At 57.0% G+C, this 57,372-nt stretch carries 52 protein-coding genes (2 of these 52 running past the window's edge); 35 read left to right on the top strand and 17 right to left on the bottom strand.

Annotation, left to right across the window (positions count from 1 at the left end):
• The 5 genes from xni to queF form a co-directional block, all read right to left on the bottom strand.
• Positions 1-418 carry the 5' portion of a flap endonuclease Xni gene (xni, locus tag ACOKCT_RS14050; RefSeq protein WP_180210541.1) on the bottom strand. 341 nt of this gene lie to the left of the window's left edge, so 418 of the gene's 759 nt are visible here — the first part of the coding sequence; the start codon lies at positions 416-418; its stop codon lies beyond the left edge, outside the window.
• A gap of 112 nt (positions 419-530) precedes the next feature.
• Positions 531-1,898, bottom strand: coding sequence for an L-serine ammonia-lyase (locus ACOKCT_RS14045; protein WP_159339803.1), 1,368 nt, complete (start codon positions 1,896-1,898; stop codon positions 531-533).
• A 63-nt stretch (positions 1,899-1,961) separates the two neighbouring features.
• Complete coding sequence (locus tag ACOKCT_RS14040; protein ID WP_103180946.1) at positions 1,962-3,251, bottom strand: HAAAP family serine/threonine permease; 1,290 nt, start codon at positions 3,249-3,251, stop codon at positions 1,962-1,964.
• A 550-nt stretch (positions 3,252-3,801) separates the two neighbouring features.
• Entirely contained in the window at positions 3,802-5,166 is a 1,365-nt protein-coding gene (ppnN, locus tag ACOKCT_RS14035) for a nucleotide 5'-monophosphate nucleosidase PpnN (RefSeq protein ID WP_103180945.1), read from the bottom strand.
• Between the two features lie 116 nt (positions 5,167-5,282).
• Positions 5,283-6,125, bottom strand: coding sequence for an NADPH-dependent 7-cyano-7-deazaguanine reductase QueF (gene queF / locus ACOKCT_RS14030; RefSeq protein ID WP_103180944.1), 843 nt, complete (start codon positions 6,123-6,125; stop codon positions 5,283-5,285).
• Positions 6,126-6,193: 68 nt separating this feature from the next.
• Here queF and syd point away from each other — a divergent pair, with 68 nt between their 5' ends.
• The 8 genes from syd (at position 6,194) to ACOKCT_RS13990 (ending at position 14,702) form a co-directional block, all read left to right on the top strand.
• Positions 6,194-6,739 (top strand): SecY-interacting protein, encoded by a 546-nt coding sequence (syd, locus tag ACOKCT_RS14025; RefSeq protein ID WP_420193583.1) that lies wholly within the window; start codon positions 6,194-6,196, stop codon positions 6,737-6,739.
• A gap of 632 nt (positions 6,740-7,371) precedes the next feature.
• Positions 7,372-7,698, top strand: coding sequence for a YqcC family protein (locus tag ACOKCT_RS14020; RefSeq protein WP_103180942.1), 327 nt, complete (start codon positions 7,372-7,374; stop codon positions 7,696-7,698).
• Entirely contained in the window at positions 7,695-8,489 is a 795-nt protein-coding gene (gene truC, locus ACOKCT_RS14015) for a tRNA pseudouridine(65) synthase TruC (protein ID WP_103180941.1), read from the top strand. Before ACOKCT_RS14020 ends, truC begins: the two co-directional genes overlap by 4 nt.
• Positions 8,490-8,492: 3 nt before the next feature.
• Positions 8,493-8,942 carry a flavodoxin gene (locus ACOKCT_RS14010; RefSeq protein WP_103180940.1) on the top strand — a complete coding sequence of 150 codons (450 nt, stop codon included), beginning with the start codon at positions 8,493-8,495 and terminating at the stop codon, positions 8,940-8,942.
• A gap of 484 nt (positions 8,943-9,426) precedes the next feature.
• A complete protein-coding gene (gene gudP, locus ACOKCT_RS14005) occupies positions 9,427-10,779 on the top strand; it encodes a galactarate/glucarate/glycerate transporter GudP (protein WP_103180939.1) in 1,353 nt (450 codons plus the stop codon).
• A gap of 2 nt (positions 10,780-10,781) precedes the next feature.
• Positions 10,782-12,122, top strand: coding sequence for a glucarate dehydratase family protein (locus ACOKCT_RS14000; protein WP_263951645.1), 1,341 nt, complete (start codon positions 10,782-10,784; stop codon positions 12,120-12,122).
• 12 nt (positions 12,123-12,134) lie between these two features.
• Positions 12,135-13,475, top strand: coding sequence for a glucarate dehydratase (gudD, locus tag ACOKCT_RS13995; RefSeq protein WP_168192060.1), 1,341 nt, complete (start codon positions 12,135-12,137; stop codon positions 13,473-13,475).
• An 87-nt stretch (positions 13,476-13,562) separates the two neighbouring features.
• Complete coding sequence (locus ACOKCT_RS13990) at positions 13,563-14,702, top strand: glycerate kinase (protein ID WP_103180937.1); 1,140 nt, start codon at positions 13,563-13,565, stop codon at positions 14,700-14,702.
• A 38-nt stretch (positions 14,703-14,740) separates the two neighbouring features.
• Here ACOKCT_RS13990 and barA read toward each other — a convergent pair whose 3' ends face one another.
• Positions 14,741-17,512, bottom strand: a complete 2,772-nt coding sequence (gene barA / locus ACOKCT_RS13985) for a two-component sensor histidine kinase BarA (protein WP_156655172.1) — start codon at positions 17,510-17,512, stop codon at positions 14,741-14,743.
• Between the two features lie 57 nt (positions 17,513-17,569).
• Between barA and rlmD the strand changes: the two genes are divergently transcribed.
• The 5 genes from rlmD to eno all read left to right on the top strand — a co-directional run bounded on the left by rlmD (position 17,570) and on the right by eno (position 25,259).
• Entirely contained in the window at positions 17,570-18,868 is a 1,299-nt protein-coding gene (gene rlmD / locus ACOKCT_RS13980; RefSeq protein WP_156655171.1) for a 23S rRNA (uracil(1939)-C(5))-methyltransferase RlmD, read from the top strand.
• 52 nt (positions 18,869-18,920) lie between these two features.
• Complete coding sequence (relA, locus tag ACOKCT_RS13975; RefSeq protein ID WP_103822711.1) at positions 18,921-21,158, top strand: GTP diphosphokinase; 2,238 nt, start codon at positions 18,921-18,923, stop codon at positions 21,156-21,158.
• Between the two features lie 69 nt (positions 21,159-21,227).
• Positions 21,228-22,019 (top strand): nucleoside triphosphate pyrophosphohydrolase, encoded by a 792-nt coding sequence (mazG, locus tag ACOKCT_RS13970; protein WP_103180933.1) that lies wholly within the window; start codon positions 21,228-21,230, stop codon positions 22,017-22,019.
• 224 nt (positions 22,020-22,243) lie between these two features.
• Positions 22,244-23,881, top strand: coding sequence for a glutamine hydrolyzing CTP synthase (gene pyrG, locus ACOKCT_RS13965; RefSeq protein WP_103180932.1), 1,638 nt, complete (start codon positions 22,244-22,246; stop codon positions 23,879-23,881).
• An 82-nt stretch (positions 23,882-23,963) separates the two neighbouring features.
• Positions 23,964-25,259, top strand: a complete 1,296-nt coding sequence (gene eno, locus ACOKCT_RS13960) for a phosphopyruvate hydratase (RefSeq protein ID WP_103180931.1) — start codon at positions 23,964-23,966, stop codon at positions 25,257-25,259.
• A gap of 56 nt (positions 25,260-25,315) precedes the next feature.
• On the opposite strand, the gene ACOKCT_RS13955 is transcribed toward eno, so the two are convergent.
• The gene (locus tag ACOKCT_RS13955; RefSeq protein ID WP_420193582.1) at positions 25,316-26,530 is read right to left on the bottom strand and encodes a glycosyltransferase; all 1,215 of its coding nucleotides are present in this window, start codon (positions 26,528-26,530) and stop codon (positions 25,316-25,318) included.
• Positions 26,531-26,782: 252 nt separating this feature from the next.
• Between ACOKCT_RS13955 and queE the strand changes: the two genes are divergently transcribed.
• A complete protein-coding gene (gene queE / locus ACOKCT_RS13950; RefSeq protein WP_103180929.1) occupies positions 26,783-27,454 on the top strand; it encodes a 7-carboxy-7-deazaguanine synthase QueE in 672 nt (223 codons plus the stop codon).
• Positions 27,455-27,474: 20 nt separating this feature from the next.
• On the opposite strand, the gene ACOKCT_RS13945 is transcribed toward queE, so the two are convergent.
• A complete protein-coding gene (locus tag ACOKCT_RS13945) occupies positions 27,475-28,869 on the bottom strand; it encodes an MFS transporter (protein WP_420193581.1) in 1,395 nt (464 codons plus the stop codon).
• Between the two features lie 26 nt (positions 28,870-28,895).
• Complete coding sequence (locus ACOKCT_RS13940; RefSeq protein ID WP_420193580.1) at positions 28,896-30,065, bottom strand: M20 aminoacylase family protein; 1,170 nt, start codon at positions 30,063-30,065, stop codon at positions 28,896-28,898.
• 171 nt (positions 30,066-30,236) lie between these two features.
• Here ACOKCT_RS13940 and ACOKCT_RS13935 point away from each other — a divergent pair, with 171 nt between their 5' ends.
• Positions 30,237-32,561, top strand: coding sequence for a helix-turn-helix domain-containing protein (locus ACOKCT_RS13935; protein WP_159339797.1), 2,325 nt, complete (start codon positions 30,237-30,239; stop codon positions 32,559-32,561).
• Here ACOKCT_RS13935 and queD read toward each other — a convergent pair whose 3' ends face one another.
• The gene (gene queD / locus ACOKCT_RS13930; protein WP_103180925.1) at positions 32,562-32,924 is read right to left on the bottom strand and encodes a 6-carboxytetrahydropterin synthase QueD; all 363 of its coding nucleotides are present in this window, start codon (positions 32,922-32,924) and stop codon (positions 32,562-32,564) included.
• Positions 32,925-33,231: 307 nt separating this feature from the next.
• On the opposite strand from queD, the gene cysJ reads away from it, so the two are divergent.
• The 3 genes from cysJ to cysH all read left to right on the top strand — a co-directional run bounded on the left by cysJ (position 33,232) and on the right by cysH (position 37,583).
• Positions 33,232-35,037: an NADPH-dependent assimilatory sulfite reductase flavoprotein subunit gene (gene cysJ / locus ACOKCT_RS13925; RefSeq protein ID WP_103180924.1), complete on the top strand. Its 1,806-nt coding sequence runs from the start codon at positions 33,232-33,234 to the stop codon at positions 35,035-35,037.
• Positions 35,037-36,749: an assimilatory sulfite reductase (NADPH) hemoprotein subunit gene (cysI, locus tag ACOKCT_RS13920; protein ID WP_103180923.1), complete on the top strand. Its 1,713-nt coding sequence runs from the start codon at positions 35,037-35,039 to the stop codon at positions 36,747-36,749. The genes cysJ and cysI overlap by 1 nt, the downstream gene beginning before the upstream one ends.
• A 99-nt stretch (positions 36,750-36,848) precedes the next feature.
• On the top strand, positions 36,849-37,583 hold the full coding sequence (cysH, locus tag ACOKCT_RS13915) for a phosphoadenosine phosphosulfate reductase (RefSeq protein ID WP_103180922.1): 735 nt from the start codon (positions 36,849-36,851) through the stop codon (positions 37,581-37,583).
• 74 nt (positions 37,584-37,657) lie between these two features.
• Here the strand turns inward: cysH and ACOKCT_RS13910 are convergent, their stop codons facing one another.
• Positions 37,658-38,701: an aminopeptidase gene (locus ACOKCT_RS13910; RefSeq protein WP_420193579.1), complete on the bottom strand. Its 1,044-nt coding sequence runs from the start codon at positions 38,699-38,701 to the stop codon at positions 37,658-37,660.
• 240 nt (positions 38,702-38,941) lie between these two features.
• Here ACOKCT_RS13910 and cysG point away from each other — a divergent pair, with 240 nt between their 5' ends.
• The 11 genes from cysG to ACOKCT_RS13855 all read left to right on the top strand — a co-directional run bounded on the left by cysG (position 38,942) and on the right by ACOKCT_RS13855 (position 47,884).
• Positions 38,942-40,300: a siroheme synthase CysG gene (gene cysG / locus ACOKCT_RS13905; protein ID WP_420193578.1), complete on the top strand. Its 1,359-nt coding sequence runs from the start codon at positions 38,942-38,944 to the stop codon at positions 40,298-40,300.
• Positions 40,301-40,455: 155 nt separating this feature from the next.
• On the top strand, positions 40,456-41,364 hold the full coding sequence (cysD, locus tag ACOKCT_RS13900) for a sulfate adenylyltransferase subunit CysD (RefSeq protein WP_015963247.1): 909 nt from the start codon (positions 40,456-40,458) through the stop codon (positions 41,362-41,364).
• Between the two features lie 9 nt (positions 41,365-41,373).
• A complete protein-coding gene (gene cysN, locus ACOKCT_RS13895; RefSeq protein WP_214422346.1) occupies positions 41,374-42,801 on the top strand; it encodes a sulfate adenylyltransferase subunit CysN in 1,428 nt (475 codons plus the stop codon).
• Positions 42,801-43,406 (top strand): adenylyl-sulfate kinase, encoded by a 606-nt coding sequence (cysC, locus tag ACOKCT_RS13890; RefSeq protein WP_103180918.1) that lies wholly within the window; start codon positions 42,801-42,803, stop codon positions 43,404-43,406. The genes cysN and cysC overlap by 1 nt, the downstream gene beginning before the upstream one ends.
• A 58-nt stretch (positions 43,407-43,464) precedes the next feature.
• Positions 43,465-43,788 carry a DUF3561 family protein gene (locus ACOKCT_RS13885; RefSeq protein ID WP_103180917.1) on the top strand — a complete coding sequence of 108 codons (324 nt, stop codon included), beginning with the start codon at positions 43,465-43,467 and terminating at the stop codon, positions 43,786-43,788.
• A gap of 167 nt (positions 43,789-43,955) precedes the next feature.
• Positions 43,956-44,267, top strand: coding sequence for a cell division protein FtsB (gene ftsB / locus ACOKCT_RS13880; RefSeq protein ID WP_032613637.1), 312 nt, complete (start codon positions 43,956-43,958; stop codon positions 44,265-44,267).
• A gap of 19 nt (positions 44,268-44,286) precedes the next feature.
• Positions 44,287-44,997 carry a 2-C-methyl-D-erythritol 4-phosphate cytidylyltransferase gene (gene ispD / locus ACOKCT_RS13875; RefSeq protein ID WP_103180916.1) on the top strand — a complete coding sequence of 237 codons (711 nt, stop codon included), beginning with the start codon at positions 44,287-44,289 and terminating at the stop codon, positions 44,995-44,997.
• Complete coding sequence (gene ispF / locus ACOKCT_RS13870) at positions 44,997-45,476, top strand: 2-C-methyl-D-erythritol 2,4-cyclodiphosphate synthase (RefSeq protein ID WP_048959481.1); 480 nt, start codon at positions 44,997-44,999, stop codon at positions 45,474-45,476. Before ispD ends, ispF begins: the two co-directional genes overlap by 1 nt.
• A complete protein-coding gene (truD, locus tag ACOKCT_RS13865; RefSeq protein WP_103180915.1) occupies positions 45,473-46,522 on the top strand; it encodes a tRNA pseudouridine(13) synthase TruD in 1,050 nt (349 codons plus the stop codon). The genes ispF and truD overlap by 4 nt, the downstream gene beginning before the upstream one ends.
• Positions 46,503-47,264, top strand: coding sequence for a 5'/3'-nucleotidase SurE (gene surE, locus ACOKCT_RS13860; RefSeq protein ID WP_103180914.1), 762 nt, complete (start codon positions 46,503-46,505; stop codon positions 47,262-47,264). The genes truD and surE overlap by 20 nt, the downstream gene beginning before the upstream one ends.
• The gene (locus ACOKCT_RS13855; protein WP_103180913.1) at positions 47,258-47,884 is read left to right on the top strand and encodes a protein-L-isoaspartate(D-aspartate) O-methyltransferase; all 627 of its coding nucleotides are present in this window, start codon (positions 47,258-47,260) and stop codon (positions 47,882-47,884) included. The genes surE and ACOKCT_RS13855 overlap by 7 nt, the downstream gene beginning before the upstream one ends.
• Positions 47,885-47,950: 66 nt before the next feature.
• On the opposite strand, the gene ACOKCT_RS13850 is transcribed toward ACOKCT_RS13855, so the two are convergent.
• A complete protein-coding gene (locus tag ACOKCT_RS13850; RefSeq protein WP_231736555.1) occupies positions 47,951-48,154 on the bottom strand; it encodes a hypothetical protein in 204 nt (67 codons plus the stop codon).
• On the opposite strand from ACOKCT_RS13850, the gene nlpD reads away from it, so the two are divergent.
• Positions 48,060-49,124 (top strand): murein hydrolase activator NlpD, encoded by a 1,065-nt coding sequence (gene nlpD / locus ACOKCT_RS13845; protein WP_231736666.1) that lies wholly within the window; start codon positions 48,060-48,062, stop codon positions 49,122-49,124. The two genes, ACOKCT_RS13850 and nlpD, sit on opposite strands and share 95 nt — an antisense overlap.
• Before the next feature lie 60 nt (positions 49,125-49,184).
• The gene (gene rpoS, locus ACOKCT_RS13840) at positions 49,185-50,177 is read left to right on the top strand and encodes an RNA polymerase sigma factor RpoS (RefSeq protein ID WP_103180911.1); all 993 of its coding nucleotides are present in this window, start codon (positions 49,185-49,187) and stop codon (positions 50,175-50,177) included.
• A gap of 51 nt (positions 50,178-50,228) precedes the next feature.
• Here the strand turns inward: rpoS and ACOKCT_RS13835 are convergent, their stop codons facing one another.
• Entirely contained in the window at positions 50,229-50,606 is a 378-nt protein-coding gene (locus tag ACOKCT_RS13835; protein WP_420193577.1) for a DUF4440 domain-containing protein, read from the bottom strand.
• Positions 50,603-51,019: a MarR family winged helix-turn-helix transcriptional regulator gene (locus ACOKCT_RS13830; protein ID WP_103180909.1), complete on the bottom strand. Its 417-nt coding sequence runs from the start codon at positions 51,017-51,019 to the stop codon at positions 50,603-50,605. The genes ACOKCT_RS13835 and ACOKCT_RS13830 overlap by 4 nt, the downstream gene beginning before the upstream one ends.
• Before the next feature lie 172 nt (positions 51,020-51,191).
• On the opposite strand from ACOKCT_RS13830, the gene ACOKCT_RS13825 reads away from it, so the two are divergent.
• The 3 genes from ACOKCT_RS13825 to ACOKCT_RS13815 are packed head-to-tail and all read left to right on the top strand — an operon-like array spanning position 51,192 to position 53,461.
• Entirely contained in the window at positions 51,192-51,794 is a 603-nt protein-coding gene (locus tag ACOKCT_RS13825) for a non-oxidative hydroxyarylic acid decarboxylases subunit B (RefSeq protein ID WP_103180908.1), read from the top strand.
• Positions 51,784-53,211, top strand: coding sequence for a non-oxidative hydroxyarylic acid decarboxylases subunit C (locus ACOKCT_RS13820; protein ID WP_103180907.1), 1,428 nt, complete (start codon positions 51,784-51,786; stop codon positions 53,209-53,211). Before ACOKCT_RS13825 ends, ACOKCT_RS13820 begins: the two co-directional genes overlap by 11 nt.
• Before the next feature lie 10 nt (positions 53,212-53,221).
• Positions 53,222-53,461 carry a non-oxidative hydroxyarylic acid decarboxylases subunit D gene (locus ACOKCT_RS13815; protein WP_114316919.1) on the top strand — a complete coding sequence of 80 codons (240 nt, stop codon included), beginning with the start codon at positions 53,222-53,224 and terminating at the stop codon, positions 53,459-53,461.
• 153 nt (positions 53,462-53,614) lie between these two features.
• Here ACOKCT_RS13815 and mutS read toward each other — a convergent pair whose 3' ends face one another.
• Together mutS and ACOKCT_RS13805 are read right to left on the bottom strand one after the other, a co-directional pair.
• Positions 53,615-56,176: a DNA mismatch repair protein MutS gene (gene mutS / locus ACOKCT_RS13810; RefSeq protein ID WP_420193576.1), complete on the bottom strand. Its 2,562-nt coding sequence runs from the start codon at positions 56,174-56,176 to the stop codon at positions 53,615-53,617.
• A gap of 113 nt (positions 56,177-56,289) precedes the next feature.
• Entirely contained in the window at positions 56,290-56,520 is a 231-nt protein-coding gene (locus tag ACOKCT_RS13805) for a SymE family type I addiction module toxin (RefSeq protein ID WP_159339789.1), read from the bottom strand.
• A gap of 189 nt (positions 56,521-56,709) precedes the next feature.
• Here ACOKCT_RS13805 and ACOKCT_RS13800 point away from each other — a divergent pair, with 189 nt between their 5' ends.
• A complete protein-coding gene (locus ACOKCT_RS13800; protein ID WP_103180902.1) occupies positions 56,710-57,054 on the top strand; it encodes a nitrous oxide-stimulated promoter family protein in 345 nt (114 codons plus the stop codon).
• Between the two features lie 4 nt (positions 57,055-57,058).
• Here the strand turns inward: ACOKCT_RS13800 and ACOKCT_RS13795 are convergent, their stop codons facing one another.
• Positions 57,059-57,372, bottom strand: partial view of an MDR family MFS transporter gene (locus ACOKCT_RS13795; RefSeq protein ID WP_420193575.1) — the end only. 919 nt of this gene lie beyond the right edge of the window; only the last 314 of its 1,233 coding nucleotides appear in the window; its start codon lies off the right edge, out of view — the gene reads right to left on this strand; its stop codon occupies positions 57,059-57,061.

Below are 57,372 nucleotides of genomic sequence, written 5' to 3'. Positions count from 1 at the left end.
TGCGAATGGTGGGGGAAAGCAGCTGACAATAGCCTTTGTCTGTCGAAACAATGGTAGCCTGATGGCCTGCACTGGCCACTTTGACCGCCAGAGTCGCCGCGAGATCGTCGGCTTCGTTGCCCTGAGCACCCCAGCAGGGAACCCCTCGCTGCTCAAAGGCGGCGCGTATCACAGGCATTTCGGCGTGCAGATCGTCCGGCATCGGCGCGCGGCCAGCTTTGTAATCCGGCAGACGCTGGTGACGCCAGCCGCTGTTGCGGGCTTCATCGTCAAAAACGGCAACCGCATGGCTGGGCTGGCTGTGACGAATAAGCTGCTCCAGAGCATGCAGGCAGGTATCCTTGCAGGGGGTGCCCTGTACCGCATGAATGCGGCGGATAAGATTCAGCGCGTCGACAATAAGCAAATGAACAGCCACAGATAATCCCTCTTATATCTAGTGGATTAAGGGTAACACCGTCGGCAGAATGAAACTACGAGAGGCGGGAAGAACGGGAAGGAGCCTCGCAAAACAAGGCTCCTTTTGAGGCTTAGTCGCAGGTCACGATCTTCATCGCCAGACCACCGCGAGAGGTTTCACGGTATTTGGCGTTCATATCTTTACCGGTTTCATACATGGTCTCGATCACTTTATCGAGACAGACGCGCGGCTCGCTGGTGCGGCGCAGCGCCATACGTGCGGCGTTCACCGCCTTCACGGAGGCAATGGCATTACGCTCGATACAGGGCACCTGCACCTGGCCGGCAACCGGATCGCAGGTCAGACCGAGGTTATGTTCCATGCCAATTTCTGCCGCAATGCAGACCTGCGCCGGACTGCCGCCCAGCAGCTCTGCCAGACCCGCTGCCGCCATGGAGCAAGCCACGCCCACTTCGCCCTGACAGCCCACTTCGGCGCCAGAGATCGAGGCGTTCATCTTATACAGCGAGCCAATGGCGCTGGTTACCAGCAGATAGCGGGCCAGTGAGTTGGCGTTTACTTCGCGGATAAACTTGTCGTAATAAGCCAGCACCGCAGGAACGATACCGCAGGCACCGTTCGTTGGGGCCGTTACTACGCGGCCACCCGCGGCGTTCTCTTCGTTCACCGCCAGCGCGAACATATTGATCCAGTCCACGACCGCCATCGGATCGCTGGTGGTTTTATCGCTGCTCACCAGCATACGACGCAGGGCCGCAGCACGGCGTGGAACACGCAGTTTACCGGGCAGCACGCCCTCGGTGGTGATACCGCGCTCAATACCGCCGCGCATCACTTCCCAGACGTTAGCAAAGTGCTGCTCCAGTTCCTCTTTGCTGTGTAGCGCCAGCTCGTTTTTCATCATCAGGCCGGAGAGGGAGAGGCCGCTCTCCTGGCAATGACGCTGAAGGTCGGCAGCCGTTTTATACGGGTACGGCACCGCGACAGGCGCGCTCTCTGGCTGCCCAAAATGGTCTTCGTCGACGATAAAACCGCCGCCGATAGAGTAATAGGTTTGGCTGTAAATCGCCTTGTCGCCTGCCAGCGCGGTGATGCGCATACCATTTTCGTGCAGCGACAGGTTGTCGGCGTGGAAATTCATGCAGCGATCAACCGGAAATTCAACTTCATGCTCACCGTTGGCCAGCAGCAGTCGGCCATGGGTGTTAACGTCCTGGATAAAGCCCGGGATGGCGTCAATATCAACACTATCCGGCAGGTTGCCCGCCAGGCCCATAATGATGGCGATATCGGTATGGTGACCTTTGCCGGTCAGCGACAGGGAGCCATAGACATCTACAACCACGCGGGTGGTGTCGTGCAGTATTCCGCGCGCAATAAGATCGTCCGTGAACTGTTTACCTGCTTTCATTGGCCCGACGGTGTGCGAGCTGGAAGGACCAATACCAATTTTAAAAATATCGAAAACGCTAATCATGATGCGTCCGTTGCTTTACGTCAGAGGAGTAGATTGCGCCATCCGAAGATGGCGCGGGAGGCATTACGCGAACAGCGAATAGAAGATAGCGGAGATAGCAATCAGACCCATAACCACAACGAAGACGTTGCTGATCTGGCCGCTGTATTTACGCATCGCTGGCACTTTCTGAATGGCGTACATCGGCATCAGGAACAGGATCATCGCGATGACCGGGCCGCCCAGGGTTTCGATCATGCCGAGGATGCTCGGGTTCAGGGTCGCAACCGCCCAGGTGGTCAGCAGCATGAACAGGGCAGTGATTTTGTTCAGCTTGTTGATTTCAATGCTCTTACCTTTGCCACGCAGAGATTTAATCACCATACCGTTAAAACCTTCACGTGCGCCCAGATAGTGGCCGAGGAAGGATTTAGTGATAGCGATAATGGCAATGATTGGCGCCATCCAGGCAATCACCGGGGCATTAAAGTGGTTCGCCAGGTAAGAGAGAATTGAGATGTTCTGCTCTTTCGCTGCCGCCAGATCCGCCGGGGAGAGGCTCAGTACGCAGCTGAAGACGAAGAACATAACGGTCAGCACCATCATCACGTGAGCGCGAGCCAGGATGCTGGAGCACTTCTTCTCGGCGCCCTGGCCGTACTCTTCACGCTTCGCCACGGCGAAGGAGGAGATGATCGGCGAGTGGTTAAAGGAGAAGACCATTACCGGGATTGCCAGCCACAGGGTCATCCACAGGCCATTACCGGTGGCGGACGCGCTGCTCAGGGAGAGGGTTTCCAGCGCTGCGCCGTTCCACTGAGGGATCAGGTAGCAGGCCAGCACCATCAGGGCGATAACGAACGGGAACACCAGCACGCTCATCGCTTTTACAATCATCTGCTCACCGAAGCGCACGATAGTCATCATGCCGACAATCAGGATCAGCGACAGAATGGCGCGCGGTGGCGGCGTCATGCCCAGCTGGTGGGTCATAAAGCTGTCAACGGTGTTGGTGATAGCCACGCTATACACCAGCAGGATTGGGTAGATGGCAAAGAAGTAGAGCAGGGTAATCAGCTTACCTGCGCCAATCCCGAAGTGCTCTTCAACCACTTCAGTGATGTCTTCGCCCGGATTTTTGCCGGAGAGCACAAAACGGGTCAGGCCGCGGTGTGCGAAGTAGGTCATCGGGAACGCAATGATTGCCATGATGATCAGCGGAATTAAGCCGCCAACACCCGCGTTAATAGGCAGGAAGAGAACACCAGCGCCGATTGCTGTGCCGTACAGGCCAAGCATCCACATGGTATCGGTTTTACGCCATCCGCTTCGGGTTTCAATCGAAGCAACGGTGCTGGTTTGAGTGGTTTCCATCTGTGTCTCCAGGAAGTAGCTAATGTCAGGTTTCTGGTCAAATTCGATGCAAAAAGGGCTAATCGTAATATGAAATTCGCTCAGTGACGGTTTTTATATAATTTTTCTCCGTAACTATCGGCGGGCGGAAAGATACATTTTCGTAATGGATCTATCAGTGATCCCGATCTCAAATGCAATAATCTACTTTTGAGGTGGATATCTTTAGACCATTTATCTGTTAATAAAACATCACAGCGAATTTCTGGGCGCGAAGGCTAACATTAACGATATGTAGCGTGATAGAGAGCCCGGTAATATAGGTGTCATACGCTGTAAAAGTGGGTTTTTAGAGGATTTTTTCGTGATTTAAGACGTTTGTAGCTAATAAATAACGCTTGGAAATTGTACGTAATCGTTTGCGTTTGGTTATCTAAACGCAAAAAGATAAGTTACGGTGATATCTCAAGCCACGCCATGTGGCTGAAGGGAATAAAAAAGCCAGGCGGCTGAAGGCGATTCCCGGCGGGGGAGAGTGAGAAGGTGCCCGACACGCAGCCGGGCACGGGTGTTATGCGCAAATCTCGTAGCAGGGGATGTAGGCGCTGCCCGGAAGTTTCATACGATGCTGAGCGACAAAGCCCTGGAGCAGATCGTCCATGCGGCGCATCATTTCGCGGTCGCCATGAATTTTATAGGGACCAAACTCCTCAATGGCCTGGATACCTACCTCTTTAACGTTACCGGCTACGATGCCCGAGAAGGCGCGACGCAGATCGGCGGCCAGCGTTTCAACCGGCTGATCGGGGTAGAGCTTCAGGTTAGCCATATTTTCATGGGATGGCTCAAACGGGATCTGCAGATCGGGCGAAATACGGATCGACCAGTTAAAGCTGTAGGCATCCCCGGTATCCCGGCGGTTCTCTTTCACCAGCGGCATGGCCTTTTTCATCTGGCGTGCCACTTCTGCGGCATCGTCAATAATAATGCGATAGTGACGACGGGCCGTTTCTCCCAGCGTATGCACAATGAACTCATCCAGGACGCGGAAGTAGTCGGCGCTCTCTTTCGGGCCGGTGAGGATCAGCGGCAGCACCTGATCGTGGTTTGCCGGATGCATCAGAATGCCCAGCAGATAGAGCAACTCTTCTGCTGTCCCTACGCCGCCCGGGAAGATGATAATCCCGTGGGCGATACGGACAAACGCCTCCAGACGTTTCTCAATGTCCGGCATGATGATCAGTTCGTTAACCAGCGGATTGGGTGGTTCAGCGGCGATAATAGACGGCTCGGTCATACCGATGAAGCGGCCCTCTTTGTAGCGCTGCTGCGCATGGCCCACTGCCGCTCCCTTCATTGGCGCCTCCATCGCACCCGGGCCACAGCCTGTGCAGATATTCAGCTCGCGCAGACCCAACTGGGTGCCCACGCGACGGGCGTAGAGATATTCGGTTTCGTTAATGGAGTGACCACCCCAGCACACCACCATGCTTGGCGCTTCGCCCACGTGCAGAGCACGGGCGTTACGCAGAATAGAGAAGACCAGGTTGGTAATATGAACGGAGCTTTCCAGGTTCAGATGCTGAAAACGACCGGCGTTATTGATCTGGCCGTTCACAAACAGGATATCGCGCAGGACCGCAAACAGGTTGGCCTGCAGCGCACGAATGATGCGCCCGTCAACAAAGGCCTCTTCTGGCGGGTTAATCAGTTCCAGCTTTACGCCACGTTCCCGGCGCAGGACATTGATATCAAAGCTTTCAAAGCGCGACAGCAACTCTTTGCTGTTGTCGGTGAGGCTACCGGAGTTCAGAACGGCAAGTGAACAGTTGCGAAACAATTGATAAAGATCGCTGCTGGCCGTGCTCTTGAGCATGTCCACTTCCAGCTGCGATAACATATCCATTGAGCCAAGCGGGCTAATATGTGTAATCAAGTGAGCTCCTTACGGGACGTTTATCGTCTTTCCCCGTTGATTACAATAGCCCTGGCTTATGACCTTTCACAACCTAAAGCGCGGAACATACCGCGCATATTATAAATTTATTTATTTTACTGACGCACTAACCGACCGATGGCAGGAACAAAATCGGTATTGCTGCGCCACGGGTTGATATCCAGTCCGCCGCGTCGGGTATAGCGGGCATAGACGCTGAGCGCCTCCGGCTGGCAGAAATGAAGAATATCGTTGAAGATGCGCTCCACGCACTGCTCGTGGAACTCATTGTGGTTACGGAAGGAGACCAGGTAGCGCAGCAGTTTCTCACGATCGATTTTTGCCCCGCGATACTGGATCTGCACCGAACCCCAGTCAGGCTGATGGGTAATCAGGCAGTTGGATTTGAGCAGGTGGCTGACCAGCGTCTCTTCCACCACTTTGCCGCTGGCACTCTTTTCCAGCCACGCGGTGTCAAACTGATAGTTGTCGATCTCAATATCTTGATCGTCGATGCAGGTGCCGTGGAAGTGGGCGATGGGCTGGCCTTCAAGCTCATCAATCCGGTAGAGCGCCACCGTGACCTTACCCTGGGCACAGGCGCTTAAATCCCTCTCCAGAGTGCGCTGTACCGCTTCCCAGCTCTCAAAGCGGGTCTGGTTAAAGCTGTTGAGGTAGAGCTTAAAGCTTTTGGACTCCACCAGATTGACGCTGGTGTAATCCAGCTCAACATGACCCACTGCCACCTGCGGTAAACCGCGGGCGTTAAGCCAGGAGAGCTCGTAGAGCGTCCAGATATCGCCGCCGTGGAAAGGCAGGGCATCGGCCTTCAGGCCCAGCGGATCGCGGTTGAGGCTGCGCGGCACCCCCTGCAAAAGGCTGGCATCGTAGATGTCGCGGTAGGCTGTGCTTTTGCCCAGCGTCAGGCCCGATAAGGCATCATGGTTTTCGTAAGACATGTTTCATTGTCACTTTAAAGGTAAACTATGGGCTGAGTGTATCCTGGCTTATATGAAGAGAGAAACCGGTGGATAAAGAGACTGCTGCTGCGTTAACCGCATTTACCACGCGTTACTGTGACGCCTGGCATGAACAGAAAGCGTCATGGCCGCAAAGCGAAGAGCTGTACGGCGTGCCTTCACCCTGCATTATCACCTCTTCCGGCGAGACCGTGACCTGGCAGCCGCAGCCGTTTACCGCTGAGCAGAGTGTAAAAGCCATTGAACGTGCCATGGACATTGTGGTACAACCTCCGGTTCACGCGTTCTATACCACACAGTTCGCCGGGGATATGTGCGCTCGCTTTGATAATGAAACGATGACGCTGCTGCAAACCTGGAGCGAAGAAGACCTGCTGCGCGTGCAGGAGAACCTGATTGGGCACCTTGTTACCCAGAAGCGCCTGAAGCTATCGCCAACGTTGTTTATCGCCACGCTCGACAGTGAGATGGACGTTATCTCTGTCTGCAACCTTACAGGTAACGTGATAAAAGAGACGCTGGGTACGCAGAAGCGTCAGATCCTCTCCGCTTCCCTTGCGGATTTTCTTAATCATCTTCATCCCGTCGTGTAATCCTGCATACTACTGCGCGTGTGAGAGATCTCTTACAGAGTTTGTGAGAGATCGCCCTTATTAGTTGAATGCTTTAACCATCCCGCTATTTAATAATCACTAATTTATCAGTAACTTGTCTTTTTAAAGTGCTTAGCACAGATACGCAAACTTTTTAATTTGGCTTACGTAGTACCTTGTAAGACGAAGCGGAATCATGGATTCTATCTCCGTCGACAGGAAGCCGACACAAGAAACGAACATCAGGATGATGACGTTTCTTAACAAGGACACGTCAGGAAGACGCTACAAGGAAGGCTTCAGGATGAAGCAAGAGGATCACGCAGGACGCGTTGAAGGACACCTCCAGGAAGGAGAATGAGAGCCGGTACAGATGTCCGGTGGGTCAGGAAGACCAGGACGCTTCAGGAAGAAGCAGTCACATCAGGACGATGTGCGCAGGATGCAGCGGTCAAGGGAAGACCAGGCCTTAGGGTCAGAGGAAAAGTTGTCACGGATGAGCAGGGAGCACTAAAAGTAGCTGGATTGCTACGAAACGAACCGGGAGCACTGTTTTTACAGTGCTCCCTTTTTTTATTTCTGCGTGGTCTTTGCTATGCTGCGCGCCGTTCACATTTTCAGTTGAGGTTTGTATGACCCATCACGACAACGTGCGCGCGCAACTGCACGCCATTGAAGCTTTACTGCGCGACCATCAGCTGTGGCAGGAGACGGCGCCGCAGCCAGAGGCTTTTGAGAGCACGCAACCTTTCTGTATGGATACCCTGGAGCCGTTTGAGTGGCTGCAATGGGTCCTCATTCCCCGCATGCATGCACTGCTCGACAGCGGCCATCCGCTACCCCAGAGCTTTGCCGTGGCGCCCTATTATGAAATGGCGCTGGACGCTGCTCATCCGTCACGCGACGCGGTGCTGGCCGTGCTGCTGGCCCTCGATACGCTCTTCGGCGACGAAGCATGATCGAGATCCTCTATCAGGATGAGTGGCTGGTCGCTGTTAATAAGCCCTCCGGCTGGCTGGTGCACCGTAGCTGGCTGGACCGGGATGAAAAAGTGGTGGTGATGCAGACGGTGCGCGACCAGATCGGTCAGCATGTCTTCACTGCCCACCGTCTGGACAGACCCACTTCCGGCGTTCTGCTGATGGGGCTCTCCAGCGAGGCCGGTCGACGTCTGGCGCAGCAGTTTGAGCAGCATCAGATCCAGAAACGCTACCATGCGATTGTCCGGGGCTGGCTGACAGAGTGCGCCACGCTCGATTACCCCCTGACGGAAGAGCTGGATAAAATTGCCGATAAGTATGCCCGCGACGACAAAGGCCCGCAGCCCGCGGTAACCGACTATCGCGGCATGGCGACCACTGAAATGCCCGTTCCCACCAGTAAGTTTCCCACCACGCGCTATAGTCTGATTGAACTGGAGCCGAAAACCGGGCGTAAGCACCAGCTGCGACGCCACCTTGCCCATCTTCGCCATCCGATCATCGGCGACAGCAAGCATGGCGACTTGCGGCAAAACCGCAGCGCCGCGGAGCATTTCGGCTGCCATCGTCTGATGCTACACGCCAGCCAGCTGCAACTTATCCATCCGTTTACCGGCAAGCCACTGACGATCCGGGCCGGGCTGGACGAGGTGTGGATGCAGGCGTTGTCACAGTTTGGATGGCGCGGACAACTCCCCGAAAATGAAAGGGTTGAGTTTGACGTAACCAACGTTCAGGATGATCGGAACGAGCGTTTAATCAGGGAGTAAAACATGGCGGTAATCGGAATTTTTGTCGGCACGATGTACGGTAACTCGCTGCTGGTGGCAGAAGAGGCCGAAGCGATTCTGGCAGGCATGGGTCATAAAGCCACGGTCTATGAAGATCCCGATCTGGCCGACTGGGAAAAATATCAGGGCCAGTATGTGCTGGTGGTCACCTCGACAACCGGGCAGGGCGATCTCCCGGACAGCATTGTTCCGCTATTCCAGGGAATTAAAGATAAGCTGGGTTATCAGCCGGAAATGCGTTACGGCATTATTGCGCTCGGTGACAGCACTTACGCGAATTTCTGCGGTGGCGGTAAGCTGTTCGACGCTCTGTTACAGGAGCAAAGCGCGCAGCGCGTGGGTGATATGCTGATGATTGACGCCTCTGAACACCCTGAGCCGGAAGGCGAATCCAATCCCTGGGTTGAACAGTGGGGCACATTGCTAAAATAAGTTCCTGCCCTCCCTGAGCGGAGGGCCAGAACCCTTTGCCAGTTAACAAAGCGACCATGCAGCCAGTATAAGTTAACTGAATCGAGTAAGCTTTGGGCAATCGCCCGTAAATCCTCATCTGAAGCGCGGTTATTAGCGGGCATTTTCACTGCGTCAAGCGACCTGTTTCACACTCCCGTTATTCCCTGGCACTGGCCTCCCCCTTACGGGCAGGCAGTTTTCATTTCCGTGAAGTCTCTTCCATTGTCCTGGGCTTTTGCCACAAACAACCGCACAGAGCCGTGCCAATGTTGTGTTGATGCACGGTGAGAGGGGCCAGGTTCCTTTCTTATACTTTTTCCGCCAGTTAATAAAAATGCAGTCAGTAAGGCGAAACGACCTACATGTTCGAACTGCAAAAACACATACACGTCATTCTGATTACCCTACGGTTGAGCTGTTCAGAATGAACGTAGCGAAAACGCTATGATTCAGGAGTGCAAGAATGAGTTCATTAAGCCAAGCGGCGAGCAGCGCTGAAAAGCGTACTAACGCCCGCTACTGGATAGTGGTGATGCTGTTTATCGTCACATCCTTCAACTATGGCGACCGCGCCACCCTGTCGATTGCCGGTTCAGAAATGGCAAAAGATATCGGTCTGGATCCGGTCGGTATGGGGTATGTTTTCTCGGCATTTTCATGGGCCTATGTTATCGGCCAAATTCCTGGCGGTTGGCTGCTGGATCGCTTCGGTTCAAAACGCGTCTATTTCTGGTCCATTTTCATCTGGTCCATGTTTACCTTGCTGCAGGGCTTTGTCGATATCTTTAACGGCTTTGGCATCATTGTCGCGCTCTTTACCCTACGCTTCCTCGTCGGGCTGGCAGAAGCCCCATCCTTCCCCGGCAACAGCCGAATCGTGGCTGCCTGGTTCCCGGCTCAGGAGAGGGGAACGGCGGTCTCCATTTTTAACTCTGCACAATACTTTGCCACCGTCATCTTTGCGCCCATCATGGGCTGGCTGACGCACGAGGTGGGCTGGTCGCATGTGTTCTTCTTTATGGGCGGTCTGGGCATTGTGATCAGCTTTATCTGGCTGAAAGTGATCCACGAACCGAACCAGCATCCCGGCGTAAACCAGAAAGAGCTGGACTACATTGCCGCAGGCGGCGCGCTGATCAACATGGATCAGGCGAGCAGCAAAGCGAAAGTCCCGTTCAGCCAGAAATGGGGCCAAATCAAACAGCTGGTGGGTTCCCGCATGATGCTCGGGATCTATCTCGGCCAGTACTGCATCAACGCCTTAACCTACTTCTTTATTACCTGGTTCCCGGTCTATCTGGTGCAGGCGCGCGGCATGTCGATTCTGAAAGCCGGGTTTGTCGCCTCCGTTCCGGCAATCTGCGGCTTTGTGGGCGGCGTACTGGGCGGGGTAATTTCCGACTGGCTGATGCGTCGTACTGGCTCGTTGAATATCGCCCGTAAAACGCCAATCGTGCTGGGTATGCTGCTCTCCATGACGATGGTGATGTGTAACTACGTGAACGCAGAGTGGATGATTATCGGCTTTATGGCGATGGCCTTCTTCGGTAAAGGTATCGGGGCGCTGGGCTGGGCGGTGATGGCAGATACCGCGCCGAAAGAGATCAGCGGTCTGAGCGGCGGTCTGTTCAACATGTTCGGCAACATCTCCGGGATCGTCACCCCGATCGCCATTGGCTACATTGTCGGTACCACCGGTTCGTTCAACGGGGCGCTGATCTACGTCGGTATCCATGCCCTGGTAGCGGTACTGAGCTACCTGGTCCTGGTGGGTGATATCAAACGTATCGAGCTGAAACCTGTTACGGAGCGTTGATGATGAGTATGCAATCCAGCCCTGTCGTCACTGAAATGAAGGTTATCCCGGTTGCCGGCCAGGACAGTATGCTGCTGAACATTGGCGGCGCGCATAACGCCTGGTTTACCCGTAATATCGTGGTACTGACCGATAACGCCGGGAATACCGGCGTAGGTGAAGCGCCTGGCGGCGAGGTGATCTACCAGACCCTGGTGGATGCCATTCCGCAGGTGGTGGGTCAGGAGGTGGCGCGCCTGAACAAAGTGGTGCAGCGCGTACACAAAGGCAACCAGTCTGCCGATTTCGATACGTTCGGCAAAGGTGCCTGGACCTTTGAGCTGCGGGTGAATGCGGTGGCGGCGCTGGAAGCGGCGCTGCTGGACCTGCTCGGCAAAGCGCTGAACGTGCCGGTGTGTGAACTGCTCGGCCCTGGAAAACAGCGCGATGCGGTCACCGTGCTGGGCTATCTCTTCTACCTGGGCGATCGCACCAAAACCGATCTCCCTTACCTCGAACGTTCGCCGGGCAGCCACGAGTGGTATCACCTGCGCCACCAGGAGGCGCTCTCCAGTGAGGCGGTGATCCGCCTCGCGGAAGCGGCGCAGGATCGCTACGGCTTTAAGGATTTCAAACTGAAAGGCGGCGTTCTGCCGGGCGAGCAGGAAATTGAGAGCGCCCGCGCCCTGAAAAAACGCTTCCCGGATGCCCGCATTACCGTGGATCCCAACGGCGCCTGGCTGCTGGATGAAGCTATCGCCCTGTGCAAAGGGCTGGGCGATGTCCTGACCTACGCCGAAGATCCGTGCGGCGCCGAGCAGGGTTTCTCTGGCCGTGAGGTGATGGCGGAGTTCCGCCGCGCCACGGGCCTGCCGGTAGCGACCAACATGATCGCCACCAACTGGCGCGAGATGGGACATGCCGTCATGCTCAACGCGGTCGATATTCCGCTGGCGGACCCGCACTTCTGGACCCTTTCCGGCGCGGTACGGGTGGCGCAGCTGTGCGATGACTGGGGCCTGACCTGGGGTTGTCACTCCAACAACCACTTTGATATTTCGCTGGCGATGTTTACCCATGTCGGTGCCGCCGCACCGGGCACGCCGACCGCTATAGACACCCACTGGATCTGGCAGGAAGGCGAAGCGCGCCTGACTAAAAATCCACTCGAAATTAAACACGGCAAGATTGCCGTACCTGACGCTCCGGGGCTTGGCGTGGAACTTGACTGGGATCAGATCCACAAAGCGCATGAGGCGTATAAGAAACTGCCAGGCGGCGCGCGTAATGACGCAGGCCCGATGCAGTACCTTATCCCCGGCTGGACCTTTGACCGTAAACGCCCGGCGTTCGGTCGCCACTGATTAAAGGATGGAATTATGAGCACGTCTACTACTCCTGTTGTGACCTCCATGCAGATTATCCCGGTCGCGGGTCATGACAGCATGCTGATGAACCTGAGCGGCGCCCATGCCCCGTTCTTCACCCGTAATATTGTGATTATCAAAGATAACGCCGGTCACACCGGGGTAGGTGAAATCCCGGGTGGCGAGAAGATCCGTAAAACGCTGGAAGATGCGATCCCGTTAGTGGTGGGTCAAACCCTGGGCGCCTATAAAAACGTTCTTAACGCCGTCCGTAACGAATTTGCCGACCGTGACGCAAGTGGCCGCGGGTTGCAGACCTTCGACCTGCGCACCACTATCCACGTGGTGACCGGTATTGAAGCGGCGATGCTCGACCTGCTGGGCCAGCATCTGGGCGTTAACGTCGCCTCCCTGCTGGGTGACGGGCAGCAGCGCACCGAAGTTGAGATGCTGGGCTACCTGTTCTTTGTGGGCAACCGCAAGCTGACCCCGCTGCCGTACCAGAGCCAGCCGGATGAGCAGTGCGACTGGTATCGCCTGCGCCATGAAGAGGCGATGACCCCTGATGCGGTGGTCCGTCTGGCGGAAGCCGCCTACGAGAAGTACGGCTTTAACGATTTCAAACTCAAGGGCGGCGTGCTGGCAGGAGAAGAAGAAGCCGAATCGATCATTGCACTGGCGAAACGCTTCCCACAGGCGCGCGTCACCCTCGATCCAAACGGCGCATGGTCGCTGGACGAGGCGATCCGCATCGGTAAGCGTCTGAAGGGCGTGCTGGCCTATGCGGAAGATCCGTGCGGTGCCGAGCAGGGCTTCTCCGGGCGTGAAGTGATGGCCGAGTTCCGCCGCGCCACCGGTCTGCCAACCGCCACCAACATGATCGCCACCGACTGGCGTCAGATGGGGCATACCCTGTCGCTGCAGTCGGTGGATATCCCGCTGGCGGATCCGCACTTCTGGACCATGCAGGGCTCGGTGCGCGTGGCGCAGATGTGTCACGAGTTCGGCCTGACCTGGGGTTCGCACTCCAACAACCACTTTGATATCTCGCTGGCGATGTTCACCCACGTGGCCGCTGCCGCGCCGGGCAACATCACCGCCATCGACACCCACTGGATCTGGCAGGAGGGCAACCAGCGCCTGACCAAACAGCCGTTCGAAATCAAGGGCGGTATGGTGCAGGTACCAACCACACCGGGTCTGGGCGTGGAGCTGGATATGGATCAGGTGATGAAGGCGCACGAGCTCTACCTGCAGCACGGTCTGGGCGCACGCGACGACGCGATGGCGATGCAGTACCTGATTCCGGAGTGGACCTTCAACAACAAACGCCCTTGCATGGTGCGTTAAGTCCGGTGCCGGTTCCTGCGGGAGTCGGCATTATCTCTTGCGTGACGGGTGTATGCTTATGGTAGTCAACATGCGTAAGGACGGCTTATGAAAATAGTGATCGCACCGGACTCTTACAAAGAGAGCCTGAGTGCCCTGGCAGTGGCAACGGCGATAGAGCAAGGATTTTGCGAGATTTTCCCCACGGCGGAGTACGTGAAACTGCCGGTTGCCGATGGCGGGGAGGGCACCGTGGAAGCGATGGTCGCCGCCACCCAGGGTGAAATTATTCAGGTACGCGTAACGGGGCCGCTCGGCGAGCATGTTGACGGTTTTTATGGCCGCTCCGGCGATGGAAAAAGCGCATTCATCGAGATGGCGGCGGCCAGCGGTCTGGAGCTGGTTCCCCCGGCCCAGCGCAATCCGCTGAAAACCACCTCCTGGGGAACCGGGGAGCTGATCCGCCATGCCCTGGATGCAGGCGTAAAACATATCATCATTGGGATTGGCGGCAGCGCCACTAACGATGGCGGCGCAGGGATGGTGCAGGCGCTTGGTGCGAAACTGCTGGACGAACAGGGTCACGCCATCGGTCCCGGCGGCGGTGAACTGGAAAGGCTGGCACGTATCGATATCAGCGGTCTGGATAAACGACTGACGGCGTGCCGCATTGAGGTGGCATGCGATGTCACTAACCCGCTGACCGGCGACAATGGCGCGTCCGCCGTGTTTGGTCCGCAAAAGGGGGCGACCTCAGAGATGATCGTGCGCCTCGATCGCGCGCTGACGCAGTATGCCCGGATCATCGCCCGCGACCTGGACGTTGACGTGCTCGGGCTGGCGGGTGGCGGCGCGGCGGGCGGTATGGGCGCGGCGTTGTATGCGTTTTGCGGCGCGCAGCTGCGCCAGGGTATTGAAATCGTCACCGATGCGCTCAATCTCGACGGCCTGGTGGCCGATGCCGATCTGGTGATCACCGGCGAAGGGCGGATCGACAGCCAGACCGTTCATGGCAAAGTGCCGGTAGGGGTGGCGAAGATTGCCAAACGCTACAATAAACCGGTCATTGGCCTCGCGGGCAGCCTGACGGCGGACGTCGGCGTGGTGCATGACCATGGCATCGACGCGGTGTTCAGCGTGATTTATACCGTCTGTACGCTGGAAGAGGCGCTGGAAGAGGCCGAAGAAAACGTGCGGATGGCGGCCCGCAATATCGCCGCCGTATTAAAAGTGGGAAGGGGGCTGTAATCCCTTCTGTTCCCCCTCTTCCTGTCGGGAGAGGGGCCTTACGACCCCAGCACCTTCATCGCTTCCCGCGTGACGTTATCCATCTCATCCAGCAACTCCAGGAACTCCGGCTCTAGCTCGCTTTCCGGCGTACCGGAACGTAACTGCTGCTCCAGCAGCTGACAGAGATTCTTAAGACGCGGCACCCCGCTGTACCCGCAGCTGCCGTGCAGCTTATGGATCGCCCCGACCAGGTCTTCCGGGTTTTCTCCCACCAGTTGTTCTTCCACTTTATTGCGGATCTCTGGCAGGAACGCGACCAGCATCTGCAGCATCTCCCGCGCGAGGTCATTTTTGCCCGCCGCCTGACGCAGCGCCAGCTGCCAGTCGAGGGTGGCACTGACGTTAGTCACAATCTCCGGGGCCGCCGGCGGAATCTCCGGTGCGGGGATCCAGTTGCCTGTGGTAGGGCCGGGTTTGTAGCGCAGCAGCAGGCTGTGCAGTTTCTCTTCTTCAATCGGCTTCGCCAGATAGTCGTTCATCCCGGCGCTCAGCAGCTTCTCCTTTTGCCCCGCCATCGCATGCGCCGTCACGGCAATCACCGGGGTTTGCTGCTGATGAGGAAGCTGGCGAATCAGTTCACAGGCGCGGATGCCGTCCATACCGGGCATCTGAATATCCATCATGATCAGGTCAAACTGCTTCTCCTTCGCTCGCTCCACCGCCTGCAGACCGCTCTCGCACAGTTCGACATGCTGAACCTGATCCTCCAGCAACGCCCCGATCAGCTTCAGGTTGGCGGGGTTGTCATCCACCGCCATCACGGTCATCGGCAGTTTGCTCTCATCGCTGGTCATCGGTGCGATGTGATGGTTCAGACGGCAATATTCCGTCAGCGTTGGCAACAGGCGCGTGGCCGTCAGCGGTTTCAGCAGGCAGGCGGCCGCCCCGTCATGTTTTAGCTCCTCGGCGTTGATCTGGGCATGGCAGGGCAGGGCCAGCAGCAGGTAATCGGTCATCGAGGCCGCTTTCGCCAGCCGCTCCTCCTGCATGGTCAGATCGCCGGTAAAGGTCACCGGGATCCCCAGCAGCAGGATGTCGTAATGGTCAACCGGCAGCGTGGAGAAGTTCGGGCTGTAGACCACCTCCAGCGGCGTCGTGCTTAACACATCGAGGGTGCTTTGCGCGGCGGCGGTATTGGGCTCCACGTACGCCAGCCGTTTACCCTGCAGGCAATCCATGGCCGGACGATCGGTCAGCACGTTCGGGTTCAGGTCGAGGTTGATATGGAACCAGAAGGTCGAACCCCGGTTAGGCTGGCTGTGGAAGGAGATATCGCCCCCCATCTCATTAACCAGTTTTTGCGTGATGACCAGCCCCAGCCCGGTACCGCCGTGGCGGCGGGAGATACTGGCGTCGGCCTGGCGGAAGGCCTGGAACAGCCGGGACTGATCGCGCTCAGGAATACCGATCCCCGTGTCGCGGATCTGCACCTCAATCTGCACTTTGGTATTGCTGATGGAGCGTTTTTCGACCAGCACGTCGATGTTCCCGCTCTCGGTGAACTTAATGGCGTTACCCACCAGGTTGGTGATCACCTGTTGCAGGCGCAGCGGATCGCCAATGACGTTGTCCGGCACATCATTTTTAATGTTCAGCGTAAGCTCCAGCCCCTTGTCGTGGGAGGAGTGCGCCAGTAGGGTGACCACCTCATCCAGGGTGTTGCGCAGCGGGAACGGAATACTCTCGAGGATCAATTTGCCCGCTTCGAGCTTGGAGAAGTCCAGTACGTCATTGATGATCGCCAGCAGGTTGTTGGCGGAGCGTTCAATGGTATGCAGGTGGTCACGCTGGGTCGGGTTGAGCTCGGTTTTCAGCGTCAGGCGGGTAAAGCCAATCACCCCGTTGAGCGGGGTGCGCAGCTCGTGGGACATATTCGCCAGGAACTCCGACTTGATGCGTGCCGCCTCCTGGGCGCGTTTTTTAGCCAGATCCAGCTCAACGTTCTGGATCTCCATCTGCTCCAGCGTTTCGCGCAGGTCGGAAGTAGCCTGATCGACGTTATGCTGCATCTCCTCATGGTATGCCGCCAGCGACATGGCCATTGAGTTGATGCCGTTTTTCAGCATATCCAGCTCGCCGAGCATAAAGCCTTCGACGCGGCTGTCGAGCTGGCCCCGGCGGATCCGGTCGACGGTATTTACCATGTTGCGGATGGGGCTGGTTACATCCCGCATCAGACGCCAGCCGAAGATCAGCGCAATGCCGATACAGAACAGCATCATCACCGTGGAGATAAAGATCTCCCGGTACTGTTGCAGCCGCACGGACTTGAGATCCAGCTCCAGCGCCACATATCCCAACAGATTGTTATTGGGCTTAGCGTCCGACGCGGGAGATTCATCCGGTGAATAGCTTTCCGAAATAATAGGGGTGCGCAGGATCATTTTTTCATCCTGGCGGATCACGCTCAGCCGTTTTGGAAACGCCGTACCATCCGGCAGCTTCAGGGTGTCGGGATCAAGCTGAATATTGGAGGTCACAAACAGGTGATTATTTTGGTCATACACTGAAATCGCCCGCACAATGTCCGAATGACGACGGTGCAGAATGCTGATGAGCTGGCCGATGGGCTCGCGATTTTGCAGGTTCATGCCGTACTCGCTGGAGACCGCGAGCGGCTCAATAATGCTGGCACCGGCGTCCTCGAGCTGACGTTGCAGGTCGTTATAACGGTGCACCACGAAGAAGGTACTCAGCAGTAAACCAATGAGTACGGTAGGGGCGAGGATCAAAATCATCATGCGCGCACGCAGGCTGTAGTTGGTCATGGAGTTCCGTTATGGGACAATTAGAGTCAATATGTTCATTTGAGAAAATTCCCGGCGATGGCGCAATTCTACTCTGCAAAGCGACGCGTGACGACGCGTCAGATCATAACTGTTGAAGTGACAGACCTCGATCCGTTCGGACAGGGGGTGGCGCGCCACGAGGGCAAGACCGTATTTATTCCCGGCCTGCTGCCCCAGGAGCGTGCGGAAATCACCCTGACGGAAGAGAAACGTCAGTACGCACGCGGGCAGGTAAAGCGCCGTCTTAATGATAGCCCGGAACGTGAAACGCCTCGCTGCCCGCACTTTGGCGTCTGCGGCGGCTGCCAACAACAGCACGCCAGCGTCGCGCTGCAGGAGCGCAGCAAAAGCAACGCCCTGGCGCGCCTGCTGAAGCACGACGTTGATGAAGTGATCGTAGATAAACCCTGGGGCTACCGCCGCCGGGCGCGTCTGAGCCTCAATTATCAGCCGAAAACCGCGCGTCTGGAGATGGGCTTTCGCAAGGCCAACTCCAGCGACATCGTTGATGTCAGAGCGTGCCCCATTCTGGTGCCCCGTCTTGAGGCATTGCTGCCAGAGGTGCGCAAATGCCTCTCTGACCTGCAGGGCGTCCGCCATCTTGGGCACGTTGAGCTGGTGCTGGCAAACAGTGGCCCGCTGATGGTGCTGCGCCATACGGCGCCGCTGTCGGCCCGGGATCGTGAAAAACTGGAACGCTTTTCGCATTCTCATGACCTTGCGCTTTATCTCGCCCCGCAAAGCGAGATACTTGAGCAACTGAGCGGCGAAACGCCCTGGTATGATTCAGACGGGCTACGCTTAACGTTCAGCCCGCGCGACTTCATTCAGGTTAACGACGGCGTTAACCAGCAGATGGTCGCGACCGCGCTGGCGTGGCTGGATATTCAGCCGGAGGACCGGGTACTCGACCTGTTTTGCGGGATGGGCAACTTTACCCTGCCGCTGGCAAAACGGGCACGAAGCGTGGTCGGCGTTGAAGGCGTGGCGGCGCTGGTGGAAAAGGGGCGCGATAACGCTGTTCACAATGCGCTGCAAAACGTGACATTTTTTCACGAAAATCTTGAAGAGGATGTTACCCAGCAGCCATGGGCGGCGCACGGTTTCGATAAAATCCTGCTTGATCCGGCACGCGCGGGCGCGCCAGGCGTGATGCAGCATATTATTAAACTGGCGCCCAAACGCGTGGTCTATGTTTCCTGTAATCCGGCAACGCTTGCCCGCGATAGCGAGGCGTTATTAGCGGCGGGTTACCAGATTCAGCGTCTGGCAATGCTTGATATGTTCCCGCACACTGGGCATCTGGAATCAATGGCGTTGTTTGAACACAATTGATGAGTTTCGGCTTGTCGAATTCGACAGGCAGGGGTCCCTAAAGGAGAGGACAATGGTTGCGGTAAGAAGTGCACATCTCAATAAAGCTGGTGAGTTTGACCCACAAAAATGGATCGCAAGTCTGGGGATTGCCAGCCAGCAGTCGTGTGAACGCTTAACCGAAACATGGGCCTACTGTCTGCGCACCACGCAGGGGCATCCCGATGCCGAGCTGCTGCTGTGGCGCGGCGTAGAGATGGTTGAGATCCTCTCCATGCTGAGTATGGATATCGACACCCTTCGTGCGGCTATGCTCTTCCCGCTGGCCGACGCCGAGGTGGTCACAGAAGAGGTGCTGCGCGAAAGCGTCGGGAAATCGATCGTGGCGCTGATCCACGGCGTGCGCGATATGGCGGCCATCCGTCAGCTCAAAGCCACCCACACCGATTCGGTCTCGTCTGAACAGGTGGATAACGTGCGTCGTATGCTGCTGGCGATGGTGGATGATTTCCGCTGTGTGGTCATTAAGCTTGCCGAACGCGTCGCCCACCTCCGGGAAGTCAAAGACGCGCCGGAAGACGAACGCGTGCTGGCGGCGAAAGAGTGCACCAACATCTATGCCCCGCTGGCGAACCGTCTGGGCATCGGCCAGCTGAAATGGGAGCTGGAGGATTACTGCTTCCGCTACCTGCACCCGGCGGAATACAAACGCATTGCTAAGCTGCTGCACGAACGCCGTATCGATCGGGAACACTACATCGATGAGTTTGTCGGCGGCTTACGTAAGTCGATGAAAGAAGAGGGGGTGAAGGCTGAAGTCTATGGCCGTCCGAAGCATATCTACAGCATCTGGCGCAAAATGCAGAAAAAGCATCTCGCCTTTGACGAGCTGTTTGATGTGCGCGCCGTGCGTATCGTCGCCGAGCGGCTGCAGGACTGCTACGCCGCGCTGGGGATTGTCCACACCCATTACCGTCACCTGCCGGATGAGTTTGACGACTATGTCGCCAATCCGAAACCGAACGGCTACCAGTCGATCCATACCGTGGTGCTGGGGCCGGGCGGCAAAACCGTCGAAATCCAGATCCGTACTAAGCAGATGCATGAGGAGTCCGAGCTCGGCGTCGCCGCGCACTGGAAGTATAAAGAGGGGCCCACAAGCGGGGCGCGCTCCGGTCACGAGGATCGTATCGCCTGGCTGCGTAAGCTGATTGCGTGGCAGGAGGAGATGGCCGACTCCGGTGAAATGCTCGACGAATTGCGCAGCCAGGTCTTTGACGACCGGGTCTACGTCTTTACGCCGAAAGGCGACGTGGTTGACCTGCCGGCAGGCTCAACGCCGCTCGACTTCGCCTACCACATCCATAGCGATGTGGGGCATCGCTGCATCGGCGCCAAAATCGGCGGGCGTATCGTGCCGTTCACCTACCAGCTGCAGATGGGCGACCAGATTGAGATCATCACCCAGAAACAGCCGAACCCGAGCCGCGACTGGCTGAACCCGAACCTCGGCTATGTCACCACCAGCCGCGGGCGCTCAAAAATTCATGCCTGGTTCCGCAAGCAGGATCGCGACAAGAATATTCTTGCCGGACGCCAGATCCTCGATGACGAGCTGGAGCATTTAGGCATCCACCTGAAAGAGGCAGAAAAATTCCTTCTGCCGCGCTACAACTTTAACGAGCTGGATGAGCTGCTGGCCGCCATTGGCGGTGGGGATATTCGTCTTAACCAGATGGTGAATTTCCTGCAGGCGCAGTTCAACAAACCGAGCGCGGAAGAGCAGGATGCGGCGGCGCTGAAGCAGCTTCAGCAGAAGAGCTACGCCCCCTCGCACCGTGGCAAAGAAAAAGACAAAGGCAGAGTGGTGGTGGAGGGCGTCGGCAACCTGATGCACCATATTGCCCGCTGCTGCCAGCCAATCCCGGGGGATGAGATTGTCGGCTTTATCACCCAGGGGCGCGGGATCTCCATTCACCGTGCGGACTGCGATCAGCTGGACGATTTACAGTCTCACGCGCCGGAACGCATCGTGGATGCGGTGTGGGGCGAGAGCTATTCCGCCGGTTATTCACTGGTAGTGCGGGTCTCAGCCAACGATCGCAGCGGCCTGCTGCGCGATATCACCACCATTCTGGCGAACGAGAAGGTGAACGTGCTGGGCGTCGCCAGCCGCAGCGATACGCGCCAGCAGCTCGCCACCATTGATATGACCATCGAAATCTATAACCTGCAGGTGCTGGGCCGTGTGCTCGGCAAGCTGAACCAGGTGCCGGATGTGATCGACGCCCGTCGTCTGCACGGCGGATAATCGCACCTTCTTTTGTAGGCCGGGTAAGGCGCAAGCCGCCACCCGGCATTTTTTTATCAGGACAAAACTATGACCCAAATCGACCGCCTGCTCGGCATTATGCAACGTCTGCGCGACCCGGAAAACGGCTGTCCGTGGGATAAAGAGCAGACTTTCGCCACCATCGCCCCCTACACGCTTGAAGAGACCTACGAGGTATTGGACGCTATCTCCCGGGAAGATTTTGACGATCTGCGCGGCGAGCTGGGAGACCTGCTATTCCAGGTGGTGTTCTATGCGCAGATGGCCCAGGAGGAGGGACGCTTCGATTTCAACGATATCTGTGCCGCCATCAGCGACAAGCTGGAGCGCCGTCACCCGCACATCTTTGGTGATGCCACCGCCGAAAACAGTACCGAGGTTCTGGCCCGCTGGGAACAGATTAAAAGCGCGGAACGGGCTGAAAAGTCGCAACATTCGGCGCTGGACGATATTCCGTTAAGCCTGCCGGCGCTGATGCGCGCGCACAAGATTCAGAAACGCTGCTCGACGGTGGGGTTTGACTGGACATCCTTAGGCCCGGTGCTCGACAAAGTGCATGAAGAGATTGACGAGGTGATGCACGAAGCGCAGCAGGCGGTAGTGGACCAGGAGAAGCTTGAAGAGGAGATGGGCGATCTGCTGTTTGCCACCGTCAATCTTTCTCGTCATCTGGGCGTCAAAGCCGAAATGGCGCTGCAGAAAGCGAACCTCAAATTCGAGCGCCGCTTCCGGGAAGTGGAGCGCATTATCGCGGCGCGCGGCCTGGAAATGACCGGCGTGGACCTCGACGCGATGGAAGAAGTCTGGCAGGAAGTAAAACGCCAGGAATCTGATCTCTAACGGGTTTTTGCGATCAAGCGCAATTTGTGTGATTTTTTAAATGACAAGCGCTTGATTTGCGTCAAAAACATTTACCCAAAAGGGGCTATTTTCTCACTCCCAATATGAGTCAAAGCCTGAGACAGGAGACGGAGAATGAAAGTTTGTGGCGCTCGCCGTGTTCGGGTATACTACTTTCCCGTCCTGGTTATTCCATCGTTTCACCCTAACTTCTCAGGTTCAGCATGACAACGAACTATATTTTTGTGACCGGCGGGGTTGTATCCTCTCTGGGTAAAGGCATTGCCGCAGCCTCCCTCGCAGCCATTCTTGAAGCCCGTGGCCTCAATGTGACCATGATGAAGCTGGATCCGTACATCAACGTCGATCCAGGTACCATGAGCCCGATCCAACACGGGGAAGTGTTCGTTACTGAAGACGGCGCTGAAACCGACCTGGACCTGGGTCACTACGAGCGTTTCATTCGCACCAAAATGACCCGCCGTAACAACTTCACGACTGGCCGTATCTACTCCGACGTTCTGCGTAAAGAGCGTCGCGGTGACTACCTGGGCGCAACCGTTCAGGTTATCCCACACATCACCAACGCCATTAAAGAGCGCATCATTGCTGGTGGTGAAGGCCACGACGTCGTGCTGGTAGAAATCGGCGGTACCGTAGGCGATATCGAATCCCTGCCGTTCCTCGAAGCGATCCGTCAGCTGGCGGTTGATATTGGTCGCGAACACGCGCTGTTCATGCACCTGACCCTGGTGCCTTACATGGCTGCCGCAGGTGAAGTGAAAACCAAACCGACTCAGCACTCCGTTAAAGAGCTGCTCTCCATCGGTATTCAGCCAGATATTCTGGTCTGCCGCTCCGATCGTGCGGTTCCGGCCAACGAACGTGCAAAAATTGCATTGTTCTGTAACGTGCCAGAAAAAGCCGTTATTTCAATGAAAGATGTCGATTCCATTTATAAAATTCCGGGCCTGTTGAAATCACAGGGCCTGGACGATTATATTTGTAAACGATTCAGCTTGAACTGTCCGGAAGCTAACCTGTCTGAATGGGAACAGGTTATTTACGAAGAAGCGAACCCGGCAGGCGAAGTGACTATCGGTATGGTCGGCAAGTACATCGAACTGCCGGACGCCTATAAGTCCGTTATCGAAGCGCTGAAACACGGTGGCCTGAAAAACCGCGTAACCGTCAACATCAAGCTGATCGATTCGCAGGATGTTGAAACCCGCGGTGTAGAAATTCTGAAAGATCTGGATGCTATTTTGATCCCTGGCGGCTTCGGCTACCGTGGCGTTGAAGGCAAGATCGCCACCGCACGCTATGCGCGTGAAAACAATATTCCTTACCTCGGCATTTGCCTGGGTATGCAGGTTGCACTGATTGAATTTGCCCGTAATGTGGTGGGCATGGAAAACGCGAACTCTACGGAATTTGTGCCAGACTGTAAGTACCCTGTTGTGGCGCTGATTACCGAATGGCGCGACGAAGAAGGTAACGTCGAAGTCCGTACCGAGAAAAGCGATCTGGGTGGCACGATGCGTCTGGGTTCTCAGGCTTGCCAGCTCTCTGATGACAGCCTGGTACGCCAGATGTACGGTGCGCCAGTCATCACTGAACGCCATCGTCACCGTTATGAAGTGAACAACCTGCTGTTGAAACAAATTGAAGCTGCGGGTCTGCGTATTGCGGGCCGCTCCGGGGATGATCAGTTGGTCGAGATCATCGAAGTGCCGAACCACCCGTGGTTCGTTGCCTGCCAGTTCCACCCGGAATTTACTTCTACGCCGCGTGATGGACATCCGCTGTTTGCTGGCTTTGTGAAAGCCGCGACGGAGTTCCAGAAGCGTCAGGCGAAGTAAGAAAAGTTAGAACGGCAACGCGTACCAGAGGTACGCGTTGTTTGTCTGGAGTTTTAGTTTAACTTGTACTGAGGAAAATCTAATGTCCAAAATCGTTAAAGTCATCGGTCGTGAAATCATCGACTCCCGTGGTAACCCGACTGTTGAAGCCGAAGTACACCTGGAAGGTGGTTTCGTAGGTATGGCTGCTGCGCCGTCAGGTGCTTCTACTGGTTCCCGCGAAGCGCTGGAACTGCGCGATGGCGACAAATCCCGCTTCCTGGGCAAAGGCGTAACCAAAGCGGTTGGCGCAGTAAACGGTCCTATTGCTCAGGCAATCCTTGGCAAAGATGCCAAAGATCAGGCTGGCATTGACAAGATCATGATCGATCTGGACGGTACTGAAAACAAATCTAACTTCGGTGCGAACGCAATCCTGGCTGTTTCCCTGGCTAACGCCAAAGCAGCAGCTGCTTCTAAAGGTCAGCCACTGTTCGAACACATTGCTGAACTGAACGGCACTCCAGGCAAATACTCTATGCCAGTTCCGATGATGAACATCATCAACGGCGGTGAGCACGCTGACAACAACGTCGACATCCAGGAATTCATGATTCAGCCGGTTGGCGCGAAAACTGTTAAAGAAGCCATCCGTATGGGTTCTGAAGTTTTCCATCACCTGGCAAAAGTTCTGAAAGCCAAAGGCATGAACACCGCTGTTGGTGACGAAGGTGGTTATGCACCTAACCTGGGTTCTAACGCCGAAGCACTGGCCGTAATCGCTGAAGCAGTTAAAGCAGCAGGCTACGAGCTGGGCACCGACATCACCCTGGCGATGGACTGCGCAGCATCTGAATTCTACAAAGACGGTAAATACGTTCTGGCTGGCGAAGGCAACAAAGCCTTCTCTTCCGAAGAGTTCACTCACTTCCTGGAAGAGCTGACCAAACAGTACCCAATCGTCTCCATCGAAGATGGTCTGGACGAGTCTGACTGGGATGGTTTCGCATACCAGACTAAAGTCCTGGGCGACAAAATCCAGCTGGTTGGTGATGACCTGTTCGTAACCAACACCAAAATCCTGAAAGAAGGTATCGAGAAAGGCATCGCTAACTCCATCCTGATCAAATTCAACCAGATCGGTTCTCTGACCGAAACTCTGGCTGCGATCAAAATGGCGAAAGACGCTGGCTACACTGCCGTTATCTCTCACCGTTCAGGCGAAACTGAAGACGCGACCATCGCTGACCTGGCTGTTGGTACCGCTGCTGGCCAGATCAAAACCGGTTCTATGAGCCGTTCTGACCGTGTTGCTAAATACAACCAGCTGATTCGTATCGAAGAAGCGCTGGGCGAGAAAGCACCTTACAACGGTCGTAAAGAGATCAAAGGTCAGTAATTCACGCTGAACTTTCATCTTTAGAAAAACCCGCTTCGGCGGGTTTTTTTTTATCATTACACCGTCGGTACGCGATGACGTGTGCATACCGCCTGTTCAATAATTTCGGCAGCCCGTGCTGCCCCTCCGGCATTTATCAGCTGAGTCTGGAGGGCGGTGATGCGCTGCGTGTACTGCTTATTTTCCAGCAGGTCGAGAAGATGCTGGCTGAGCGTGCGGCTCGGCGAAAAACGGCAGGCCTTCAGGCCAATGCCGCTGAAGACCACTCGGGCGGCGACGCCTGGCTGATCAAACGCCAGAGGTACGGCGAGGATCGGCGTGGCGGTGGCGATGGCATCCATAACCGTATTCAGCCCTGCGTGGGTGATGACGGCGCTGGCATCGCGCAATACCGCCAGCTGATCGGTAAATCCTACGGTTTGCGCCCCCGCACGCGCCAGCCGGGCGGTTTGACTTGCATTGAGTCTGTCACAGTGGGCAATAAGCAAGGGCACACCAGCCTGTCGGCAGGCGCGGGCAATCGTGCGGAACAGCCCGTAGCGGTAGCCCTGGAGCGTGCCCAGTGAGGCAAAAACAAACGGCTTCTTATTGCCGGAAGAGACCGTTGGCGGATCGTAGCGTAGCGGGCCTACCGCATGGAAGCAGGCGGGCAAGGTGCGTGGAAAATCAAAGCCCGGGATGGTCTGGCTGATTTGCGCCAACGGCGACAGGCATTGATCCAGCCTGGTGCGCGAGGGTAGACCAAACGCCCGGGCATGACAGGCAATGACCCGCCCCTGTTTCGACATCAGCCAGTCATAAACATCCGCGCTGGAGGCGTATAATTTCCGGCTGCGATTGCTGGTGCCATAGCGAAAAGGCATCACCGGCAAGGGAATGGTGTTATCCCGGTTTACCGGCAGGGCGCAGCAGATAGAGATAAAGGGCAGGTTGAGCGCTTGTGCAACCAGCCCTCCTGCCGGCTCCATCTGATCGACAATCACGGCGTCAATATTGTGCTGTTTGAAGGCGAGAGGCAGTTCACGGCACAGCATATCGGTAACGCTTGCCATGTCTGATATCAGGCGGAAAAAACCCGGCTCGTGCATCGCAGACGGCGTCGGGTGACCCACGGCGATGAAGTGCGCCTGCGGTTCCCTGAGCAGCGTGCGGGCCTCTTCCTGCTGAAAAAAAGTGACCCGATGGCCGCGCACGATAAGGTGTTTTGCCAGTGCTTCCATAGCGCGCATATGGCTGTATAACGGTAGCGTTATTACCGCAAAATGGCTCATTCTGCTTGTCCAGTATTCTGATGGCTACTCAGTCAAAGGGGTTAACGTCGACAGCCGGGTGGGCGATATCTTAAAAGCGTAGCGTAAGTTTTAATGTTTTTAACATTGCCTTCTGACCACGGCTTTCCACCCTAAGGCTGTTAACCTGGCTATCCTTAAACTGACCGGAATAAAATCGTGACGGGGGTTGTTTTGCCTGATTATGTGCGATCTGCAATAATGCCCCCCCCGTAAATCTGACCAGAGATAACTATGCAGTACCCGATTAACGAGATGTTCCAGACCCTGCAAGGCGAGGGTTACTTCACCGGCGTTCCCGCTATTTTTATTCGTCTGCAGGGATGCCCGGTTGGCTGTGCCTGGTGTGATACCAAACATACCTGGGAAACGCTTAGCGATCGGGAAGTGTCACTGTTCAGCATTCTGGCGAAAACCAAAGAGAGCGACAAATGGGGCGCAGCAAATCCGGAAGATCTGCTGGCGATCATTGGGCGTCAGGGCTGGACGGCGCGCCATGTGGTGATCACCGGCGGTGAACCTTGCATTCACGATCTGATGCCGCTCACCATGCTGCTGGAGAAGAACGGCTTTAGCTGTCAGATTGAGACCAGCGGCACCCATGAAGTGCGCTGCTCCCACACCACCTGGGTGACGGTATCGCCAAAAGTCAATATGCGTGGCGGTTACGACATCCTCTCCCAGGCGCTGGAGCGTGCCGATGAGATCAAACACCCGGTCGGGCGCACGCGCGATATCGAAGCGCTGGACGAGCTGCTGGCAACGCTGACGGACGAAAAACAGCGCGTTATTGCGCTGCAGCCCATCAGCCAGAAAGAGGATGCCACCCGTCTGTGTATTGAGACTTGTATTGCGCGTAACTGGCGTCTGTCGATGCAGACCCACAAATACCTGAATATCGCCTGATAGCCCTGCGGCCTCTGTTACTAAGGGGCCCGCAATTTGGGTAATAACGTCCAGGCCACCACCGCCGAACCGAGACAAATCGCACTGTTAAACAGCAGCGCATACTGGGCGGCGCTGGCCATGCCCAGCGGTAGCAGCAGGGCATACAGTGAAGCCGTTACGGCGATCCCCATTGCTCCGCCCAGCGAACTGCCCATCTTATAGATCCCTGATGCCACCCCAACTTTGCTCTCTGGCGCGTTCATCACCGCCGTGTCTGTCGATGGCGTGGCATAACAGCCCAGCCCGAGGCCAAACAGGACGTTGCTGAAAAAGACGGTCACGATATAGCTCTCTTTGCTCAGGAAAGTGCAGGAGATAAAGGTAATGCCGATTGCGGTCAACACCGGGCCGGTCATCATCGGCAGGCGGGCGCCATAGCGTTGAAGTAGCTTTTCCCCCACACGAATCATGGCGAGCACCGTCACCAGATACCCCAGCGTCATCATTCCGGTTTGCAAAGGCGTCAGATGATGGCCCTGCTGTAACCAGATGCTGGTGATCATCATGGTGCCAATACAGCCGTTGAGCATGAAGTTCGAGAGCACCGCCGCGCTGTAGGCCCGGTTTTTAAACAGCGCAAAATTAATCAGCGCCGCATCGCCTTTGCGCAGGCCGGTAACGATAAAGCCCAGTGCCGCGAGGATCGTTGCCCCCAGCACCGTCAGTGACAGGCCGCTGCCCCAGCCCCAGCTATGCCCTTTGCTGATAAACAGGTTGAGCAGCACCAGCATACAGACAAAACTCACCAACCCGCCAATATCCAGCTTGTGCTGACCAGCACTGGCGCTTCGGCTTTCCGGCGTACCGCGGATCAACAGCAGTGCAGCCAGGGCCATCGCGATGGAAAAAACAAAAATCCAGCGCCAGCCCAGGCTGGTGGCAATCGCGCCGCCAACAAACGAGCTCAGGCCGCTGCCGCCCCAGGAGCCAATGACCCAGAAGCTGATCGCCCGCTGGCGCGCTTTACCATCGTACCAGGTTTTAATCAGCGCCAGTGTCGCGGGCATAATGCAGGCTGCCGACAGCCCCTGGATCGCCCGTCCCAGCAGGAAAAGCACCGGTTCCCGGGCCAGAAACAACAGGCCGCTGCCGATGATACTCAGCACCAGGCCGATAACCGTCAGGCGCACGCGGCCAAACTTATCGGCAAAGCCACCGCTGGCGACCACAAAGCAACCGCTGAATAACGCGCTGAGACTGACTGCCAGCGTGAGCGTCTCCAGGGATATGTCGAGGCTATTTTTCATGGCCGGCACGACGTTAATCACCGACTGGGCAAATAACCAGAATGTCAGAACGCTCAGAACAATACCCGCCAGCAGTCGATCGTTACCTGCGAAAGCCGGGGTGCCTGTCAGGGGAACGGTACTCATTGTGCAGCCCTCCTGGGGATATGGGATCAACGCAGATAGTGTTCGGTCAGGGCGCTCCAGAGTGCGGCGCCGGTGATCAGGATCTTGTCGTTAAAGTCATAGCCCGGGTTATGCACCATGCAGCGATCCGCTTCATCGCCCACGCCGATGGTGAAGTAACAGCCGTCAGGGTTCCTTTCAAGCATAAAGGCGAAGTCTTCACTGCCCATGAATGAACCGATAGCGGCCACAGCATCTTGTCCGAACAGATCCTGGGCGACGGTACGCACCATCTCGTTGGCCGCAGGATTATTGATGAGCACCGGGCTGCCGTTGATATGGCGGATGGTGGCCGTGGCGTTGAAGCTCTCTGCCTGCGCAACGGCGATATCGTGGATGCGCTGCAGGACGGTTTGACGCACCTTTTCGTTCAGGGTGCGCACGGTCAGTTTCATCAGAACTTTGTCGTTGATGATGTTGGGCGCATGACCGGCCTGAATACTGCCGACCGTCACCACGGCGGGTTCAAACGGAGTGATATTGCGCGACACAATCGACTGCAGGGCGAGGGTGATATGGCAGGCCACCAGCGTCGCATCGACGGTATGTTCCGGCAGGGCACCGTGCCCACCCACGCCATTAACTTCAATGTGTATAGTGTCCGAGGAGGCCATCATGGCGCCATCGCGCAGGCCAATTTTGCCCAGTTTCTGCCCCGGCATATTATGCAGGCCAAAAATATGGTCGCAGGGGAAGGTCTCAAACAGGCCATCTTCGACCATCACCCGTCCGCCATACAGGAGCTCTTCCGCTGGCTGGAAAATCAGGTGCAGCGTGCCGTTAAAGTTGCGGGTGCGCGCCAGGTACTCGGCGGCATAGAGCAGGGTGGTGGTGTGGCCGTCGTGACCGCAGCCGTGGAATTTGCCTTCAACGGTGCTGCTCCACGCTTTGCCGCTCTCCTCCTGCATCGGCAACGCATCCATATCGGCGCGAAGACCAAGACGTTTGCTGCCGTTGCCCACTTTCAGGGTGCCGACCACCCCGGTTTTTGCCATCCCGTGATGTACCTCATATCCCCATTGCTGAAGCAGTTCCGCAACGCGCTGGCTGGTTTGCTGCTCCTCAAAACCGATCTCAGGATGCTGATGAAAATGTCGCCGCAGCTCAATAAACTGCGCTTCGTTGCCCTGCAGTGCTTCAACAATCGGATGTGTCATTTTTGTTATCCTTTTTTTATCAAACAATGCTAATTTCGAGTTTATGCCGATCGCAGCGACGGAAAATGCACTTTTTTGTTGTGAAGCGACGCATTATTTCTGATTGTTTTTCATACAATTCCGTAATGACAAAAAACAGCGCGTCATAATTTGTCTTCCCTGGAGGAACACATGGAGCAACGGGGTAGCGAGTTTTGGGTGAAGGTGCAGGATATTCGTCAGTTTCATCAGGAGGAGGACGACGCGCTGACGCTGCTGTGGCTGCTGGAAGGGAGCGCCGACCTGCACACGGACCAGCGGCAGATGACCCTGACAGCGGATAGCCTGACGATCGTTAATCGCAATCAACGCTGGCAGCTCACCAGCGAGAGCGGCAATACGACGATGTGTGTCATGCTTTCCGGGCGCTGGATCCAGCAGCTCTGTAGCGACTTTTTTACCCATGATTACGCCATCCCGCCCGAAGCCGGGAGCGGCTGGCCTCCTGGTGATGAGCTACGCCATCTTCTGCGCCAACTGCTGGTCTGCACCCTGATCAACGATCAGCATCGCTACCGGCTGGAGGCGACCCGCTGGCTGAGCGAGATCCTGCTCCTGCTGACCAGCCGGTTTCAGCAACCCGCCCGCCTGCTTCTGCGGGAACATCATCCGGGCGTAAGCAAACGCATCGCCCGAGTGGTGGAACGCATCAACGCCAGCTACACCCGACGCATTACGCTTGCTGAAATCGCCGGAAGCGAATTTGTTTCAGAAGCCTGGCTCTCCCGTCTTTTTCGCAAAGAGATGGGCGTCAGTTTTATGCAGTACATTACCACCCTGCGCCTTGAGAAGGCGGCCGACGCGCTTCGCCTGACCAACCGTCCGCTGCATCAGATTGCGCTGGAGCAGGGGTTCGCCAGTACGCGGATGATGAGCGATCTGTTCCGGCGTCATCACCAGATGGCCCCGGGAGCGTATCGCAAACAACGTCGTCATCACGCCGGGATGCCCCGTCTACGTCCAGGCAATGGGGAGCAGCGTTATCCGGTGGCAGTGGACAAGCTCTTCAGCCTGCTAAATGAAGCCGAAACGCGCGGTCGGGAGCCGTTGCCATTAACCCCGCATCCGGTGCAGGAGAGGGTGCTCGATCTGCATCTTCTCAAGCCCGCCGCGCCGCTGCGTCATACCCGAATGGTAGTGACGGTGCGTGAGCTGGACGATCTGCTGCGGGAGGATGTGCGCCGGGAGCTGGAAAAGCTGGGGGAGGCGATGCCTCTTTTCGGGATTGATATCGCTGAGCCATTTCTCAGTAGCCGCCTGTTTGCCAGCGGCTGGGACGATCCGCTGATGGCAGGTTATGCCTGCTGGTACAACCTTCATCAGGTCTTCAGCTGGCTTGCTCAAAAACAGTGGACGGTGCTGCTGCATACCGGCCTGACAACCCGCACCGACCTGCTGGCGCGTTTCTTACAGCAGTCGGTCAATCACTTTTCGCCTGAGATTACCGATCGCTGGCAATTTGTGATGCACTGGTCAACGCAGGCGAGCGAGGAGACAAGAGCGCAGGTCTGGCAGGCTCAGCGGGCGACGCTGCGGGAATATCTGCCGCAGGCGACGTTCGGCGTGTGGCACCGTTTTGCGCCCGGGCACACGGGGCATAACGATGAGGCTCTGCTGGACTCGACTCTCCTCACCCAGGCCGATTTTTTGGCCTGTCCGGCCGATGGCAATGAGCTTCTCGATCTGGCGCAGCTGGATCCGGCTCATCTCTCTTCCTCTGAAAACTATCCGGTGCAGAAGGTCCGGCAGATCCTGACCTCGCTTCGTCAGCGAAAGCTCTCGCTTCCGGTATGGCTGCTGTCGTGGAATACCCTCACCGGCAACACGCGCGCCACCAACGGCTGGTTTTTTCGTGGGGCACTGCTGATGCAAAACCTGCTCGGACTGTCGGAACAGGTGTGGCTGGCCGGGTTCTGGCTCAACTCGGGCTTACAGGGGGAAGCGCGGGCCAACAATACCATCGATACCTCGAGCCTGGCGCTGCAGTATAACCACGGCCTGCCGCGCCCGATCTATTGGGTAGTCTGGCTGTGGCGACGCCTGCGCGGTGAGGTGTTAGTCAACGAAAAGAATCTTCTGCTATTGCGCCACCACAACGGATACCAACTGCTGCTGCGCAATACGGTGGTGTTTAACCCGTTACTCTCCAGCGAAGAGGCTTTCATTCAGCGTTTTCGCCAGCAGTACCACGTTCAGCTGAAGGGGCTAAGCGGCAGGTGGCGGATTAAGTGTCATCTGTTTGATCAGCACAACGGCGCGCTGTACCCCTTGATTGAAGGCGTGCGCAGTGAAAGGGGACCTGACGAAGAGATGTGGCGCTGGATGGAGCATAAAGCGCGTCCAACGTTGTCAATGCGTGATGAACGGCTTCATGATGGCTGGCAGATTACGGCGTCGCTGGAAAGCAACGCGCTGATGCTCTTTGAGCTCGCGCCGTTGCTCTCTCATGAGACGTAATTATTCGCCGCGGTAGACGCAGCCCGCGGTGCAGGTCTCTTTGATCATTACCGCACTCAGCAGCGGCACCAGCGGTTTGATCTCATTCCAGATCCATTTTGCCAGCACTTCGCTGGTCGGATTTTCAAGACCCGGAATATCGTTCAGATAGTAATGATCGAGGCGATCGTAGGTCGGCTTGAAGGCGGCCTTCAGCTCGGCAAAATCCATGATCCAACCGGTATACGGATCGACTTCACCCGTGATCTCCAGACGCACCATAAAGGAGTGTCCGTGCAGACGACCACATTTATGCCCTTCCGGGACGTGAGGCAGATGGTGGGCGGCTTCGAAGATGAAATCTTTAAACAGTGTGGTGGACATCGTGGACTCTCAAAAATGCGGAAAAAACCGCCGTAGAGTACCGGAAAGTACATTTTTTATCATTAACTAAAACGGGCATTATGGTCAGGGGCACCTGACAGCGTAATAAGGGCTGTTTTTTATTTTATTTTTCAAGGGGATGGTTAATCACTTTTATTGTTAAAAACAATAGCTAAAAGAGGTTAGTCCATTTGGTTATTTATTATTTCCATCCTGTCTTTAATTGTTATGATCCGCGCCGTTAACCTTACACTCTGTTCTGTCTTTCAGATAAAAATTCAGCTTTGCTACTGGAACATAACGACGCATGACAACACAGGCCCCACCTTCAAATTTGCTTCCCCTGAACCCGGAGCAACTGGCACGCCTGCAGGCGGCCACCACTGACTTTTCACCCACCCAGCTGGCCTGGGTATCCGGTTATTTCTGGGGAATGCTCAATCAACAGCCGGGTGCTGTGGCGAGTGCGCCGGCTACGGCTGTAGAGATCCCGGCAATCACGCTTATCTCCGCCTCGCAAACCGGCAACGCCCGTCGCGTGGCGGAAGCCCTGCGCGACGATCTGCTCGCAGCCAAACTGAACGTGAACCTGGTGAACGCCGGGGACTATAAATTTAAGCAAATCGCGTCAGAGAAGCTGGTTATCGTTGTGACCTCAACCCAGGGCGAAGGTGAGCCGCCTGAAGAAGCGGTTGCGCTGCATAAGTTCCTGTTCTCGAAAAAAGCGCCAAAACTGGCGGGCACCGCCTTTGCGGTCTTCGGCCTTGGCGACTCTTCCTATGAATTCTTCTGCCAGTCGGGCAAAGATTTCGACAGCAAACTGGCCGAGTTGGGGGCAGAACGCCTGCTGGACCGCGTCGATACCGACGTTGAATACCAGTCTGCGGCGGCCGAATGGCGCGCGCGCATTGTCGAGGTGCTGAAAGCCCGCGTACCGACCGGGACGCCAGCCCAGGCGGCAGCCACCGCCGCTGGCGCAGTCAACGACATTCACACCAGCCCCTACACCAAAGAGGCCCCGCTGACGGCGAGCCTCTCGGTGAACCAGAAAATCACCGGTCGCGATTCAGAGAAAGATGTGCGCCATATCGAAATCGATCTCGGCGACTCGGGTCTGCGCTACCAGCCGGGTGATGCCCTTGGCGTCTGGTACCAGAACGATCCGGCGCTGGTGAAAGAGCTGGTTGAGCTGCTGTGGCTGAAGGGTGACGAGTCGGTCAGCGTGGAAGGCAAAACGCTGCCGCTCTCTGAAGCGCTGCAGTGGCATTTCGAGCTGACCGTTAATACCGCGAACATCGTGGAGAACTACGCCACGCTGACCCGCAGCGAATCCTTGCTGCCGCTGGTGGGCGATAAAGCCAGGCTGCAACACTACGCCGCCGCCACGCCCATCGTGGATATGGTGCGTTTCGCGCCAGCCCAGCTGGATGCCCAGGCGTTAATCGACCTGCTGCGTCCGCTGACGCCGCGCCTCTACTCTATCGCCTCTGCGCAGGCCGAGGTGGAGAACGAAGTCCACGTCACCGTGGGCGTCGTGCGTTACGACATCGAAGGGCGCGCCCGCGCCGGCGGCGCGTCGAGCTTCCTTGCGGATCGCGTGGAAGAAGAGGGCGAGGTGCGGGTCTTTATCGAGCACAACGACAACTTCCGCCTGCCCGCCAACCCGGAAACCCCGGTGATCATGATTGGTCCGGGCACCGGTATTGCGCCGTTCCGCGCCTTTATGCAGCAGCGCGCCGCTGACGAAGCGCCAGGTAAAAACTGGTTGTTCTTCGGCAACCCGCACTTCACCGAAGATTTCCTCTATCAGGTGGAGTGGCAGCGCTACGTTAAAGAGGGCGTACTGAGCCGCATCGATCTGGCCTGGTCCCGCGATCAGAAAGAAAAAATCTACGTACAAGACAAACTGCGCGAACAGGGCGCAGAGCTGTGGCGCTGGATCAATGACGGTGCCCACATTTATGTCTGCGGCGACGCCAATCGCATGGCGAAAGACGTTGAGCAGGCTTTACTGGAAGTGATTGCCCAATTCGGCGGTATGGATGCCGAAGCGGCGGATGAATATTTAAGTGAGCTGCGCGTCGAGCGCCGTTATCAGCGAGATGTCTACTAATGAGCGAAAAACATCCTGGCCCACTGGTGGTCGAAGGCAAACTGTCTGATGCCGAGCGCATGAAGGTTGAGAGTAACTACCTGCGCGGCACCATTGCCGAAGATTTAAATGATGGTCTGACCGGCGGTTTCAAAGGCGACAACTTCCTGCTGATCCGTTTCCACGGCATGTACCAGCAGGACGACCGCGATATCCGCGCCGAGCGTGCTGAACAGAAGCTGGAGCCGCGTCATGCGATGCTGCTGCGCTGCCGCCTGCCGGGTGGCATCATCACCACCAAACAGTGGCAGGCGATCGACAAGTTTGCCGGTGAAAATACAATTTACGGCAGCATCCGTCTGACCAACCGTCAGACCTTCCAGTTCCACGGCATTCTGAAGAAGAACGTGAAGCCGGTACACCAGATGCTGCACTCCGTCGGGCTGGACGCGCTGGCGACCGCCAACGACATGAACCGTAACGTGCTCTGCACATCCAACCCGTACGAGTCCGAGCTGCATGCCGAAGCGTATGAGTGGGCGAAGAAGATCTCCGAGCATCTGCTGCCGCGTACCCGCGCTTATGCCGAGATCTGGCTCGATCAGGAGAAAGTGGCGACCACCGACGAAGAGCCAATTCTGGGCCAGACCTACCTGCCGCGTAAGTTCAAAACCACGGTGGTGATCCCGCCGCAGAACGATATCGATCTGCACGCCAACGACATGAACTTCGTGGCCATTGCCGAGAACGGCAAGCTGGTGGGCTTTAACCTGCTGGTGGGCGGCGGTCTATCTATTGAACACGGTAACAAAAAGACTTACGCCCGTACCGCGAGCGAGTTTGGCTATCTGCCGCTGGAGCACACCCTGGCGGTGGCGGAAGCGGTAGTGACCACCCAGCGCGACTGGGGTAACCGTACCGATCGTAAAAACGCCAAGACCAAATACACCCTTGAGCGCGTGGGCGTTGAGACGTTCAAAGCCGAAGTGGAACGCCGTGCGGGTATCAAGTTTGAGCCGATCCGCCCGTACGAATTCACCGGGCGTGGGGATCGTATTGGCTGGGTAAAAGGTATCGACGATAAATGGCACCTGACGCTGTTTATTGAAAATGGCCGTATCCTGGACTATCCGGGTCGCCCGCTGAAAACCGGTCTGCTGGAGATCGCGAAGATCCACCAGGGCGAGTTCCGCATCACCGCCAACCAGAACCTGATCATTGCCGGCGTGCCGGAAAGCCAGAAGGCGAAGATCGAGAAGCTGGCGCGGGATCATGCCCTGATGGAGGCGGTTAAACCGCAGCGCGAAAACTCCATGGCCTGCGTCTCGTTCCCGACCTGTCCGCTGGCGATGGCTGAAGCTGAGCGTTTCCTGCCGTCGTTCACCGACAAGGTCGAAGCGATTCTGGAGAAACATGGCATTCCGAACGAACATATCGTGATGCGCGTGACCGGCTGCCCGAACGGCTGCGGCCGCGCGATGCTGGCCGAGCTGGGGCTGGTGGGCAAAGCGCCAGGGCGCTATAACCTGCACCTGGGCGGTAACCGTATCGGCACCCGTATTCCGCGCATGTTCCGGGAAAACATCACCGAGCCGGAAATCCTTGATTCCATCGACCTGCTTATCGGGCGCTGGGCGAAAGAGCGCGAAGCGGGTGAAGGCTTCGGCGACTTTACGGTGCGTGCGGGCATCATTCGCCCGGTGCTCGATCCCGCACGGGATTTCTGGGAGTAACCCACCCTTTGCCCGGTGGCGCTTCGCTTACCGGGCCTACGGGTTTTGTAGGCCGGGCAAACGCAGTGCCGCCCGGCAAAACAGGCAAACGAGGTTCTTATGTCCGTACTCGATCTAAACGCCCTTAACGATCTGCCAAAAGTCGAACGCATTCTGGCGCTGGCCGAAACCAACGCCCAGCTGGAGAAGCTGGACGCCGAAGGGCGTGTCGCCTGGGCGCTGGAAAATCTGCCGGGCGAATATGTGCTGTCGTCGAGCTTCGGTATTCAGGCGGCGGTCAGCCTGCATCTGGTGAATAAAATTCGCCCGGATATCCCGGTGATCCTCACCGATACCGGCTACCTCTTCCCGGAAACCTATCAGTTTATCGATGAGCTGACGGATAAGCTTAAGCTGAACCTGAAGGTCTACCGCGCAGAGCAGAGCGCGGCCTGGCAGGAAGCACGCTACGGCAAGATGTGGGAGCAGGGCGTCGAGGGCATTGAGAAATATAATGCCATCAACAAAGTTGAGCCGATGAACCGGGCGCTGTCCGAGCTCAACGCCAAAACCTGGTTTGCCGGCCTGCGCCGGGATCAGTCCGGTAGCCGGGCCTCTTTACCGGTTCTGGCGATCCAGCGCGGGGTGTTCAAAGTGCTGCCGATTATCGACTGGGACAACCGGACCGTATACCAGTACCTGCAACAGCATGGCCTGAAGTATCACCCGCTGTGGGATCAGGGCTATCTGTCGGTAGGGGATACCCACACTACCCGTAAATGGGAGCCGGGTATGGCAGAAGAAGAGACCCGTTTCTTTGGTCTCAAGCGCGAGTGCGGGCTGCACGAAGGGTAATGTTTTGCCCGGTGGCGACTACCCCTTACCGGGCCTACAAATGCGCATCCTGTTGGCCCGGTAAGCGCAGGGCCTCAGGCTTTCTCCGCTTTCGCCAGCTCTTTCACCAGCGGCAGCATCACCCGAACCACATCCCGGCTGCGGTGTTCAATCCGCTGCGGCAATGCCTTGTCGATGTGCTGCAGATTATCCAGCCTGACGTCGTGCCAGCTTGTTCCCGCTGGAAACGCTTTTGATTTTGCCTGCTGCTGATAACCATCTTTTTTGCCCAGGGACCAGTTGGTCGCTTCAACGTAGAGCACCGGGATCCCGGCTTTATCGAACACCTCGCCATCATTGCAGCAGCCGGTGCCTTTCGGATACGCGGCGTTGCCGCCCGGGTTGGTGGCAGCATAGATGCCGTGGGCGCGGGCAATCGCCAGCGCGCGGTCGCGGGTTAACTTGCGTACCGGTCCTGGGGTGGTTTTGCCGCTGTTAAAATAGAGCTTATCCCCCACAATCAAATTATCGAGGTTGATCACCAGCAGGGTGTTTTTCTTCTCGGCCGCGCTCATGCGTTTAAGGACATTCTCGGCACCCAGCCGTCCCTCTTCCTCGCCGCTGGTGGCGATAAAGCGGATGCTGTACTGGGTGGGAATATTTTTTAGCTGATCGGCCAGCTCCAGCATCACGCCGACCCCAGCGGCATTATCATCAATGCCCTGTAACGTGAGGCCGCCAAGATTGTTGTCGGCATCGCTGTCGCTCATCGGAGCATAGGTGTCCAGGTGCGCCAGAATAATAATCTGCTGCGCGGCTTTGCCTTCATGGGCCGCAATCACGGTACTGCCGGTGACGTTGTGCCAGTTTTTACTCAGATTGCGTGAGGTATAGATGTAGCGGCTCTGAAATGTGCGGATATCGCTCTGGTAGCCCATCCCGGCGAACTGCTGGCGCACGTAGTCAGCGGAGAGCATTTCAGCGGGGGTACCGGTCATCCGACCCGGGAAAAAGGTGGCAATATGACGTGCCTGCGTCGCGGCCATCTCACCCAGGGGCGAGGTCTTAGCCTGAACCGTTCCGATTAAGCAAACGCCGAGCGCCAGGGCAGCGTATCGGTGGCGCATTGCGGAAAACATAGTGAGTCCTTAAAAAAATAACGCAAAATTTTAACGCGCTTAGTATGAAACTGTGACCGCGCTTACACAATTTGATTTGCGCTTAAATGCCCGGAATGTCGCGCGTTAAGCACTTTTTGATATGAGCTTTTTCAGGGCGTTATTCCATTGAGTAACTACTCATTCCAATTCGTAATTTCATTCGCTCGTAGCCGCCCCCTATAGTCCCCCTATTCCTGGTTGTTAGCGAGTTGTAGCATTGTGGATTACCTTCCTTTATTCGCTGCTGTAAAAGACCGCCCGGTGCTGGTTGTCGGCAGCGGCGAAATCGCGGAGCGCAAAATTGCCTTTTTACATCGGGCAGGCGCTCGCGTGCAGGTTGTTGCCGAAGCGGACTTTGCTGAATCGCAAATCGACAATGTGGTGCTGGTGATTGCCGCCACCGAAAACCGGGCGCTCAACCAGCGCGTCTCCGATGCCGCCCACGCCCGTCACCGCCTGGTGAACGTGGTGGACGACCAGCCGCTCTGCTCCTTTATCTTTCCGTCAATTGTCGATCGCTCGCCGCTGCTGGTGGCGATCTCTTCTGGCGGGACTGCCCCGGTGCTGGCCCGCGTCTTGCGGGAAAAAATCGAAGCGCTGCTGCCGACAAGCCTGGGCCGCATGGCCGAGAAGGCCAGCTACTGGCGCAACCATCTGAAAACCCGTCTGACCAGCGTGGCGGAACGCCGTCGCTTCTGGGAGCGCGTATTTCGTGGCCGTTTTGCCAGCCTGATGCAGGCCGGTAATGAGACGGCAGCGCAACAGCTTCTTGAAGACGAACTCGATAACCCCGGCAGCACTGGCGGGGAGATCATTCTGGTGGGCGCCGGGCCAGGCGATGCTGGCCTGCTGACCCTGCGGGGGTTGCAGGTGCTGCAGGACGCCGATGTGGTTTTCTATGACCACCTGGTGAGCGACGGCGTGCGCGAGCTGATTCGTCGCGACGCCGAGCAAATCTGCGTGGGCAAACGTGCGGGCGGGCACGCTGTTCCCCAGCACGATACCAACCAGATGCTGATTGCGGCGGCCAAAGCGGGCAAAACCGTGGTACGCCTGAAAGGCGGCGATCCGTTCATCTTTGGTCGCGGTGGCGAAGAGTTGCAGGCGGCAGCCGAAGCGGGCGTACCTTTCCAGGTGGTGCCGGGGATCACCGCGGCCTCGGCGGTCACGGCTTATGCCGGCATTCCCCTGACGCACCGTGAATACGCCCAGAGCGTTACTTTTGTCACCGGCCACTACAAGGCCGACAGCACCCCGTTTGACTGGACGCATCTGGCGCAGAGCCGTCAGACCCTCGCCATCTACATGGGCACCATGAAAGCGGCGGAGATCGGCGAACAACTGATTCGACACGGGCGCGATGCGAATACCCCGGTCGCGGTGATATCCCGCGGCACGCGCGTCGATCAGCACGTGTCGATCGGAACACTACAACACCTTGCAACCCTGGCGAAAGACGCCCCGATGCCCGCCCTGATTGTGGTGGGGGAAGTGGTGCAGCTCCACAGCACCCTCGCCTGGTTCCAACATACAACCGACACAGAAGGCTTTAGTTCTTCTGTTGTCAATTTGGCTTAGTCCTGGAGCAACAGGCTATTTTATTTGCCATTTTTGCCCCGGGCTGTGCTCGCAATCCTCACGTACTTGAGTACGCTCCGGTTGCTGTGCGCAGGCCGTGACAAAACTGGCTGCAACAATAACGCCTGTTGCACCAGGCCTTATAAGGAACAGTTATGGATCAAAAACGACTGACGCACCTGCGGCAACTGGAAGCGGAGAGTATTCATATTATCCGCGAAGTGGCCGCTGAGTTTGCAAATCCGGTAATGATGTACTCCATCGGCAAAGACTCCAGCGTAATGCTGCACCTGGCGCGTAAAGCGTTTTATCCGGGCACGCTGCCGTTCCCGCTGCTGCACGTGGATACCGGCTGGAAATTCCGCGAAATGTATGAGTTCCGTGACCGTACCGCCAAAGCCTACGGCTGTGAACTGCTGGTGCATAAAAACCCGGAAGGGGTGGCGATGGGCATTAACCCGTTTGTCCACGGCAGCGCCAAGCACACCGATATCATGAAAACCGAAGGGCTGAAGCAGGCGCTGAACAAATACGGCTTTGATGCCGCTTTCGGTGGTGCCCGTCGCGATGAAGAGAAATCCCGCGCCAAGGAGCGTATCTACTCCTTCCGTGACCGCTTCCACCGCTGGGACCCAAAAAATCAGCGTCCTGAGCTGTGGCATAACTACAACGGCCAGATCAACAAGGGCGAAAGCATCCGCGTCTTCCCGCTCTCCAACTGGACCGAGCTGGATATCTGGCAGTACATCTATCTGGAAAATATCGAGATTGTTCCGCTTTACCTGGCGGCTGAACGCCCGGTTCTGGAGCGCGACGGCATGCTGATGATGATCGACGACGATCGCATCGACCTGCAGCCTGGCGAAGTGATCAAAAAGCGGATGGTGCGCTTCCGTACCCTCGGCTGCTGGCCGCTGACCGGCGCGGTGGAATCCGACGCGCAAACGCTGCCGGAGATTATTGAAGAGATGCTGGTTTCCACCACCAGCGAGCGACAGGGGCGCGTGATTGACCGCGACCAGGCAGGCTCGATGGAGCTGAAGAAACGTCAGGGTTATTTCTAAGGAGCCGCCATGAATACCACTATTGCTCAACAGATCGCCAATGAAGGCGGCGTCGAAGCCTACCTGCACGCCCAGCAGCATAAAAGTTTGCTGCGTTTTCTGACCTGCGGCAGCGTGGACGACGGTAAAAGCACCCTGATTGGCCGTCTGCTGCACGATACCCGTCAGATCTATGAAGATCAGCTCTCCTCCCTGCATAACGACAGCAAGCGTCACGGTACCCAGGGCGAAAAACTCGATCTGGCCCTGCTGGTGGATGGCCTGCAGGCGGAGCGCGAGCAGGGCATCACCATCGACGTGGCCTATCGCTATTTCTCCACCGAGAAGCGCAAATTTATCATCGCCGATACCCCGGGGCATGAGCAGTACACCCGCAATATGGCGACCGGCGCCTCCACCTGTGACCTGGCGATCCTGCTGATCGATGCCCGTAAAGGGGTGCTGGATCAGACCCGTCGTCACAGCTTTATCTCCACGCTGCTGGGGATCAAGCACCTGGTGGTGGCGGTTAACAAGATGGATCTGGTGAACTTCAGCGAAGAGAAGTTTAACGAGATCCGCGAAAGCTACCTGACCTTTGCCGAGCAGCTGCCGGGCAATCTCGATATCCGCTTTGTGCCGCTCTCGGCGCTGGAAGGGGATAATGTCGCTTCCCAGAGCGTGAGCATGCCGTGGTACAGCGGCCCGACGCTGCTGGAAGTGCTGGAGACCGTTGAGATCCAGCGCGACGTGGATACGCAGCCGATGCGCTTCCCGGTGCAGTACGTTAACCGCCCGAACCTCGATTTCCGCGGCTTCTCCGGCACGATTGCCTCCGGCAGCGTGCGCGTAGACCAGCGCGTGAAGGTACTGCCGTCCGGCGTGGAATCGGCCATTGCCCGTATCGTGACCTTCGATGGCGATCTGCAGGAAGCGGGGGCCGGCGAAGCGGTCACCCTGGTGCTCAAAGATGAGATCGATATCAGCCGCGGCGATCTGCTGGTGGATGCGCAGGAGTCGCTGCCTGCGGTACAGAGCGCCGCGGTGGATGTGGTGTGGATGGCCGAGCAGCCGCTGAGCCCGGGCCAGAGCTACGACATCAAGATTGCCGGGAAGAAAACCCGCGCCCGCGTCGACGGCGTTCAGTATCAGGTCGACATTAACAATCTGGCGCAGCACAGCGTGACTGAACTGCCGCTGAACGGCATCGGTCTGGTGGATTTCACCTTCGACGAACCGCTGGTGCTGGACGAATATCAGCAGAACCCGGTGACCGGCGGGCTGATTATTATCGATCGTCTGACCAACGTCACCGTTGGCGCAGGGATGGTGCGCGAACCTAAAGCGCAGGCGAGGGCGGTGCCGTCTGAATTCAGCGCCTTTGAACTGGAGCTCAACGCGCTGGTGCGCAAACACTTCCCGCACTGGGGCGCGCGCGATCTGCTGGGAGGCAAGTAATGGCGCAGCATGATGAGAACGTCGTCTGGCATCCTCATCCGGTCACGGTGGCCGAACGCGAACAGCTCCACGGTCACCGTGGGGTTGTGCTGTGGTTTACCGGGCTCTCGGGGTCTGGTAAGTCCACCGTCGCGGGGGCGCTGGAAGAGGCGCTGCACAAAGCGGGCGTCAGCACCTATCTGCTGGATGGCGACAACGTGCGCCACGGGCTGTGCAGCGATCTGGGCTTTAGCGATGCGGATCGCAAAGAGAACATCCGTCGGGTGGGCGAAGTGGCCAGCCTGATGGCCGATGCCGGGCTGGTGGTGTTAACCGCCTTTATCTCACCGCACCGCGCCGAGCGGCAGATGGTACGTGAGCGGGTGGGGAACAGCCGCTTCATTGAAGTGTTTGTTGATACCCCGCTGGAAATATGCGAGCAGCGCGATCCGAAGGGACTGTACAAAAAGGCCCGCGCTGGCGAGCTGAAGAACTTCACCGGCATTGATGCGGTTTACGAAGCGCCGGAAAACCCCGATATTCACCTGCAAGGCCAACAATTGGTAACAAATTTGGTGGGTCAATTATTAGACCTGCTCCGGCAGGGCGATATTATCAGATCCTGAGATGGTATTGATGGGGATGCTTAATCTCCATCAATATGTCACGGTCACAGGATCAGCTATGCGGAACAGTGAAAACTACATCATCACCGGGTCGGACACAGTATCGGCACATGACGAGACGACCTGGTCTTTTCCTGGGGCGATTGTCGGCTTTGCGTCATGGCTGATGGCACTGGGGATCCCTTTCCTGTTTTACGGCAGCAATACGCTGTTTTTCTTCCTTTATACCTGGCCTTTCTTTCTGGCGCTGATGCCCGTTGCCGTTGTGGTAGGGATCGCGCTCCACTCTCTGCTTCACGGCAAGCTGCTCTACAGTTCGTTTATCACCGTCTTAACGGTGGTCGCTATGGTGGGACTGTTATTTTTGTGGCTCATGGGATAAGTTCATCCATAATTCAAACCGTAACCAACTATGTGACATTGTTGGCTTGCGCGAATCTGCAAAAAAAATGTGGTACATTTGCCCGCAATGTTGCGGCATCTCTGTAGCCCCGATGTAGAGTCATGGGGAAAGTTATGGGATGATGATGCCGTTTTTCAGGGGGCAGGATGGGTAAACTTACGCTGCTGTTGCTGGCTCTGCTGGTCTGGCTTCAGTATTCGCTGTGGTTCGGTAAGAACGGCCTTCACGATTACAGTCGCGTCAGCGATGACGTGACGGCGCAGCAGGCAACAAACAGCAAATTAAAAGCGCGAAACGATCAGCTGTTTGCGGAAATTGACGATCTCAATGGCGGGCAGGAAGCCATTGAAGAGCGTGCGCGCAACGAACTCAGCATGACTAAGCCGGGCGAAACCTTCTATCGTCTGGTGCCGGATGCGTCTAAACGCAACCAGGGCTCAGTACAAAACACTCGATAATCAGGCCCAGGATTACGCCATGGCAGTAACATTTTCCAACGTATGCGCCGTTGTGCCAGCCGCCGGGTTTGGCCGGCGCATGCAGACTGAATGTCCTAAGCAGTACCTTTCAATTGGTGATAAAACGATCCTTGAGCACACCGTGGCGGCGCTGCTGGCGAACCCACGTGTGACGCGGGTCGTTATCGCTATCAGCCCGGGCGACGTCCGCTTCGCCGCGCTGCCGCTTGCCCGCCACCCGCAGGTGACCGTGGTGGACGGTGGCGCAGAGCGTGCCGATTCGGTGCTGGCGGGACTGAAAGCCGCCGGTGACGCACAGTGGGTACTGGTGCACGATGCGGCGCGGCCCTGTTTGCATCAGGATGACCTGGCGCGGCTGCTGGCCATCAGCGAAACCAGCCGCGTTGGTGGCATTCTGGCCACGCCGGTCCGCGATACCATGAAACGCGGCGAGCCCGGCCTGCCGGCCATCGCCCATACGGTGGAGCGCGTTGACCTCTGGCATGCACTCACGCCGCAATTTTTCCCTCGCGAGCTGTTGCACCACTGCTTAACCCGTGCGCTGAACGAAGGCGCAACCATCACCGACGAAGCCTCGGCGCTGGAGTACTGCGGTTTTCACCCGGAACTGATTGAAGGGCGCGCAGATAATATAAAGGTGACGCGCCCCGAAGATTTACAGCTGGCAGAATTTTATCTTACCCGTTCGACCCATCAGGAGAAGGCATAATGCGAATTGGACATGGTTTTGACGTACACGCCTTTGGCGGCGAGGGCCCAATTATCATTGGCGGCGTACGCATCCCTTATGAAAAAGGACTGCTCGCGCATTCTGATGGCGATGTTGCACTGCACGCGTTAACCGATGCGCTACTTGGTGCGGCGGCGCTTGGCGATATCGGCAAGCTGTTCCCGGATACCGATCCGGCCTTCAAAGGGGCCGACAGCCGCGAGCTGCTGCGCGAAGCCTGGCGCCGTATTCAGGCCAAAGGCTATACCCTTGGCAACGTGGATGTGACCATTATTGCCCAGGCGCCGAAAATGCTGCCGCATATTCCTCAGATGCGCGTCTTTATTGCCGAAGATCTTGGCTGCCATATGGACGACGTCAACGTCAAAGCGACCACCACCGAGAAACTCGGCTTTACCGGCCGTGGTGAAGGCATTGCCTGCGAAGCCGTGGCGCTGCTGGTGAAGGCGGTGAAATGACGGACTTCGACAACCTGACCTACCTGCACGGTAAACCGCAGGGTACGGGGCTGCTGAAAGCCAACCCGGAAGATTTTGTGGTCGTCGAGGATTTGGGGTTCGAGCCGGATGGCGAGGGCGAGCACATTCTGGTGCGGATCCTGAAGAATGGCTGTAACACCCGTTTTGTGGCCGATGCGCTGGCAAAGTTCCTGAAAATTCACGCTCGTGAAGTAAGCTTCGCCGGGCAGAAAGACAAACACGCCGTGACGGAACAGTGGCTCTGCGCGCGGGTGCCGGGTAACGGGATGCCCGATTTAAGCCAGTTCCAGCTCGAAGGCTGCCAGGTGCTGGAATATGCCCGCCATAAGCGCAAGTTGCGCCTCGGCGCGTTAAAGGGCAACGCCTTTACCCTGGTGCTGCGCGAGGTAAGCAACCGCGACGAGGTAGAACAGCGTCTTAACGCCATCCAGGCGCAGGGTGTGCCGAACTACTTTGGCGCGCAGCGTTTTGGCATCGGCGGCAGTAACCTGCAGGGGGCGCTACGCTGGGCGCAGAGCAATGCCCCGGTGCGCGATCGCAATAAACGCAGTTTTTGGTTGTCGGCAGCCCGCAGCGCGTTGTTTAATCAAATCGTCAGCGAGCGACTGAAAAAAACAGACGCGAATCAAGTTGTTGTCGGCGATGCGCTACAATTAGCGGGACGCGGCAGCTGGTTTGTCGCCACTGACGAAGAGCTGCGCGATGTGCAGGCGCGCGTCGAGGCAAAAACGCTGATGATCACTGCGGCCCTGCCGGGTACCGGCGACTGGGGTCCGCAGGGTGATGCGCTGCGCTTTGAACAGTCTGCCATCGCCGATGAAACAGAGTTATGCTCACTGCTGGGGCGGGAAAAAGTCGAAGCGGCACGCCGGGCGATGCTGCTCTATCCGCAACAGTTGAGCTGGAACTGGTGGGATGACGTAACCGTCGAGCTACGTTTCTGGCTGCCGGCAGGCAGCTTTGCCACCAGTGTTGTCAGGGAACTTATCAACACTTCGGGTGACTATGCGAATATTGCTGAGTAACGATGACGGGATCCATGCGCCAGGCATTCAGACGCTGGCGAAAGCGCTACGTGAGTTCGCCGAGGTGCAGGTGGTGGCTCCCGATCGTAACCGCAGCGGTGCCTCTAACTCGTTAACCCTCGAGTCGTCTCTTCGCACCTTTACCTTTGATAACGGTGATATCGCCGTGCAGATGGGCACCCCGACCGACTGTGTCTTTCTGGGGGTTAATGCGCTGATGCGTCCCCGCCCGGACGTGGTGGTCTCCGGCATTAATGCCGGACCCAACCTGGGCGATGACGTGATCTACTCCGGTACGGTGGCGGCAGCCATGGAAGGGCGCCATCTCGGCTTTCCTGCCCTGGCGGTCTCGCTTAACGGCCATCAGCATTATGACACCGCCGCCGCGGTCACCTGCGCCATTCTGCGCGCGCTGAGCCGTGAACCGCTGCGCACCGGTCGCATCCTTAATATCAACGTGCCGGATCTGCCGCTGGATCAAATCAAAGGTATCCGCGTGACGCGCTGCGGCAGCCGCCACCCGGCGGATAAAGTGATCCCGCAGGAAGATCCGCGCGGCAACACGCTGTACTGGATTGGTCCGCCGGGCGAAAAACATGATGCCGGGCCGGATACCGATTTTGCCGCCGTAGATGAAGGCTACGTCTCCGTCACCCCGCTGCACGTCGATTTGACCGCGCATAACGCGCAGGATGTGGTTTCAGGCTGGCTGGATCGCGCCGGGGTGAGCTCGCAATGGTAAGCAATCGTGTACAAACTCTTCTGAATCAATTACGCAGTCAGGGCATTGCTGACGAGCGGGTGCTGGACGCCATCTCGCGGGTACCGCGGGAAAAATTCGTGGATGAGGCGTTTGAGCACAAAGCGTGGGACAACGTCGCGTTGCCGATAGGGCAGGGGCAAACCATCTCCCAGCCCTATATGGTGGCGCGCATGACCGAGCTGCTGGAGCTGACCCCGGACTTGCGGGTGCTGGAGATTGGCACCGGTTCTGGATACCAGACCGCCATTCTGGCGCACCTGGTGCATCATGTCTGCTCGGTTGAGCGCATTAAAGGGTTGCAGTGGCAGGCGCGCCGCCGCCTGAAGCAGCTCGATTTACATAATGTTTCTACCCGTCACGGGGATGGCTGGCAGGGCTGGAAGGCACGCGGCCCGTTTGATGCCATTATCGTGACGGCTGCACCGCCTGAGATCCCGGCTGCGCTGATGGCGCAACTGGACGACGGCGGGATCCTCGTTTTACCGGTGGGCGATGAACACCAACTGTTGAAGCGTGTTCGTCGACGGGGCAACGAGTTTATTATCGATACAGTAGAAGCCGTACGTTTCGTGCCTCTGGTAAAAGGAGAGCTGGCCTGAGACTCGGATTTTTCCAGGGTTATTCAGGCAAATTCAGCGTATGGTGTGGCGCAAAACGTCGTGACATTACGGTAATTTTAAGTCACTGGTAATTAAAAATAATCCTGGGGGATAAATGAGCGCGGGAAGCCCAAAATTCACCATCAGCCGAGTTGCGGCATTGTCACTGGTTTCAATCTGGCTGGCAGGTTGTTCAACATCGAATAATGCCCCTGCGCCTGTCAGTTCGGTCGGCGGTAATAGCGGCTCTGGTAATTCATCCGGTGGCATGCTGATCACCCCTCCGCCCAAAATGGGCACCTCAACGGCGCAACAAACTCCGCAAATCCAGCCTGTTCAGCGTCCGGTTACCCAGCCAGTACAGATTCAGCCAGTGGAACAACCTGTCCAGACGGAAAATGGCCGCATTGTGTATAACCGCAAGTATGGGAACATTCCGAAAGGCAGCTATACTGGCGGCAGCACCTACACCGTGAAACGCGGTGATACCCTCTTCTATATTGCCTGGATCACCGGGAACGATTTCCGCGATCTGGCAGAGCGAAACAACGTTCCGGCCCCGTATGGCCTGAATGTCGGCCAGACGCTACAGGTGGGCAATGCGACCGGCGCACCGTTAACGCCAGGCAATACTGTTTCTGCGGCTGACGTCACAGCGCAAAATAACAGTGTGACGCCTGCGCAAAAATCAAGCACAGTGGTTGCGTCGCAACCGACAATTACGTATTCTGAAGATTCAGGTGAACAGAGTGCTAACAAGATGTTGCCGAACAATAAGGGGACTGCGACTGTAGTTACAGCACCCGTTACGGCTCCTGTGGTTAGCTCTACCGCACCCGTTGCCAGTAGTCAGACGTCCAGCTCGCCAATCTCTTCCTGGCGCTGGCCGACTGAAGGCAAGGTTATCGAGAACTTTTCTTCCTCCGAGGGGGGAAATAAAGGGGTCGATATCGCAGGGAGTAAGGGACAGGCTATTATCGCGACCGCTGATGGACGCGTGGTATACGCCGGTAACGCTCTGCGCGGTTACGGTAATCTTATTATCATCAAACACAACGATGATTACCTGAGTGCCTACGCCCATAACGATACGATGCTGGTCCGGGAACAACAAGAAGTTAAGGCGGGGCAAAAAATAGCTACTATGGGTAGCACCGGAACCAGTTCTACACGCTTGCATTTTGAAATTCGTTACAAGGGGAAATCCGTAAACCCGCTGCAGTATTTACCGCAGCGATAAATTGGCGGGACATATCTTTTGGTATGTTGCGCCTAGGGATCACGGGTAGGAGCCACCTTTATGAGTCAGAATACGCTGAAAGTTCATGATTTAAATGAAGACGCGGAATTTGATGAGAACGGAGTAGAGGCTTTTGACGAAAAAGCCTTAGTAGAAGAGGAACCCAGTGATAACGATTTAGCTGAAGAAGAGCTGTTATCGCAGGGTGCCACACAACGTGTGCTGGATGCGACTCAGCTTTACCTTGGGGAGATTGGTTACTCCCCACTGTTAACAGCAGAAGAAGAAGTTTACTTCGCGCGCCGGGCATTACGTGGTGATGTGGCTTCACGTCGTCGCATGATTGAAAGTAACCTGCGTCTGGTGGTTAAGATTGCCCGTCGTTACAGCAATCGTGGTCTGGCTCTGCTGGATCTGATTGAAGAGGGCAACCTGGGCCTGATCCGCGCAGTAGAGAAATTTGACCCTGAACGTGGGTTCCGTTTCTCAACCTATGCGACATGGTGGATCCGACAGACCATCGAACGGGCAATCATGAACCAGACCCGTACGATTCGACTGCCTATTCACATTGTGAAAGAGTTGAACGTTTATCTGCGTACCGCGCGCGAGTTGTCCCATAAGCTGGACCACGAGCCAAGCGCGGAAGAGATTGCCGAACAGCTTGATAAACCTGTTGATGATGTTAGCCGTATGCTGCGTCTCAACGAGCGTATTACCTCTGTCGACACCCCGCTGGGTGGCGATTCCGAGAAAGCGCTGCTGGACATCCTGGCCGATGAAAAAGACAACGGCCCGGAGGACACCACGCAGGACGATGATATGAAACAGAGCATCGTCAAATGGTTGTTCGAACTGAACGCCAAACAGCGTGAAGTGCTGGCACGTCGTTTCGGTCTGCTGGGGTATGAAGCTGCGACACTGGAAGATGTCGGTCGTGAAATCGGCCTGACCCGTGAACGTGTTCGTCAGATTCAGGTAGAAGGTCTGCGTCGCCTGCGTGAAATCCTGCAGGGGCAAGGGCTGAATATCGAAGCGCTGTTCCGCGAGTAAGCACCTTTTCGTCAAAAAAGGCCAGTCGAAAGACTGGCCTTTTTCTTTTGCTTAAGGCGCTGCGGTTTCGTGTAGCAGACGCCAGGTGAGAGTCTCTCCCTCCTGGTTGAGGACGGCGCTGGACCAGCGCACATTCACCGGCTGGTCCGGGCGGGTTTGTGTTTCGCGGTAGTGAAGCACTGCGCCGTTACCCCAGGTCTGCAACGTCGTTAATTCATCAATCACGATCTTCAGTCCAGGGCGGCTGCCGCGCTGCGCCTCGAGGAAACGTGCGAGCGCGGGGTGATCCAGGTGTGCGCCGGTTGGGGCAATCATCAAAAAGTCCTGATGAAAACGGGCGAGCAGGGGGGCAAAATCGCCTTCACCCTGGCCTAACCACTTTTCTAATGCGATGTGAGCATCAATAATTTCTGTTTCATAGCGGGTCATTCTCTCTCCTTTACCATCATTTTGCGAACCAACTCCGTAAACTGGCGACGCTCCTCAGCCGTTAAACGCCCCAGAAAAGCCTCATCGACATGATTCCCTACCGGTTTACAGTTGCCGAGCAACGCTTCGCCTTCCGGCGTTAAGAATACAAACCGGCGGCGCTTATCTGCAGCATCGGCTTCGCGCTTCACCAGCCCACGTAATTCCATACGGCTCAGCATCTCCGCGAGGGTAGCTTTGGTGCTTACCGCCGCTTCGGTGAGCGCCACCTGCTCAATGCCAGGATGTTCCGCGATAGAACGCAGCACCGCGTATTGCGGCTTAGTCAGCTCGGGTAAGGCCTGCTGCCAGCGCGCAGTATGTTGCTGAAAAAGCTGACGTAACAGGTGGAACGCTTCTTGTTTTAGTTCCATGAACTCTCCAGCATAAAAATGATCTCTTTATGATAGCCCCGATCAGCGGCGAATTTAACGCAGCCCGTTTTACCATTTCGTGTGATCGCATGCGAACGATCTTGTCAGCGTTCAGATCCGGGCGTACGGTAAGCAAAAAGTTCGTATACGAACAAATTAAATGAGGTTTTGCATGAGATTGATTGTTGGGATGACAGGGGCAACCGGTGCGCCGCTCGGCGTGGCGCTGCTGCAGGCGCTTCGCGACATGCCGGAAGTTGAATCCCATCTGGTGATGTCGAAATGGGCGAAAACAACGATTGAACTGGAAACGCCGTATACCGCTCAGGACGTTGCCGGGCTGGCGGATGTGGTTCACAGCCCGGCGGATCAGGGGGCAACCATCTCATCCGGCTCCTTTCGCACCGACGGCATGATCGTCATTCCCTGCAGCATGAAAACGCTGGCGGGCATCCGCGCAGGCTACGCCGAAGGGCTGGTGGGGCGTGCCGCTGACGTGGTGTTAAAAGAGCGACGCAAGCTGGTGCTGGTCCCGCGGGAAATGCCGCTCAGCACTATCCATCTTGAAAATATGCTGGCGCTTTCCCGCATGGGCGTGGCAATGGTGCCGCCGATGCCCGCTTATTACAACCATCCGCAAACCGCCGATGACATTACTCAACACATTGTGACCCGGGTGCTCGATCAGTTTGGTCTGGCGCATAACAAAGCCCGTCGCTGGGAGGGGTTACAGGCGGCCAGAGATTTTTCCCAGGAGAATAAACATGGCATTTGATGATTTGAGAAGCTTCCTGCAGGCGCTCGATGAGCAAGGGCAACTGCTAAAAATCACGGAACAGGTTGATGCGGAGCCGGATCTGGCCGCGGCAGCCAACGCCACCGGGCGCATTGGCGATGGCGCACCTGCGCTCTGGTTTGACAACATCCGCGGCTTTACCGACGCCCGCGTGACGATGAACACTATCGGATCCTGGCAAAACCACGCCATCTCGATGGGGCTGCCGCCAAATACGCCAGTGAAAAAGCAGATCGACGAGTTTATTCGCCGCTGGGATAACTTCCCGGTTGCGCCGGAGCGTCGCGCCAACCCGGCCTGGGCTGAGAACACGGTGGATGGCGACGCGATCAACCTGTTCGATATTTTGCCGCTGTTCCGCCTGAACGACGGTGACGGTGGTTTCTACCTGGATAAAGCCTGTGTGGTCTCCCGCGATCCCCTCGATCCGGATCACTTCGGCAAGCAGAACGTCGGCATCTACCGCATGGAGGTGAAGGGCAAACGCAAGCTGGGTCTGCAGCCGGTGCCGATGCATGACATCGCCCTGCACCTGCATAAAGCGGAAGAGCGCGGGCAGGATCTGCCGATTGCGATCACCCTGGGCAATGACCCGATCATCACCCTGATGGGGGCGACGCCGCTCAAGTACGATCAATCAGAATATGAGATGGCGGGAGCGTTGCGCGAAAGCCCGTATCCGATCGCTACCGCACCGCTGACCGGTTTTGACGTGCCATGGGGTTCGGAAGTGATCCTCGAAGGGGTGATTGAAGGCCGCAAACGCGAAATCGAAGGGCCGTTCGGGGAGTTCACCGGGCACTACTCCGGTGGCCGTAACATGACCGTGGTACGCATCGATAAAGTCTCTTACCGCACAAAACCGATTTTTGAGTCGCTCTATCTCGGGATGCCGTGGACCGAAATCGACTACCTGATGGGCCCGGCAACCTGCGTGCCGCTCTACCAGCAGCTGAAAGCTGAGTTTCCGGAAGTACAGGCGGTGAACGCAATGTACACCCACGGCCTGCTGGCAATTATCTCCACTAAAAAACGTTACGGCGGTTTTGCCCGCGCCGTGGGGCTGCGGGCGATGACCACGCCGCATGGCCTGGGCTACGTGAAGATGGTGATCATGGTGGACGAGGATGTCGATCCATTCAACCTGCCGCAGGTGATGTGGGCCCTGTCGTCGAAGGTGAACGCCGCGGGGGATCTGGTGCAGCTGCCGAACATGTCGGTGCTGGAGCTGGATCCGGGTTCAAGTCCGGCGGGGATCACCGACAAACTGATTATCGACGCCACCACACCGGTTGCACCCGATATGCGTGGACACTACAGCCAGCCGGTACAGGATCTGCCTGAAACCAAAGCCTGGGCTGAAAAACTGACCGCGATGCTGGCCGCACGTAAATAAGGAGGGGAAAATGATTTGTCCACGTTGTGCCGATGAACATATTGAGGTGATGGCGACGTCGCCGGTTAAAGATGTCTGGACGGTGTATCAGTGCCAGCACTGTCTGTATACCTGGCGCGATACCGAGCCGCTGCGCCGCACCAGCCGCGAGCACTATCCCGAAGCGTTTCGCATGACGCAGAAAGATATCGACGATGCCCCGCAGGTGCCGACTATTCCGCCGTTGCTGGCGGAAGATAAGCGCGGATAAAAAAGCCGGGTGGCGGCTACGGCTTACCCGGCCTACTATCCAGCGTCTTTTGTAGGCCCGGTAAGCGATAACGCCACCGGGCGTAAAAACCGCATGAAATCTCCGCAGGCCCGGTAAGCGATAGCGCCACCGGGCGATACAGACCGCAGAGCTTTACACCAGATTTTTCAACCGATAAATCCACTCCAGCGCCTGACGTGGTGTCAGAGAATCCGGGTCGAGGTTCTCCAGTGCTTCCAGCGCCGGGGAGGTCTCTTCGGCAGGGACCAGCAGAGACATCTGGGTGCCATCTACCTGGGTAGCCGCCGCATTAGGCGCCAGGCTTTCCAGTTCGCGCAGCTTCTGACGGGCCCGCTTGATCACCTCTTTCGGCACGCCCGCCAGCGCCGCCACCGCCAGACCGTAGCTTTTGCTCGCCGCGCCATCCTGTACGCTGTGCATAAAGGCGATAGTATCCCCGTGCTCCAGCGCATCCAGATGCACGTTCGCCACGCCCTCCATCTTCTCCGGCAGTTGCGTCAGCTCGAAGTAGTGGGTGGCAAACAGGGTCAGGGCTTTGATCTTATTGGCCAGGCTTTCGGCACAGGCCCACGCCAGCGAGAGCCCGTCGTAGGTGGAGGTGCCGCGACCAATCTCATCCATCAGCACCAGGCTGTACTCCGTGGCGTTGTGCAGAATATTCGCCGTTTCGGTCATCTCGACCATAAAGGTGGAGCGACCGCTCGCCAGATCGTCCGCCGCGCCCACGCGGGTAAAGATACGGTCGATAGGGCCAATCTCCACCTTTTGCGCCGGAACGTAGCTGCCGATGTAGGCCAGCAGCGCAATCAGTGCCGTCTGGCGCATATAGGTACTTTTACCGCCCATGTTTGGCCCGGTAATAATCAGCATCCGGCGCTGCGGCGACAGGTTCAGCGGGTTAGCGATAAACGGTTCGTTCAGTACCTGTTCCACCACCGGGTGGCGCCCTTCGGTAATGCGCACGCCTGGCTTATCGGTGAAGGTTGGGCAGCAGTAGTTCAGCGTCTCGGCACGTTCCGCCAGGTTGACCAGTACATCCAGCTCGGCCAGCGCCGTGGCGCTCTGCTGCAGATCCGCAAGGTGCGGCATCAGGATGTCGAACAGGGCGTCATAGAGCTGTTTTTCCAGCGCCAGCGCTTTGCCTTTTGAGGTAAGCACTTTGTCTTCGTACTCTTTCAGCTCCGGAATAATGTAGCGCTCGGCGTTTTTCAGCGTCTGGCGGCGCACGTAGTGAATAGGAGCCAGGTGGCTCTGTCCACGGCTGATCTGAATAAAGTAGCCGTGCACTGCGTTGTAACCCACTTTCAGGGTGTCCAGCCCAAGGCGCTCACGCTCGCGGATCTCCAGCTTATCCAGATAGTCCGTCGCACCATCGGCCAGCGAGCGCCACTCGTCCAGCTCTTCGTTGTACCCCGGGGCAATCACGCCGCCGTCACGCACCAGAACCGGCGGGGCATCGATAATGGCCTTTTCCAGCAGTTCACGCAGTTCGCTAAATTCGCCCATCGCCTCGCGCAGCTTTTGCACCGGGGCGCTGTCGATCTCCGCCAACTGGATGCGCAGTTCAGGCAGTTGCTGGAAGGCATGGCGCATACGGGCTAAATCGCGCGGGCGTGCGGTGCGCAGCGCCAGTCGTGCCAGAATACGTTCCAGATCGCCCACCTGACGCAATACCGGCTGAAGGTCGCTATACCGATCCTGCAGGGCGCCAATGGTCTGCTGGCGCGCGGTGAGCGTGGCAATATCGCGGACCGGCATATGCAGCCAGCGTTTCAGCATACGGCTGCCCATCGGGGTGACGGTGCTGTCGAGCACCGAGGCGAGGGTGTTCTCCACACCACCGGCTAAATTCTGGGTGATCTCCAGATTGCGGCGGGTGGCGGCATCCATAATGATGCTGTCCTGCTGGCGTTCAATCGTAATGGAGCGGATATGCGGCAGGGCGGTGCGCTGGGTATCTTTTACGTACTGCAGCAGACAGCCCGCGGCGCACAGGCCGCGCGGCGCGTTTTCTACGCCAAAGCCGGTCAGATCGCGAGTGCCAAATTGCAGATTGAGCTGTTGACGCGCGGTGTCGATTTCAAACTCCCACAGCGGACGGCGACGCAGGCCGCGACGCCCCTCAAGCAGCCCCATCTCGGCGAAATCTTCGGCATAGAGCAGCTCCGCAGGATTGGTGCGTTGCAGTTCGGCCGCCATGGTTTCGCGGTCGGCCGGTTCGCTCAGGCGAAAACGCCCGGAGCTGATATCCAGCGTGGCGTAACCGAAACCTTTGCTATCCTGCCAGATGGCGGCAAGGAGGTTATCCTGGCGCTCCTGTAATAGCGCTTCATCGCTGATGGTGCCCGGAGTGACGATACGCACTACTTTGCGCTCAACCGGGCCTTTCGAGGTGGCCGGATCGCCAATCTGTTCGCAGATGGCGACCGATTCACCCTGGTTAACCAGCTTCGCCAGGTAGTTCTCTACCGCATGATGTGGAATACCGGCCATCGGGATGGGTTCACCTGCCGAGGCGCCACGTTTGGTCAGGGAGATGTCGAGCAGCTGCGAGGCGCGTTTCGCATCGTCATAAAACAGCTCGTAAAAGTCGCCCATCCGGTAAAAGAGCAGGATCTCGGGATGCTGAGCTTTCAGCTTGAGGTACTGCTGCATCATGGGGGTGTGGGCGTCGAAATTGTCAGTAGTGGTCATGGAGTGATGATGTCCATTTCTTTGAAAACAGTGCTGTTCAGGCGACGTTAGGGTCGTGTATTGCCGCTATTGTCGCATGAAAAAATGGCCCGGCGCAGCAAAATGTCACTACCTTAACTCGTCTCTTCATTGACCAGTTCAATCACCAGTTTTCCCTGTTCCACCAGCACCCGCACCCGGGAATGGGTTTTAAAACCAGCCTCTTCCAGCCAGTCGCCTTTTAAACTCAGCGCGGCGTGTACGCTGTAGCGGGTCGGGATCTTGGTCTTGCGATCCTCATGGCGCTTTCTGAAATACCCCACGGTGAGCTGGCGGCTGGGTCTGGAAATGCTGATATCTGACATAGAAACTCCTTTTTCTCAGGCAAGGATCAGGTGATAAAAACACCTGTATAAAATGCCAGTAAAATGAACCTGAGACAAACGCAGAACTGCGAAGCGTCTTCAGAAAACGAAATGTAAAATATGAAATCGGGCTGAATATCCAGCCTTAAAAGGGTATTATAAATACAACTTATTATTAGGTATCAGACTATGGCAGGAAAACGGATCGCGCGCGAAAAAGAGACCATCCGCAAGATGATCGCGCTCTATGAAAAGCAGTGCCCGCAGGCCTCTATAGAGGCGGGGCATTACGCAGCGCTGAATGCGTATGCCGACAAGCGGCTGGATAAATGCGTGTTTGGCGAAGAGAAACCGGCCTGCAAGCAGTGCCCGGTCCACTGCTACCAGCCCGCGAAGCGTGAAGAGATGAAGCAGGTCATGCGTTGGGCGGGGCCGCGCATGCTCTGGCGTCACCCGATTCTGACGATTTGCCATCTGATTGACGATCGCCGCCCGGTGCCAGAGCTGCCGGAAAAGTACCGCCCGAAAAAGTAACCATTCAGGTGCGCGGCCTGCGCATCGGGCGACAGATTGCCACCATAGCAATTGCACTGCACAGTGGAAACACCGCCAGCACCAGCCACGGAACGATCGCCCCGGTGGATGGCGTCAGCGCCCGATCGAGCAGATCGCCGAGCAGTAAATTTCCCGCCAGCACCGCACAGCCCCCAGCGGTAGCCAGTGCGCCATAGTGCGCACCCAGGGTCGATTCGCTGGCAAACCATGGCACCACATCTTTTCCTGCCGGTACCAGCAGCATCTGCCCGGTGGTCAGCAGGGTGACAAAACAGGCCGCAGGCAGCAGCCGCAGTA

It is taken from the genome of Leclercia sp. M-A074-M, assembly GCF_965195605.1.
Lineage (GTDB): Bacteria > Pseudomonadota > Gammaproteobacteria > Enterobacterales > Enterobacteriaceae > Enterobacter.
The sequence above is the reverse complement of the archived record's forward strand: the minus strand, read 5'-3'. Positions and strand labels throughout refer to the sequence as shown.

Excerpts from the sequence above, each read along its gene's own strand:
- ACOKCT_RS14045 (WP_159339803.1), bottom strand. The coding sequence starts at position 1,898 with ATGATTAGCGTTTTCGATATTTTTAAAATTGGTATTGGTCCTTCCAGC.
- ACOKCT_RS14040 (WP_103180946.1), bottom strand. The coding sequence starts at position 3,251 with ATGGAAACCACTCAAACCAGCACCGTTGCTTCGATTGAAACCCGAAGC.
- queF (WP_103180944.1), bottom strand. The coding sequence starts at position 6,125 with ATGTCTTACGAAAACCATGATGCCTTATCGGGCCTGACGCTGGGCAAA.
- ACOKCT_RS14020 (WP_103180942.1), top strand. The coding sequence starts at position 7,372 with ATGACCCATCACGACAACGTGCGCGCGCAACTGCACGCCATTGAAGCT.
- truC (WP_103180941.1), top strand. The coding sequence starts at position 7,695 with ATGATCGAGATCCTCTATCAGGATGAGTGGCTGGTCGCTGTTAATAAG.
- ACOKCT_RS14010 (WP_103180940.1), top strand. The coding sequence starts at position 8,493 with ATGGCGGTAATCGGAATTTTTGTCGGCACGATGTACGGTAACTCGCTG.
- gudP (WP_103180939.1), top strand. The coding sequence starts at position 9,427 with ATGAGTTCATTAAGCCAAGCGGCGAGCAGCGCTGAAAAGCGTACTAAC.
- ACOKCT_RS14000 (WP_263951645.1), top strand. The coding sequence starts at position 10,782 with ATGAGTATGCAATCCAGCCCTGTCGTCACTGAAATGAAGGTTATCCCG.
- ACOKCT_RS13990 (WP_103180937.1), top strand. The coding sequence starts at position 13,563 with ATGAAAATAGTGATCGCACCGGACTCTTACAAAGAGAGCCTGAGTGCC.
- barA (WP_156655172.1), bottom strand. The coding sequence starts at position 17,512 with ATGACCAACTACAGCCTGCGTGCGCGCATGATGATTTTGATCCTCGCC.
- rlmD (WP_156655171.1), top strand. The coding sequence starts at position 17,570 with ATGGCGCAATTCTACTCTGCAAAGCGACGCGTGACGACGCGTCAGATC.
- relA (WP_103822711.1), top strand. The coding sequence starts at position 18,921 with ATGGTTGCGGTAAGAAGTGCACATCTCAATAAAGCTGGTGAGTTTGAC.
- mazG (WP_103180933.1), top strand. The coding sequence starts at position 21,228 with ATGACCCAAATCGACCGCCTGCTCGGCATTATGCAACGTCTGCGCGAC.
- pyrG (WP_103180932.1), top strand. The coding sequence starts at position 22,244 with ATGACAACGAACTATATTTTTGTGACCGGCGGGGTTGTATCCTCTCTG.
- eno (WP_103180931.1), top strand. The coding sequence starts at position 23,964 with ATGTCCAAAATCGTTAAAGTCATCGGTCGTGAAATCATCGACTCCCGT.
- ACOKCT_RS13955 (WP_420193582.1), bottom strand. The coding sequence starts at position 26,530 with ATGAGCCATTTTGCGGTAATAACGCTACCGTTATACAGCCATATGCGC.
- queE (WP_103180929.1), top strand. The coding sequence starts at position 26,783 with ATGCAGTACCCGATTAACGAGATGTTCCAGACCCTGCAAGGCGAGGGT.
- ACOKCT_RS13945 (WP_420193581.1), bottom strand. The coding sequence starts at position 28,869 with ATGAGTACCGTTCCCCTGACAGGCACCCCGGCTTTCGCAGGTAACGAT.
- ACOKCT_RS13940 (WP_420193580.1), bottom strand. The coding sequence starts at position 30,065 with ATGACACATCCGATTGTTGAAGCACTGCAGGGCAACGAAGCGCAGTTT.
- ACOKCT_RS13935 (WP_159339797.1), top strand. The coding sequence starts at position 30,237 with ATGGAGCAACGGGGTAGCGAGTTTTGGGTGAAGGTGCAGGATATTCGT.
- queD (WP_103180925.1), bottom strand. The coding sequence starts at position 32,924 with ATGTCCACCACACTGTTTAAAGATTTCATCTTCGAAGCCGCCCACCAT.
- cysJ (WP_103180924.1), top strand. The coding sequence starts at position 33,232 with ATGACAACACAGGCCCCACCTTCAAATTTGCTTCCCCTGAACCCGGAG.
- cysI (WP_103180923.1), top strand. The coding sequence starts at position 35,037 with ATGAGCGAAAAACATCCTGGCCCACTGGTGGTCGAAGGCAAACTGTCT.
- cysH (WP_103180922.1), top strand. The coding sequence starts at position 36,849 with ATGTCCGTACTCGATCTAAACGCCCTTAACGATCTGCCAAAAGTCGAA.
- ACOKCT_RS13910 (WP_420193579.1), bottom strand. The coding sequence starts at position 38,701 with ATGTTTTCCGCAATGCGCCACCGATACGCTGCCCTGGCGCTCGGCGTT.
- cysD (WP_015963247.1), top strand. The coding sequence starts at position 40,456 with ATGGATCAAAAACGACTGACGCACCTGCGGCAACTGGAAGCGGAGAGT.
- cysN (WP_214422346.1), top strand. The coding sequence starts at position 41,374 with ATGAATACCACTATTGCTCAACAGATCGCCAATGAAGGCGGCGTCGAA.
- cysC (WP_103180918.1), top strand. The coding sequence starts at position 42,801 with ATGGCGCAGCATGATGAGAACGTCGTCTGGCATCCTCATCCGGTCACG.
- ACOKCT_RS13885 (WP_103180917.1), top strand. The coding sequence starts at position 43,465 with ATGCGGAACAGTGAAAACTACATCATCACCGGGTCGGACACAGTATCG.
- ftsB (WP_032613637.1), top strand. The coding sequence starts at position 43,956 with ATGGGTAAACTTACGCTGCTGTTGCTGGCTCTGCTGGTCTGGCTTCAG.
- ispD (WP_103180916.1), top strand. The coding sequence starts at position 44,287 with ATGGCAGTAACATTTTCCAACGTATGCGCCGTTGTGCCAGCCGCCGGG.
- ispF (WP_048959481.1), top strand. The coding sequence starts at position 44,997 with ATGCGAATTGGACATGGTTTTGACGTACACGCCTTTGGCGGCGAGGGC.
- truD (WP_103180915.1), top strand. The coding sequence starts at position 45,473 with ATGACGGACTTCGACAACCTGACCTACCTGCACGGTAAACCGCAGGGT.
- surE (WP_103180914.1), top strand. The coding sequence starts at position 46,503 with ATGCGAATATTGCTGAGTAACGATGACGGGATCCATGCGCCAGGCATT.
- ACOKCT_RS13855 (WP_103180913.1), top strand. The coding sequence starts at position 47,258 with ATGGTAAGCAATCGTGTACAAACTCTTCTGAATCAATTACGCAGTCAG.
- ACOKCT_RS13850 (WP_231736555.1), bottom strand. The coding sequence starts at position 48,154 with ATGCCACCGGATGAATTACCAGAGCCGCTATTACCGCCGACCGAACTG.
- rpoS (WP_103180911.1), top strand. The coding sequence starts at position 49,185 with ATGAGTCAGAATACGCTGAAAGTTCATGATTTAAATGAAGACGCGGAA.
- ACOKCT_RS13835 (WP_420193577.1), bottom strand. The coding sequence starts at position 50,606 with ATGACCCGCTATGAAACAGAAATTATTGATGCTCACATCGCATTAGAA.
- ACOKCT_RS13830 (WP_103180909.1), bottom strand. The coding sequence starts at position 51,019 with ATGGAACTAAAACAAGAAGCGTTCCACCTGTTACGTCAGCTTTTTCAG.
- ACOKCT_RS13825 (WP_103180908.1), top strand. The coding sequence starts at position 51,192 with ATGAGATTGATTGTTGGGATGACAGGGGCAACCGGTGCGCCGCTCGGC.
- ACOKCT_RS13820 (WP_103180907.1), top strand. The coding sequence starts at position 51,784 with ATGGCATTTGATGATTTGAGAAGCTTCCTGCAGGCGCTCGATGAGCAA.
- ACOKCT_RS13815 (WP_114316919.1), top strand. The coding sequence starts at position 53,222 with ATGATTTGTCCACGTTGTGCCGATGAACATATTGAGGTGATGGCGACG.
- mutS (WP_420193576.1), bottom strand. The coding sequence starts at position 56,176 with ATGACCACTACTGACAATTTCGACGCCCACACCCCCATGATGCAGCAG.
- ACOKCT_RS13805 (WP_159339789.1), bottom strand. The coding sequence starts at position 56,520 with ATGTCAGATATCAGCATTTCCAGACCCAGCCGCCAGCTCACCGTGGGG.
- ACOKCT_RS13800 (WP_103180902.1), top strand. The coding sequence starts at position 56,710 with ATGGCAGGAAAACGGATCGCGCGCGAAAAAGAGACCATCCGCAAGATG.